Raw genomic sequence first — 52,474 nt, 5'->3', positions numbered from 1 at the left:
AGCCCTCACCCCTGCCCTCTCCCAGGGGGAGAGGGGGTAAGAAAAATCAGATTCGTTTCCAGTCGAACTTGGCTTTTTTGCCTGTGCCGAAGAGTTTCAAAGCACCGTCTTCACCCACCGCATTCGGCCGAATGAATATCCAGTTCTGCCAGGCCGAGAGGCGGCCAAACACGCGCGTCTCCATGGTTTCCTTGCCCGGAAAGCGCAGCGAGGCTTCCATACCCGTCATCGCGTCAGGCGAGAGCGAAGCACGCTCTTCCAGCATGATGCGGATTTCGTCTTCCCAATCGATGTCATCGGGCGTCAGGGTCACCAGGCCCAGCGCCAGCGCCTGGTCGGCGCGCAGCGGGCTGTCGCCGAGTTTTTGCAGCTGGGCAATCGTGGCCTCGTCTTCGCAAAAGCGCGTCTGCAAGCGCGTCAGGCCGTTGACGGCGGGGAACCAGCCGAAATTGGCGGCGCTCAGTTGCAGCGCGGGCGCGCTGTCGGGCGCATCGGGCAAATCCAGCATGTAGATGCGGTCGCAGGCCAGGGCCAGTTCGTAGAAGGTACCGGCAAAACACGAGCCCGCATCGGCCAGCGCGATCAGCGAGCGGCTGGTGACATCCAGCCGCGCCAGCGTGCGGCGCAGCGCACCCGTGGTTTCCTTCACCAGCCAGTGGTCTTTCAATTTGGCCAGCACTTCATCCATGCGTATCACCTGGCCGGCATCGCCCGTGGTCTTGATGACCCAGGTGCCGACTTCGAGTTCATTGGTGCGCAGGTTCAGGATGGCGTCGTCAAGCTCGCGCTGCAGCTTGAGCGGGTACCAGTTGGCGCCGGCCGCTTCAATCGCCTCGGGCGTGGATTCAATGGGGCTTGCGGGCGCCTTCACCGTCAGGGTGGCAATGCGCTTTTCACGGTCCACCTGCGCGTCGACGATGCTGTAGTGGTAGCCGCTGTCGTCGATCAGTGCCTTGAGCGGCGTCAGTTCTATGCCTTTGGCGCCGGCCCGCGTGGACTGCGCACGCAGCGCCTGGATTTCGGCGGCCAGCAAGTCGCCGAACTGCTGCGGCTTGGCATGAGCGTCTATCAACTTCCAGTCCTTGGCGCGGTCGGCGCGCACGCCCTCGGAGGTCGTGCAAAAAATGTCGGCCAGGTCACGGCGGACCTTGCGCTTGTCGGTCACGCGGGTCAGGCCGCCGGTGCCGGGCAGCACGCCCAGCAAGGGCACTTCAGGCAGGCTCACGGTGGAAGAGCGGTCGTCCACCATGATGATGCGGTCGCAGGCCAGGGCCAGCTCGTAGCCACCGCCGGCGCAGGCGCCGGTCACCGCGGCAACCGATTTCAAGCCGTCATGGCGCGACGAATCTTCCAGGCCGTTGCGGGTTTCATTGGTGAACTTGCAGAAGTTGACCTTCCAGCCATGCGTCGAGAGGCCCAGCATGTAGATGTTGGCGCCCGAGCACCAGATCTTTTCCTTGCCCGACTCAAACACCACCACTTTGACGGCCGGGTGCTCGAAGCGCACGCGGTTGATGGCGTCGTGCAACTCGATGTCCACGCCCAGGTCGTAGCTGTTGAGCTTGAGCTTGTAGCCGGGCTTGATGCCGCCGTCTTCATTGATGTCGAGCTTCAGGCGCGCGACGTCGCCCTCCACGCTCAGCGTCCAGTGCTGGTATTTGCCCGGGTGGGTGGAGAAGCTCACGAGCTCGCGCTCCTGGCCGGCGATGACCTGTTTGAATAAAAGCGGCTCTGTCATGGCGTTCATGGGTTTGTCTCCGGTTAGGTCTATTGCTGTTTTACTGCTGGTCGCGCACGGGTGTTTTGGGAACGGCGCGTTCCAGGTCTTTGAGGCTTTGTTTCAGTGTGCGCGCGGCGGTATCAACCACGGCGTCGGCGCGGGCATAGAGGGCTTCGCGACTGGAGAGGATGCGGCGTATGTCTTCCATGGCCTCGTCGGTCGCGCCGCGGGTCGTGTCAAAAGGCCGCATGTCGCCCTGGGCCACCACGCGGGCCATGTGCTCCTCGGGGCTGGCCTTGAGCCAGACGCAATAAAAGCGGCTTTGCAGCAGGTCGAAAGTTTCACGCTCGCTCACGATGCTGCCGCCGGTGGTCATGACCACGCCTTCGGGGTGATCCTCGGCAATGCGAAACAGCGCACGGCGTTCATAGCGCCGGTAGCCGGCCTGGCCGTGCAGCAGCAGGATTTCGTTCATGCTGGTGCCGGCTTCGCGTTCGATCTCGCGGTCCAGTTCAATGAAAGGCACGCCGCGCTCGGCCGCCAATTGGCTGCCCAGCGTGGACTTGCCGGCCCCGCGCAGGCCTATGAGCGCTACGCGCTGCTCGCGGCCCAACGCGTCGCTGAGGCCAAACGTGCCGCCCAGCAGGCTGTAAGCCTGGTCCAGCTGGGCATCGTCCAGCCGCGTCAACAGGCCTTGCACACGCGCCAGCGCCGGACGCGGGGCGTCCTGCAGCAATTCCAGGATGGATATGTTGAGCGCGCGGGCCGCCGCTTCGAGCGAATTGATGGAGACATTGCCCTTGCCGCTTTCCACGTCGGCCAGAAAGCGCTCGCTCAGGCCAGAGTCCGAAGCCAGCTGCTTGCGCGTCATGCCACGGCGGGCACGCCAGGCGCGAACGCGGGCGCCCAGTTCACTGAGCGTGGCTTTCGATTCCTGTTCAGACATGATTTCCAAGAGACACCTGTGTAAAAAGCCCGGTGAAAACCCTAAAAAACCCGCTTCAAGGGGCTTTGACGGTTGCGCTTCGAATGAATTGCAGTATACTTCACCTTAAATCGATGTCAAGCAGTTTATTGCATCTTTATTCCGCCCTTCGACAAGCTCAGGATGACAGGAACCATCATGAAACTCAAAATCCTTGTAGGCACCATGACCAGCACCGCCGACTATGTGGCTCAGGCGATCCAGATGGATTGTGCCGACCTGGTCAGCGAGATTGAGGTCGAACTGATGGACAACCTGGACATCAGCATCTTCGATGCGGCCCAGGCCGAAGATGCACTTTATCTCATCTGCAGCTCCACCTACGGCTCTGGCGACGTGCCCGACAATGCGCGCGCCCTTTACGAGTCGCTGGGCAGCAACCCGCAATTCCTCGGCCATGTGCGCTACGGCGTGATCGCACTGGGCGACCGCACCTATATGCAGACCTTCTGCTTCGGCGGCAAAAAATTTGACGAGCGCCTGCAGGACCTGGGCGCGCAGCGCATTGGTGAAATCTGGTGCCACGATGCCAGCAGCGGCACCATGCCGGAAACCGAAGGCACCGAGTGGTGCCGCCAGTGGCTCACCGGCGCCCTGCAGACATTGGGGGCCAGTTCCGCCACTGCCTGACGCACAAGAAAAACGACCCCGTAGCGCTTGATCAGCGTGCGCAAGCAGCTACCCAAATAACAGCTATCTGGAGACAAGCATGCCAACAAGCAGCGCAGACCATTCGGCAAGCCCTCCCCGGGTGAGCATCCCGCGCGACTACAACGCGGCGCACGACCTGCTGGCGCGCAACGCCACGCGTCCCGGCAAAGTGGCTTTTATGGACGCGCTGAGCGGCGAGCAACTGAGCTACGGCGAACTTGCCGATCAATCCCACCGCTTTGCCAATGCCCTGCGCGCCCAGGGCTTCGAGCCAGAAAGCCGGGTGCTGCTGGCCATGCTGGACACGCCGCAGTGGCCAGTCGCCTTCCTCGGCTGCATACTCGCGGGCGTGGTGCCCATCGCGGCCAACACCTTGTTGACCACGCCGGACTTCGAATTCATGCTGCGCGACTCCCGCGCCCAGGGGCTGATCGTCTCGCACGCCCTGCTGCCGGCCTTTGCGCCGTTGCTGGGAAAGATCGATACGCTGAAGTCTGTGGTCGTCGCCGGCGTCGACGACTGCGCGCCGCACGCAACCATGGCCGCCCTGCTGCGCGCGGCGCCGGCCACGCCCACGGTCGCCGCCACCTGCGCAGACGACGCCTGCTTCTGGCTGTATTCCAGCGGCTCCACCGGCACGCCCAAGGGCACGGTCCACCTGCACAGCCATTTGATCCAGACGGCTGAGCTCTACGGCCGCGGTGTGCTGGGCATACGCGAGTCCGACGTGGTGTATTCCGCCGCCAAGCTGTTTTTTGCCTACGGCCTGGGCAATGCACTGACCTTTCCGATGAGCGTGGGCGCCACCACCGTGCTGCTGCCAGCGCGCCCCGCGCCGGCCGATGTCTTTGCCCTGCTCAAAAAATACCGGCCGACGATTTTCTACGGCGTGCCCACGCTGTATGCCGCCCTGCTGGCCGACCCGGCGCGGCCGGCGCAGTCCGAGTTGAGCCTGCGCGTATGCACCAGCGCGGGCGAGGCCCTGCCCGCCGAGATCGGCAAAAAATGGACGGCGCAGTACGGTTGCGAAATCCTGGACGGCATAGGCTCCACCGAGATGCTGCACATCTTTTTGTCCAACCGGCCCGGCCAGGTGCGCTACGGCACCACCGGACAGGCGGTGCCGGGCTACGCGTTGCGCATCATCGGGGACGACGGCCGAGAATGCGCCGACGGCGAGATCGGCGAGCTGCAGATCAGCGGCCCCAGCGCCGCCATCATGTACTGGAACAACCGCGCCAAGACCAAGGCCACCTTCGCGGGCGAATGGACCAAGAGCGGCGACAAGTACACACGCGACGCCGACGGCTTCTACACCTACGGCGGGCGCAGCGACGACATGCTCAAGGTCGGCGGCATCTACGTCTCGCCCTTCGAAGTCGAGGCCTGCCTGATGACGCATGCCGCCGTGCTGGAAGTGGCGGTGATAGGCATGGCCGATGCCGACGAGCTCATCAAACCCAAGGCTTATGTAGTTTTCAAGTCCGGCCAGAGTGCCACCATGGACGAGCTCAAGGCCCACGTCAAGCAGCAGCTCGCGCCCTACAAATATCCGCGCTGGATAGAGTTCGTCAGCGAACTGCCCAAGACGGCCACCGGCAAGATCCAGCGCTTCAAGCTGCGCCAGCCGCGCTGAAGCGTAACGCGCCACCAGGCCCCGAACCTGAGCCCGGTATGCGGCAAAAGATCACTGCAAAAGTGTGCGCAAAGGCCAAAATCGGGCACAGTCATTGCTTTAGATGTAAACAATTTAATCTTCAATCTCGGGTTTTACACTAGGACTGGCCACGCTACGCACGCTTACTATTGGCCTAACAGTTTTCAGAGTTTCCAGCCTCAACCAGGAGCTATTTCATGACTTCACGCCGACTTGTACTGACCCGCAGCGCCGCCATGATCGGTGCCGCCTCCACCGGCCTTTTGCTCCCTGAAATCGTGCGCGCGCAGTCCGGCAAGGTGCGTGTCGGCTTCATGCTGCCCTATACCGGCACGTTCGCGCAGCTCGGTGTGGCCATTGAAAACGGTTTTCGCATGGCCATCAACGAACAAGGCGGCAAGCTGGGCGGCCGCGAGATCGAATTCTTCAAGGTGGACGACGAGTCCGAGCCGTCCAAGGGCATTGAAAACGCCAACAAGCTGGTGCAGCGCGACAAGGTCGACGTGCTGGTCGGCACGGTGCACTCGGGCGTGCAGATGGGCATCCAGAAAGTCGCGCGCGACAGCGGCGTGCTGAGCCTGATCCCGAATGCCGGCGTGCATGCCGCGACGCGCAGCCTGTGCGCGCCCAATGTGTTCCGCACTTCTTTTACAAACTCCCAGCCCACGCGTGCCCTGGGCAAGGCCATGGTGGACCGCGGCCACAAAAAGGCCGTCTGGATCACCTGGAAATACGCGGCCGGCGACGAGGCATTTGAAGGCTTCAAGGAAAGCTACACCGCCGCGGGCGGCACCATCGTCAAGGAACTGGGCCTGCCCTTCCCGCAGGTTGAGTTCCAGGCCCTGCTGACCGAAATCGCCGCGCTCAAGCCCGATGCCGTGGCCTGCTTCTTCGCCGGCGGCGGCGCCGCCAAATTCATCAAGGACTACGCCGCCGCGGGCCTGAAGGAAAAAATCCCGCTGTACGGTTCCGGCTTCCTGACCGAAGGCGTGCTCGACGCCGCCGGCCCCGCGGCCAACGGCATCATCACGACCATGCACTACAGTGACTCGCTGCCGACCCAGCGCAACGGCCAGTTCCGCCTGAGCTACGCCAAGACATTCAAGATGCAGCCCGACGTCTACGCCGTCCAGGGCTACGACACCGGCCTGCTGCTGATCCAGGGCGCCAATGCCGTCAAGGGCGACCTGAGCGCCAAGCCGGCCCTCTACAAGGCCCTGGAAGGCGCCGTCATCGACAGCCCGCGCGGCAAATGGACCATGAGCCCTTCGCACAACCCGGTGCAGGACATGTACCTGCGTGTGGTCGAGAACAAGGAAAACAAGGTGATCGGCGTGGCGGCCAAGGCTTTGGCAGACTCGGGCGCAGGCTGCAAGATGGCCTGAACCTGACCAGACGGCCAACTCAAGCCCGTCCCTACCAGCATGAGCCGCGGAACCGGCTTTGCCGGGCCGCAGGCGGGCGGCCCCCTCGGGGGGCAGGGAGCTACATGTAGTGAGCGACCGTGGGGGCCATTCTGATGCTATCTTCAAGCCCATGACGCTCACCACCTACCTCCTCTACGTCGCAGCCGTCGCGCTGCTGATCCTCACGCCCGGCCCGACCATGCTGATGTGCATGACCAATGCACTCAACCACGGCCCGCGCAAGGCCATGACGTCCGTGGCCGGAAGCGTCGCCGCGGTGTTGTGTGTCATGCTGCTGTCGGCCATGGGCCTGGGGGCGCTGCTGGCGGCGTCTGAAACCGCCTTCACGGTCGCCAAACTCATCGGCGCGGCCTACCTGATCTGGCTGGGCATCAAGACCTTCCGTAGCGAGGCGGCCGTGTTTGACGGCACGGCCAAAGACGACAGCCCCTCGCAGCGCCGCTCGTTTTTCCTGCGCGGCTTCCTGGTTGGCGCCAGCAACCCCAAGGCCGTGCTGTTCTTCGCGGCCTTCTTCCCGCAGTTCCTGAACTCTGCCGCGCCCTTTGTGCCGCAGTTCGCCATCCTGGCGCTGACCTTTATGGCCTTTGAATTCACGGTGCTGACCTGCTGCGCGCTGGGCGTCTCGCGCATCGCGCCGCTGCTGCGCTCCAGCCACGCCGTGCGCTGGTTCAACCGGGTGTCGGGCGGCCTATTTACCCTGATGGGCAGCCTGCTGCTATTCACACGTCGCCACACATAAACCTGATTTATGGATTTAGCCAACTTCCTTATCCAGCTGCTCAACAGCGTCCAGTACGGCCTGCTGCTGTTCATGCTGGCTGCCGGCCTCACGCTGATCTTCGGCATCATGGGCGTGGTCAACCTGGCCCACGGCAGTTTTTACATGCTGGGCGCCTACCTGGCCTGGTCGCTCAGCACGCTGACGGGCAGCCTGACGCTGGCCATCGTGATGGGCGCGGTGCTCTCGGTCGCCTTCGGCCTGGTGCTGGAGTGGCTGCTGTTTCGCCACTTCTACAAGCGCGACCACCTGGACCAGGTGCTGCTGACCTTCGGCCTGATTTACATCTTTGAAGAAGTGCGCTCCATCCTCTGGGGCGACGACGTGCACGGCGTCACGATTCCCGACCTGCTCAGCGCTTCGGTACCGCTCACCGACAACCTCTCCTACCCGGTCTACCGCCTCTTCATGTCGGGTGTCTGCATCGCGCTGGCCCTGGGCCTGTATTTCATGATCTCCAAGACCCGGCTGGGCATGAAGATCCGTGCCGGCGCCTTTAACCGCGACATGGCCGAATCGCTGGGCATCAACATCAAGCTGATCCATGCCGTGGTGTTTGCGCTGGGCGTGGGCCTGGCCGCGGTGGCGGGCATGATCGCCGCACCTGTCGCCAGCGTCTATCCCAATATGGGCTCGCAAGTGCTGATCATGTGTTTTGTGGTGGTGGTGATTGGCGGCATAGGCTCGGTACGCGGCGCGCTGATTTCCGCGCTGCTGGTGGGCTTGGTCGACACCTTTGGCAAGGTACTGCTGCCTTCCATGGCGGGCATGCTGGTTTATATGTTGATGGCGGCTGTTCTTTTGTGGAAACCCGAAGGTCTGTTCAAGCAATGAAAACCGTTTTATCCGTTCGGGCTGAGCCTGTCGAAGCCTCCTTTCCAACACCCCCTTCGACAAGCTCAGGGCGAACGGCAGGGAATAAATGAGTTCAGCAAAAGCAAACCTTGAAATCCTGCCTCGGGGCGTGCAGGTAGCGCTGGGCCTGGGGCTGATCGCGCTGGTCGCCTTTCCTTTTGTCGGCACCGACTTCTACACCCAGATGGTCACGCGCATGATGATCATGGCCATCTTCGCGATGAGCCTTGATTTGCTGCAGGGCGTGAGCGGCCTGGTGTCGCTGGGCCATGCGGCCTACTTTGGCCTGGCCGGTTACGCGCTGGCCTTCCTGACACCCGCAGGCGAACCTGTGAGTCTGTGGTGGACGCTGCCGGTGGCCGTGCTGGCCTCGGGCCTGGCCGCGCTCATCATTGGCTTCTTCGTGGTGCGCACCCACGGCATCTACTTCATCATGGTCACCATGGCCTTCGCGCAGATGGTGTTCTACCTCTTCTTCGACAACAAGGCCCTGGGCGGCTCCGACGGGCTCTACATCAACTTCAAGCCCAGCGCGGCCGTCTTCGGCTGGGTGCCCTTTGACCTGGACAGCAAGCTCACGCTCTACTACTTCACGCTGGGCGCGATGCTGCTGGTGTACGCCTTCTTGCGCCGCCTGCTCTGGAGCCCCTTCGGCCGCACGCTGGCCGGCATACGCGTCAACGAGCACCGCATGCGCGCCATGGGCTTCGGCACCTTCGGCTACAAGCTCTCGGCCTTCACGCTGGCCGGCGCGCTCGCGGGCCTGGCCGGCTACCTGTGGGGAACGCAGACCGGCTACATCAACCCCGAGCTCATGGGTTTTCACATGAGCGCGCATGCCATCATGATGGTGATCCTGGGTGGCATGGGCAATTTCGCCGGCGCCATTGTCGGTGCCTTCGCGTTTGAATACCTGCTGCACGTGTTCAAGGACCTTCCGACCCTTGGGAGCGTGAACCTCGGCAAACACTGGCAGCTCTGGATGGGCCTGTTCATCGTGCTGCTGGTGGTCTTCGCGCCGCGCGGCATCCTGGGCCTGGTCGAAAAATTCACCCAGCGCAAATCCAAAGCGGAGGCTGGCCATGAGTGAAGTCCTCCTCAGCGCGAAAAACTTGACGAAGCGATTCGGCGGCTTGGCCGCGGTCAACGACGTCTCCATAGACCTCTGGCGCAACCACATCCACGCGGTCATAGGCCCCAACGGCGCGGGCAAATCCACGCTGACGAATCTGCTCTCGGGCGACCTGCCACCCACGTCGGGCACCGTCACCCTGGGCAGCCATGACGTGACCGGCTGGACGCCCGAAAAAATCTCGAACAAAGGCTTGGGCCGCAGCTACCAAAAGACCAATATCTTTCTGCCTTTCAGCGTCTGGGAAAACGTGCGTCTGGCCTCGCAGTCGCGCGCGCCGCATGCGGCTCACTGGCTCAAGCGCGCCACCAGCTTCGCGGCGGTCAACGCCCGCGCCGAACAGGCGCTGGAGCTGGCCGGCCTGCAAAACCGCAAGCACAGCATCGCCGGAACCATCAGCCACGGCGAGCAGCGCCAGCTTGAGATCGCGATGACGCTGGCCACCGAGCCTCAGGTGCTGCTGCTGGACGAGCCGCTGGCCGGCATGGGCGTAGCCGAGGCCGAGCGCATGGTCGCCCTGCTGCTGGCCATCAAGAAAGACCACGGCATCCTGCTGGTCGAGCACGACATGGACGCGGTCTTTACCCTGGCCGACAAGCTCACCGTGATGGTCAACGGCCAGGTGATCGCCAGCGGCACGCCGGCCCAAATCCGCGCCGATGCCGGTGTGCAGGCTGCTTACCTTGGCGAGGAACACTGATGAACGCCCCCGAGAAACAGATCGACATCCTGATCGGCGCCCAGGACATCAACACCTACTACGGCGCCAGCCACGTGCTGCGCGGCATTGACTTTCACGTTGCGCGCGGCGAGACGATCGGCCTCATGGGCCGTAACGGCATGGGCAAAAGCACGCTGCTCAAAAGCATCATGGGCCTGGTCAAGCCGCGCTCAGGCACGGTTGCAATCAACGGGCGGCCCATGACGGGCGCCCCGCCCTACGAAATCGCCCGCCTCGGCATTGCCTATGTGCCCGAAGGCCGCGGCATTTTCGGCAACCTCAGCGTGACCGAGAACCTCAAGATGGCGGCGCGCCCCGGCACCCAAGGCCAGCGCGACTGGACTTACGAGCGCGTGCTCGAGACCTTTCCGCGCCTGAAGGAACGCCTGGGCCATGGCGGCCAGCAGCTCTCGGGCGGCGAACAGCAGATGCTGACCATAGGCCGCGCACTCATGACCAACCCGGACGTGCTGATCCTGGATGAAGCCACCGAAGGCCTGGCGCCGCTGATCGCGCGCGACATCTGGCGCATCTGCGGCCTGATCCGGGAAACCGGCATCAGCAGCGTGATCGTCGACAAGAACTGGAAGCACGTCACCCAGATCACCGACCGCAATGTGATCCTGGTCAAGGGCCAGGTCGTGTTTGAGGGCAGCTCGGCCGAGCTGCATGCCAAGCCTGAGCTGCTGGCGCAATACCTGGGCGTTTAACACCCCGGCTTGAGGAGGGGCTGGTACGCAACTTGCTGAAGTTGCGCCTATCTTTCCCCCTCTGAAAGCCAGCCATGCCTTCCACCCGTTCGATCCGCCCCTTCCTCCTGGTGGCGCTTTGCGCCGCGTCCAGCCTGTTCGCCGCGCCGGCTTCCGCGCAGGACGCCTATCCCAGCCGGCCGGTCAAAGTCATCGTGGCCCTGCCGGCGGGCGGCAGCGTGGACATGGTGGCGCGGCAGATCAGCCAGCAGCTGAGCGCCGACCTGGGCCAGCCCTTTGTGGTGGACAACCGGGCCGGCGGATCCGGGCAGATCGGCCTGCCGGCGGTCGCGAAGGCGCCGCCGGACGGCTACACCATCATGGTGTCGCCGGCGTCCTTCCTGACCACCAACAAGAGCATCTTCAAGACCCTCCCCTACAACCCGGAAACCGACTTTGTGCCCGTGACCAAGCTGGTCAACCAGGCCATGGTGCTGGTGGTGCGCGACAAGGCAAAGTACGCCACCCCGGCCGCCGTGCTGGCGGCGGCCAAGGCCAACCCCGGCAAGCTGACTTATGCATCGTCCGGCGACGGCAGCCCGCAGCACCTGGCCGGCCTCATGTTTGAAAGCCAGACCGGCGTCAAGCTGCTGCACGTCCCCTACAAGGGCGGCGCGCCGGCCATCACCGACCTCATAGGCGGCGTGGTGGACATGGCTTTCGCCCCACTGCCCGAGGCGCTGCCGCACATCAAGTCCGGCAAGCTGCACCCGGTGGGCATGCTCAGCGAGAAGCGCGCCATCTCGGCGCCGGAGATCCCTACGCTCAAGGAAGGCGGCGTGAACAACGTTGTGCTGTCGGCATGGATCGCCCTGCTGGCACCCGCCAAAACGCCCCAGCCCGTGCTGGACAGCCTGGGCAAGTCCGTGAAAGCCATGCTGCGCGGCGATGCCAAAAACAGGTTCGTTGAAATCGGCATGGAGCCGGCCGTCGATGAAACCAAACCCCTGGCCCAGGTGATTTCTGAAGAGATCCGTATCCATGCCGAGCTCGTGAAAGCGGCCGGACTGGTGCCGCAGTAAGGCGCCAGGAGTCTGGGCGGCAGAAGGCATCGAAGCGAAAAGCGAGCCCAGCGAGGACAGTTTTTACCGGGTTTGCAGGCCCATAGCCCAGCTATGGGACAAAAAACCGGTGAAAAATGAACCGCTGCGCTCGCTTTGCAGCCGATGTTCCTTCTGTCGCCCAGACTCCTAGAGCAAAGAGCGCAACTCCCGCGCCGCATCCAGCAACAGCGGCAGCATTTCCTTTTGCAGCACCTCCCCGCGAAGGCGCTGCGACGAAGACACCACATTGAGCGCGGCCACGGTGCGTCCCTGCATGTCGCGCAGCGGCACGGCCAGCGCATGCACGCCCAGTTCATGCTCTTCGCTGGCCAGGCAGTAGTCGTCCAGCCGCACCTGCTCGACCAGGGCCTTGAGCTTGCGCGGGTCGGTCGTCGTATGCAGCGTCAGTCGCGGCAGGTTGCCGGTGTCGGTTTTCGCCTTGAGCCAGGCACTGAACTCACTCTTGCTCTTGGCTGCCAGCAGGATGCGGCCTGTGGAGGTTGCATGCGCGGGCAGGCGCGCCCCCAGGTGCAGGCCGTAAGCCAGCACCCGGGCCGGCGCCGTCTTGGCGTCGCCTGAGGGTCTCCACTCAAACCCGCTGCGCCCGATGATGACGATCTCGTCGCCGTCCAGCACCGCGACCGAAAACGACTCCTGCGCCTGCGCGGCCAGCCGGTTCAGCGTGGGCTGGATGGCGCGCGGCAGGCGCGCCGTCGCCAGGTAGCTGCCCGAAAAGCGCAGCACCTTGGGCGCCAGCCAGAAATAGCTGCCGTCGGTTTCCAGGTAACCGAGGTGCGTGAGCGTGAGCAGGTGGCGGCGCGCCGCGGCGCGCGTGATGCCGGCGCGCTCAGCCGCCAGCGTGGCATTGAGTCGCTGGCGCTGGGTGTCAAAGCTTTCCAGCACGGCCATGCCCTTGGCCATGCCTTCAATCATGTCGGCCTTGGCAATCGCAAAGGCGCCGGGTTTCGCAGCGGTTCGTGAGGTGACCATTGCGCGATCATCGCACAAAGAAGCCAAACATCGTGCAAAGGCGGGTTGTGCCGCTGGCAGTTCGCCGCACGCACGCCTACGCTTGAGGCCAAGGTATTTATCGGAGACAAGTTATGCGTGTACAGGTTGCCATCGTGGGCGGCGGCCCCGCCGGGCATTTGCTCGGCCAATTGCTTTACAAGAGCGGCATCAGCGCCATCGTGATCGAGCAGCGCAGCCAGGACTATGTGCTGGGCCGCATACGCGCGGGCGTGCTCGAGCAAGGCACGACCGACCTGCTTGACGAAGCCGGCGTGGGCCAGCGCATGCGTGCCGAGGGCCTTGTGCATGGCGGTTTTTCCTTGAGCTTTAGCGGCGCGCATCACCGTATCGATATGCAGCAGCTTACCGGCGGCAAGAGCGTCATGGTCTACGGCCAGACCGAGGTCACGCGTGACCTCATGAATGCGCGCGCCGCCGCCGGCCTGGCCACCGCCTATGAAGCCGAAAACGTCAGCCTGCACGACTTCGACGGGACGCGGCCCAAGGTGCGTTATGTGCAGCACGGCGTGGCGCATGAGGTCGAATGCGACTTCATCGCGGGCTGCGACGGCTTTCACGGCGTGAGCCGGGCCAGCGTGCCGGCCGGTGCGCTCAAAACCTTCGAACGCATCTACCCCTTCGGCTGGCTGGGCGTGCTGTCGGAGACCCCGCCCGTGGCCGAGGAACTGGTCTACAGCAACCACGCGCGCGGCTTCGCGCTGTGCAGCATGCGCAGCCACACGCGCAGCCGCTATTACGTGCAGTGCGCCCTCGACGACAAAGCCGAACGCTGGAGCGACGACGCCTTCTGGGACGAGTTGCGCCGCCGCCTGGCGCCCGAACTCGCCGAAAGCCTGGTGACCGGCCCCTCGATTGAAAAAAGCATCGCGCCGCTGCGCAGCTTTGTGGCCGAGCCCATGCGCTTCGGCCGGCTCTTCCTGGCCGGCGACGCCGCCCACATCGTGCCGCCCACGGGCGCCAAGGGCCTGAACCTGGCGGCCAGCGACGTGCGCTACCTGGCGCGCGCGCTGGCCGGCTTTTATGCCGGCGACGAGACGGGTATTAACAACTATTCGGAGACCTGTTTGCACCGCGTCTGGAAGGCCGTGCGCTTTTCCTGGTGGTTCACCTCGCTGATGCACCAGTTCCCCGATGGCGGCGAGTTCGGCCACAAGCTGCAGGAGGCGGAACTGGATTACCTGATCCATTCGCCGGCGGCCGCGACCTCGCTGGCGGAGAACTATGTGGGGCTGCCGCTTTAAGTTCAGGCAGTCCGGCGTGGCGCTTGTCAGGCCGCGCGCGCCGCGCTGATCGCCTGCCTGGCCCAAGCCAGCAACTGCGCCGGGTCATCGAGCAGTTCCGCAGGAGCGGCGTAGTACTTGCGCACCTGCACCACACCATTTTTGGTGGAGTAGCTAAAGGGTTTGGAGCCCTTCTTCTCGTACGCCGGCCTCGAACTGTCATCCACCCGGAAGTACAAGGTGTTGCCCATGACCATGGCGAACTGCTTTCCACCGTGCTTCATCGCATGGCCGCCAAAAAACTTTCCATCGCGGATGTCTCCCAACGGCGCCAGCAGTTCACACACATAGCTGACGAATTCGGCGTTGGCGCTCATGCTGTCCGCTCCGCTGCGGAGATTTTTTGTCTGGATTTCATGACGGCCATTATGGCGATGGACGCCTGCCGCCCGCGATGCATTGCGGGTCGTTGAAGGTGGCCGGGTTGTTGCGGTCGCAGGGAATGCTGCAGTTGCTCGCGCTCCGGCAAGCAGACTTGAGGGACTCCTTCGCCGTTTGCTCCCAATTGATATCGGCGCAGGCGCTGAGCAAAGCGACCAGGGCCGCGGCGATGGCAAGACGGTTCATTGGGATGGCTCCGGAACAGGTCGGCTTCGGTGAATGCGTCTAGCGCATTCCTCGCTCGCACAAACTGAGCACATAGCTGAACTCCTCACTGTCGAAACGAAGAATCTTGCTGTCTTCGGGCTTCTCCCCTGCAACGACCGGCGGCAGAGCCGACGCGGCGATAAACCGAATATCACCACGCTCTCCTTTTGAGGGATCTGCCGGGTCTACCAGCCCACCGTCACGCAACTGAACGCCGCCAACTGTATAGCCCAGCGTGCTACCAAGCCGTTTTATGCTGCAGGTGCCAAGAATGCTAAGTGCCGGGATGAAATACATCGCGTCCTGGCCGCTTTGCCTGTTTGCGTTCAGCGGCCCCAGAACAAGAGTCATCTCGTACACATCCGGCGATTTGAAGCGAAAGGTCGTTCTCGCCTCACTGAAATACTTATCGATATGCATATCGGAGGCGGTGTAAGTGACATCTTTGGGCCGGCTGGCACAGCCCTGCAACGCAGAGACCACCAATACCAACAACAACATCGGAATCGTCAACAGAAATCTCACTCGGTTCTCCTTTTCAGGCTGGTTCATCGGGCCGCGACACCAGCAAATCTCCCGGCTGGCAATCCAGAAATTCACAAATACGCATCAGCGTATCAAAGCGCACGCCCTTGACCTTGCCCTGTTTGAGCAGGGACAGGTTGGCTTCTGTGATGCCGACGTAGGCGGCCAGGTCCTTGGACTTGGCCTTGCGTTCGGACAGCATCACATCGAGTTTGACGACGATGGGCACGCGCGAAGAACGAAAAAAGAACGAAGAAAAAATTAAACGAACTGCGCGTTCTCTTCGGCCAGCGCCACGGCCCTGGCCATCACGGCGGCGATCTGCCACACCATGCCGGCGAACAGCAAGGTCAGCAACTCGTTGCTACCCAGGCTCAGCGACAACGCACGCGGGCCGGCCGCTGCCGCCGAGGTCAGCACCAGGGTGATCAGCGTCGACGCCAGCACACCGGTCACCACCGATGCAAAAATGCCGGCCGCAAAACCACGCAGGTATTTGACGGTGCGCAGGCTGAAATACTCGGCCTGCGAGAAGCCCGAGAAGCAGCGCATGGCGCACACCAGCCCATAAGACGCGCAGCACACCGGCACCACACCCAACAGCACGGACAGGCATTTTTGCCCCAGTGTGACCTCCATGGCCGCAGCCTGCGCGACTTGCGACGACACGCCCGCGCGCATCAACAAGCTTTCCACCGGCACGCTGAGCAGGTGGTAGGCCACCGCCAACGGCAGCGCCACCGCGAGCAATGCGCAGGCCCAGGCCAGCACGCTACTGAGACGTTGCACATCGGGCCCGGATGGGGCCAGGGGAGTTGCGGTGTGTTTCATGCGAGCCATCTCTTGCCTGGTTAATAGGCATTTAGTGTCTCAGATTAATTTCTGTAAAACAATAATTAATATCCATAAAACAGAAATTATTCAAAGAAATTTCAGCGCTTTAGCGACAACCCCGAACGCCTCTGAGAAGGCTTTGGGGTAAATTGCCCCCACACCATGCCCAGCTCCAAACCGCCCGCCGCCCGCAAAACCCCCTCTCCGCCCTCCTCGCCTATCCCGCTGCAGCCGCTCAAAGGCGTGCGCATGCTGAGCCTGGCGCTCAACCTGCCCGGCCCGGCGGCGCTGATGCGCTGCAGGCAAATGGGCGCGCGCTGCGCCAAGCTGGAGCCGCCCCCGCCCTCGGGAGACCCCATGAAGCTCTACAACCCCACGGCCTATGCCGCGCTGCACGCCGGCGTGCGCACCGCCACGGCCGACCTCAAGACCGAGCGCGGCCAGGCCTTGCTGCACCGCGAACTCGCAAAAACCGACGTGCTGCTCACCTCCTTCAGGCCCTCGGCGCTGGCCAAGCTGGGCCTGACCTGGAAGGCCTTGCACAAGCAGCACCCGCAGCTGAGCCAGGTCGCCATCGTCGGCAGCGCTGGCGAGCGCGCCGAGGAGCCCGGCCACGACCTCACCTACCTGGCCGAAAACGATTTGATCACCGGCCTGGACCTGCCCGCCACGCTGTACGCCGACATGGGCGGCTCGCTGATGGCCAGCGAAGCCGTGCTGCAGGCCGTGCTGCACCAGCGCGCCAAAGGCAAGGGCGCGTACCTCGAGGTCGCCCTTTCCGCCGCCGCCGGTTACCTGGCCCTGCCGCGCCGCTGGGGCCTCACGCAACCCGGCGCGGCCGTGGGCGGCGGCCATGCGGGCTACCGCCTCTATGCCTGCAGGGACGGCCGCGTGGCGCTCGCGGCCCTGGAGCCGCACTTCGCAGCCCGCCTGTGCGCCGCCGCGGGCGTGCAGGCCTCCGGCATGAAGGCCATGTTCGCGCCGGCCACGCATGCGGCCATCGAGGCCTGGCTCAAAGGCAAGACCCGCGAAGAGCTGGACACGTTGGCCGTGGAGAAGGACATTCCGCTGCACACGCTGGCACGGTGATGCACGCATGAGGAAGCAGGGAACGATTGCACGCTGGGACGCAGGCCGCGGGTTTGGATTTATTCGCGGCCAGGCGGCAGGTGCCGATGTCTTTTTTCATCTAAGGGATTTGCGTGGTGGCTTGCAACCGCGAGAAGGCATGGTTGTCAGCTTTGAAGAAATTCACGTCGGCGGCAAAGGTCCGCGCGCAATGGCGGTTGAAGCGATGGATGCGGGGCCGGATCCCGCCAAGGACCGCGCCTCATCGCGAAGCCCTGCCCGCTCCCGTCCTGAAAACAGGGACGCCGCTCGGCGTATGCGCCCAAGACGGCAAACCGCCGCCCTGGCGAGCGGACCTGGCTTCGGGTCGCTGCTGATCGTCGGCACGGCCTACGGCGGTTTGCTGCTCTGGGCCGTCTGGCAATCGCTATTGCCATGGTGGGTATTGCCGGCGTCGTTCGTGCTCAGCCTCCTGACGTTCTGGATGTACTGGGTGGACAAGCGCGCGGCGCAAACCAGCCAGTGGCGCACACCCGAGAGCACGCTGCAACTGCTGGCGCTGGCCGGCGGCTGGCCAGGAGCATGGCTGGCGCAACTGGCCCTGCGGCACAAGTCAAGCAAGCTTTCTTTTCTCCTTGTCTACTGGCTGATGGTCTTAGCGCACGGCTTTTTTCTTGGAGCCTGGCTTTTTTGGCCGCCTCTCAGGGCGGCCCTCGTGGCCTGGCGGTAGTGACAGGCGCTCAGGTCGCCTGAACCGCCAGAGTTTACGAAGCCCGCCGCGCCAGCACCACCATCGCCGCCCCAAGCAGCAAGGCCCCCACGCCCTGTAGCGCCGTGAGTGGCTCGGCAAACAGCCAGGCCGCCGCGACGGCGGCCACCAGCGGCTCGACCAGCGTGCCGACGACCGTTGCGGTCGGCGACAGGCGCCGCGCACCCCAGGCAAAGGCCAGGTAGGCGATCGAAGTGGTGAAGATGCCGGTGTAGCCCACCTGCAGCCAGGCCGTCGTGTGCTGCGGCCAGGTGATGCCCTGCGCGACGGCCAGGCCCAGCATCAGCAGCGCGGCCGCGCTCATGCTCCAGGCCGAGGCGGTGACGGCCGGCAGCTGCGCGGGCATGCGCGCATTGCCCAGCACCACCAGCGAATAGAGCCCGGCCGAGGCCAGCGACCAGGCCAGGCCGGCCGCGTAGTGCGCCGGCAGGCTCAAGCCTTCGCCGGGCATGGCGATCAGGCCCACACCGAGCAAGGCCAGGCACAGCGCCAGCAGCAATCGGCCGCTCGCACGTTCATAGCCGCGCAGCACCGACAGCAGTGCAACGATGACAGGCGCACAGCAAATTGAGATCACCGTGGGCAGGGCCGCGCCTATGTGGCTCATGGCGATAAACCAGCTCGTGACGTTGAGCGCCATGGCCAGGCCGGTGCCCATGACCAAGGCCTGGCCGCGCCGGGGAAGATGCCGCCACTGCGCCGTGCGCGGCGCGGCCGGCAGCTGCCGCCAGTGCCACCACCACAAGAGCGGCAAGCCCAGCGCGAACCGCGCCAAAGACAGGCTGTAGGGCGCCATGCCCCCGGCCATCACAGACTGGGCGACCAGGGCGCCCACGCCCCACAAGACGCCCGCAAGCAGCACGCCACCCCAGGCCAGGGCGGCCGATGTTTGGGTTTTCATGAAAATTTTCTCCGTCCGTGCGACTGCTGCAAGCGGGATCGCCGCAATAAAAAGCAGGCAGGCGCGTCAACTCAAGGCCGCGCGCCGTTCCATCGAAACAAGCACGGCCAAAGGGCGCAGCCCGGCATCAAGCCGGGTGCATCACAGAGTGACGGAGGGGGGAGAAAGCTGGAGATGCATGATTTGCATCATAACGAAGACGCAACGGGGGCACCGCCATAAACCAGGCCGACCCGCCCCGACCGCTCAAACACCTGCCGGACGAAGGCATACAAGGCCCACAGCAGCAGCAAAGGAATCACCAGTGTCTGCAGCACAAAGATCACGATGAGCCGGATGATGTGCTCGGTGGCTTGCTCGGCCGCGCGTTTGAGGTTCTCGACATGTTTGCCCACATCGCCGTTTTTCGCCAGCCAGTCTTTCATGCTCTCGATCAGGCCGCGATTGTCGGGTGCGGCAACAGTGGGGTTGAGCTGCCCGGCCTGGCCGGTGGCGCTGTCTATCAATTGCTGGCTGGCCGCGTAATCGGCCGCCAGGAATTTTTGCCACAACAGGTCGCTGCCCAGCGTCACCACCGGCACGGCAAAACGCAGCATCAGCAAAATCACCAGCAGCCTGGACAGCCAGGGCGGCACCTGCTGCCTGCGCAGATGCAGCCACCACCAGGCCAGAGCCGCAGCGCTCAAGGCCAGCGACACCGGCCAGTAGCTGCCGATGCTGATCAGCGCCTTCTGGATGCCGAAGGCCACACTGGCCGCCAGCATCAGGTGCGAAAACTGCTCCACCAAGTCGTTCACCGGGTCCAGGATCTGCCCGGGCGTGAAGGTCACGCCGACGCCAAAAGGTTGCACCGAGGCCTCGGTGCCCTGCGCGACCGAGATCACCGCATTGAGCAGCCGCGCCGTGGCAAAGCTGACCAGCGCGCGCTTGAGGCCGGCATCAACCTGCCGCATGGCCGGCGCGTCCAGCGGTGCCAGCCAGGCGCAGGCCGTGACGGCCGCCATGGTGAAAGCCACAAGGGCTCTGCGTGCGATGAGCATGGGTCTCTCCGGGTTCTGGATCGAAGGGAATGCCAGGCCATCTTGCCAGAAAGAGCTGCCGGAAGAATTGTTTCCCGGGAAAGCGCCGGACTGAGGGCCTCTTCCGCCGCAACCAGGTAGGGTCCCGAGGCACGGCGCAGGCCGGATCTCAAGGCTTTGCCGGCTTGGGCACCGCCCTGGCGCCCGGCGCGCCTGTCAGCACCAAACGGGCCTGCTCAAGCATCGCCTTGTGTTTTGCCGCTTCAATGAAAGCGGTTTCGTCGCCGGTGGTCCAGCCCCTGAACGTGGCCTCCAGGAAAGCGCGGCGACTCTGCGGATACTGCTTCATCGAGGCCAGTATCGCGGCGTCCGGCATCGCCGGGTTGATCGTGAACGCGCTCCAGCGCTGTTCAATCGCCCGCCAGGCGGGAATCAGCTCCGCCGCCATCTCGGGCACCAGTTCCTTGGGCGGGATATCCCCGTCAAGGGCTTTGTTCATGAATGTTTCGAAGCGCGCGTTGAGCGGGTTGATCTGCGACTCGTATTCACGCGCGGCCTGCTGCAAAGCCACCATCTCCGACCAGTAGTACGGCGGCCTGGGCGCATAAAGCGTCCCGGCAGTAATGGCGGCGGCCGCAACCACGGATGCCGCAACAGCGGCAAGCCGGCTGCCGCGCCCCGCACTCGCCTTGGCGGCCGTCGGCCGGAGCAGCACGCCCATGACGGCGCCGCAGCACAGCCCGCACAGCAGCGAACCGAAATCCGCCGAGCCCTTGGCGACGGCAAAACCCAGGAGACCCAGCAGCGGCAACAAAGCCAGGGCCTTGAGGATGGAAAAGTCGCGCCTGCGCGGCGCACCCTCCAGGCCCCGCCCCATGGCAATGAGCAGGCACAACCCCAGGCCCAGGGCCGGCCCGCCGGCGCCCACACTCACCGTCGCGAAGTCGCGGACATAAAGCGTCGTCACGCTGCACAGCGCCGACACCAGCACGAACGACACCAACAGGCTCAGGGCGCCATAAGTGCGCTCGAAGGCCCTCGAGACCACCCAGAAAAAGGGAATAAAGGCCGCAACGCCGATCACGGACCCCAGTTGCAGTTTGGACGCGACAAGCCGCCATGCGTTACCGCTGTCCAGGGTGGTCGTGGCGGAGTTGCCGCCCCATTTCAGCAGGGCATCATTGCCGAGAGCAAACCAGGTGTTGGAGCTGTAGAGCGCCGTGGCGGTCAGGCCCAGCATCGCCAGCAGAACCAGCAAGGTGGCCCAGGCATGCCTGGGGGCAGCCGCCGCATCGAGGGCTGCGGGCTGCGTATCCGGCCGGGTGTCGTCAAAGGGTGTCGCCATGTCAGCCCCCTTTCTTCATTGCGTCCAATGCCCGCTGGACGGCCTCGGCAAGCTTGGGCCTGTCGCCCTGCCGGGCCAGCAGCACCGCGCGCTGCAATGCCGCTTCCGCGCCCTGCGCATCGCCCATTCTTGCCAGTATGTTCGCGTGCTCCTGCTCTGCCTTGGCCTGGTCCGCAAGCATGCCGGCCTTGCCGAAGCCGTCAATGGCGCGCCGCACGGCGGCCAGCGCTTCGGGCAGCTTGCCGGCGTAACGCTGGCCGCCCGCAATCATCAGGTCGGCCATGGCCGTCTTGTCCTGGCGATTGATCTGCGCAAACAAATCACGGCTGTGCTGGACCATCTCCAGGCCTTTGCCGACATCGTTGGCCGCGCCGTAAATGCGCCCCAGCTCGAACACGCCCTGGGCGATACCCGACTTCGTGCCGGCCGCCCGGTAGAGTTCGATGGCTCGCTCGGCCTCCGTCTTCGCCGCCTGGAAAGCATTGGGACGCAGCAGCGAAGCCAGGCGCAGGCGCGCGCTGGCCTCGTTCACCGGCTGTTTGGTCGTTTCGCCGGCCCTGATGGCTTCGCGGTAGAAGGCTTCGGCCTGCGGCCTGCGGCCATCCATCCACTCGGCATCGCCCAGCGCTTCGCTGGCCAGGCCCTGGCCCACGAGCTGCCCATCGGCCTTGAAAGCGGCCTGCGCCTGCGTCGCCTGCTCGCGCATCAGCGCCGCGTCGCCCATCAACCCCTGCAGCAGCGCGGATTTGAGCAAGGCATTGCCCACGGCGCCGGAGTCCTTGCTTTTACGCGCCGCGGCCAGGGCGCGCTGGTAAAAGGCCTGTGCTTCAGGCAGCTTGTACTGCGCGGCGGAAATTTCACCGAGCGCCAGCAACGAATAGGATTCCGCTTCCGGGTTCAAGGCGGTCAGGGAGCGGGCAAGGGCGCGATCGAAAATCTGCCGCGCCTCCTGCAGCCGGCCCTCCTCCATCGCCCGGCGGCCCTGCTGGCGCAATGCGGTGGCCTCGGCCAGGGGCGCCCCCTGGGCCTGCGATTGCGACAGCAGGCTTTCGACCTGGGCCTCCTTGGTCGCGGAGTCGCCGCCATGGGTCCGCACGGCAAAGCTGGTGGCGTTGAGCACACCCAGGCGGTCGCCGGCGGCGGCCGACAATTTGCCGGCAATATCGGCCTGAGCCCTTGAAGCCTCGACCTGGCCCGACTGGTTGAGCATCTCGGCCATCTCCAGGCGGATTGTTCCCTGCCCGCCCAGATTACCTTCAATCTCGTACAGCAACAGCGTACGGCGCAAAAGGCGCAGCCCGAGTTCGTGCTGGCCACCCTTGAACTCCAGCCGCGCGAGGTTGTGCAAGGCCAGCGCCTCGACGTCGCGCATACGGGTTGTTTTGGCCAGTTCCAGCGCCCGCCGGGCGGTGGCGGCCGCAGGTTCGGTGCGGCCCTGGTCGAGCAAGGCTGCGGATTCATTGACCAGCAGCAGAACCTGCTGCTCATCAGCGGACAGCACACGCCCCGCCTGCACCTGCGCCTGGTAAGTTTGCTGGGTCTGGGCGAGTACGCCCATGCCGGCCACGCACAGCAACCCTGCCGCGATGAACCGCTTTCTGGAACCTGCCTGCATGGATCCCCTCCCGGATAGCCCTTTTATTCTCATTGGGCATTCTAGGAGGATGGGATGTGCCGCGTTTGTTTTCTAACGCCCGGTCTTGCGGGGTTTGGCCGAACCGGTCACCCGGGGCGGAAGCCCGGTGTGCTGGGTCAGCATGCGGCCCTTGACCGGGGTGGTGCTCTTCAAGGCGACTCCGGGGCCGGCGCTCTTGCCTGCCAGCGGCGTCGAATTCTTGCGCCGCGCGCTGGTATAGCTGCCATCGGTCATCGGCTGGAAGGTCGGGATCAGGTGGTGCTTGCCGTTGCCGATCAAATCGGCCCGTCCCATGGCCTTGAGCGCCTCGCGCAGCACCGGCCAGTTGTTCGGGTCGTGGTAGCGCAAAAAGGCCTTGTGCAGCCGGCGGCGGCGTTCGCCGCGCACGATGTCCACCGTCTCGCTGTCGCGCGTGATCTTGCGCAGCGGGTTTTTGTTGGTGTGGTACATGGCCGTGGCCGTGGCCATGGGGCTGGGGTAGAAGGTCTGCACCTGGTCGGCCCGAAAGCCGTTCTTCTTGAGCCAGATCGCCAGGTTCATCATGTCCTCGTCGCTGGTGCCCGGGTGGGCCGCGATGAAGTACGGGATCAGGAACTGCTTCTTGCCGGCTTCGAGGCTGTACTTCTCGAACATCTGCTTGAACTTGTCATAGCTGCCGATGCCGGGCTTCATCATCTTGGTGAGCGGGCCCTGCTCGGTGTGCTCGGGCGCGATCTTCAGGTAGCCGCCCACGTGGTGGGTGACCAGCTCCTTGACGTACTCAGGGCTTTGCACGGCCAGGTCGTAACGCAGGCCGGAGCTGATGAGGATTTTTTTCACACCCTTCAAGGCCCGCGCGCGGCGGTACATCTTGATCAGCGGGTTGTGGTTGGTGTTGAGGTTGGGGCAGATGCCCGGGTACACGCAAGACGGCTTGCGGCAGGCGGCCTCGATCTCGGGCGACTTGCAGCCTATGCGGTACATATTCGCGGTGGGCCCGCCCAGGTCGGAAATGGCGCCGGTAAAACCCTTGACGGTGTCGCGTATCGCTTCGATTTCGCGGATCACCGAGTCCTCGGAGCGGCTCTGGATGATGCGGCCTTCGTGCTCGGTGATGGAGCAGAAGGTGCAGCCGCCAAAGCAGCCGCGCATGATGTTGACCGAAAAGCGGATCATTTCCCACGCGGGAATCTTGGTCGCGCCGTCGTGGCTGCCGTTTTCGTCGGCGTAACGCGGATGCGGCGAGCGGGCGTAAGGCAGGTCGAACACATAGTCCATCTCGGCCGTGGTCAGCGGGATGGGCGGCGGCGTGATCCAGACGTCGCGCGCGGTGGCGCCCTCGCCATGGGCTTGCACCAGGGCGCGGGCGTTGCCGGGATTGGTTTCCAGGTGCAGCACGCGGTTGGCGTGGGCATACAGCACCGGATCGCTTTTGACCTGCTCGTAGGACGGCAGGCGTATCACCGAGCGGTCGCGCGGCGGAACCTTGATCTTGCCCTGCGCGGTGTGCACGGTGGACGGGAGATTGGGGTTGGCCACAAAGGTCAGCGGCTTGATGGCCGGGTTGGCCGCGGAGCTGGCTGTTTCGGCCTTGGCTGCCACCTCGGCTGCTTCGTCCTCGCGCGCGCAGCTCGCGCCCTGCTCACGCGCCTGGTCGGAAATCATCAAATACGGGTTGACGTGGGCCTCGACCCGGCCCGGCGCGTCCACGCTGGTGGAGTCGATCTCGAACCAGCCCTGGGCGCTTTCGTCGCCGCTGCGGCGTATGAAGGCCGTGCCGCGCACATCGGTGATGCTGGCGACCGGCTCGCGGGCGGCCAGGCGGTGGGCGATTTCGACGATGGCGCGCTCGGCATTGCCGTAAAGCAGCAAGTCGCATTTGGCGTCGACCACCACGCTGCGGCGCACCTTGTCGGACCAGTAATCGTAATGCGCGATGCGGCGCAGCGAACCTTCGATGCCGCCCAGGATGATGGGCACGTCCTTGTAGGCCTCGCGGCAGCGCTGCGAATACACCAGGGCCGCGCGGTCGGGTCGCTTGCCGCCCACGTCGCCGGGTGTGTAGGCGTCGTCGCTGCGTATCTTGTGGTCCGCGGTGTAGCGGTTGATCATCGAGTCCATGTTGCCGGCGGTCACGCCGAAGAACAGGTTGGGCTTGCCCAGCGCGCGGAAAGGGTCGGCGCTGTGCCACTCGGGCTGGGCGATGATGCCCACGCGAAAGCCTTGCGCTTCGAGCATGCGGCCTATGACGGCCATGCCGAAACTCGGGTGGTCCACATAGGCGTCGCCGGTGACCACAATGATGTCGCAGCTGTCCCAGCCGAGCGCGTCCATCTCGGCCCGGCTGGTGGGCAGAAACTTGGCCGTGCCGAAGCGGGCCGCCCAGTACTTGCGGTAGCTGGTCAGCGGCTTGGCGGCGCGCGTGAAGAAGGAGACGTCGACGGGGGCGTTCATGGGGGCTTTGGGTAACCCTTGATTGTAAGGTTTACCCCAGGTTTTGCCCCTTTATCCGGCATTTAAGCCCTACAAAGGGCCCGCCGCGGCTGCCCGGTGTGGTTTATCGGGGCGATTGGCCCTTCCACGGCCCTGAATCAACCGCGAATCAGCCGTGCACCTGCCGGCTGTCGGCCGGCGCTTCGTCGCGCTCATTCAGGCCGTAGTCACGCAGCACATGGGCCACGCGCAGCCGGTAGTTCTCAAACACGCCGCCACGGCCCCGGCTTTGCGCATTGCGATGGCTTTCCAGCTTGCGCCATTCCAGCACGGCCGCCTCATCGCGAAAGAAGGAGAGCGACAGCAGCTTGCCTGGCGTGCTCAGGCTTTCAAAGCGTTCAATCGAGATAAAGCCGTCGATTTTTTCGAGTTGAGGCTTAAGCGCCGCGGCGATGTCGAGGTAGGTCTGCTTCTGGCCCTGGGCAGGTTGCACTTCAAAAATAATCGCGATCATGGGAGCCTTCTTGTTGCTGTATGAGTTGCCGTGATGGTGGCATCAAGCGGTGAAAACCGGAATGCGGGCATTCATGGAGGGGCGGTAATCCCAACTGAATGACGCGGCGTCCTTGAGCCGCCCCGAGACCAGCAAAGTCCGGACAGCCGCCGCCGCGACAGTGCAAGCCAGCACCTGGCCCGGGCACTGGTGGGCACCATGGCCAAAACCGGGCACCTCGCGGTCCGGGCGCTCCAGCAAAAATTCGTCGGGCCTGGCGTTGCATGCGGGGTCGCGGCCTGCGGCGGCCAGCAGCACCAGCACCACATCGCCGGCCTGCAACGAAACGCCCGCGACCTCGGTGGCCTCGGCCACAAAACGCCGTGTGTTGTGGATGGATGGGTCATAGCGGCTGACCTCGTGGACCATCTGCAGCAGCGTTGCGGGCTCGCGGGCCATGGCCTCCAGCAAGCCGGGCTGCGTGGCCAGGGCCGCGATGCTGTTGCCGATCAGGCCGGCCGTGGCTTCATAGGTCTGAGACAGCAGGCCCACCGCATTGCACAGCAGTGCCCGCGCATCGTGCCAGCCGGCCTGTGCCGCTTCTTGCTGAAGACGTGCCAGCGCGCTGCCGGGCTGGGCGGCCGATCCTTGTACCAGTTCTGAAAAGCGCGCGAGCAAAGCCGAGGCGGCCTCGCCGGCCGCCGCTAGCTGGGCCGGCGTGCTGAGCGGCGACAGGCAGGCTACAAAATCGGCCATCCAGCGCGCGACCTGCGGCAGTTCGTCCTCGCCAAAGCCCAGCAGGTCAGCGACCGCCATCACGGGCACCTCAAAAGCCCAGCGCGACAAGGCCTCGCCGCGCAATACGCCCTCCCCGTCGGCTAGCAAGGCCAGTGTTTCGGTTCTGGCCTGCACGCGGTCCAGGTCCACCGCCCCCAGAAAGCGTTGCAATGCCAGCTTGGGTGCGGCATGCCGCAGGCCCTCGTTCATGCGCACCAGGTGGCCAAAGACCTCACCGGCCGCCGAACCGACAATGGCCGCGGGCACGGGCTCAGAAACAGGACGTACGCGGCAGGCCGGACTGGCCAGGACCGCCTTGACACAGGCCGCACTGCTCGCGATCCAGAGTTTGCGCGGCGCGTCAAACACCAGTGCCGGACCAGCAACCAGCGATGCGTAAAAAGGATAGGGATTGCGGTGGGCGGACGCCGCGAGGATGTTGTCGGGATTCGGTTCGGAATTCATGGCAAGCATTTTTGCCTCAAACACCCGCCCCATGCTTCGCTCACGAACGAAGCATCAGCGCCTTGAACTTAAGCGCGCGCCGGCAGCACCTGCCCCCGGCATTCGCCAAAGCCTATGCGTTGAAAGCCCTCGCGCTCGCACCAGGCTCGCAGGATGATGGCGTCGCCGTCTTCGAGGAAAGTGCGCGTCTCGCCGTTGGCCAGCGTCAAAGCCTTCTTGCCACCGGCGCTAAGTTCCAGCAGTGACCCGCCCTGCTCGGGCTGCGGGCCCGACAGCGTACCCGTGCCCAGCATATCGCCGGGCTGCAGGTTGCAGCCGTTGACGGTGTGGTGCGTGAGCATTTGCGCCACCGTCCAGTAGGCGTCGCGGTAGTTGGACTGCGACAGGCGCTCGGGACCCAGGCCGGCGTCGCGCATGGCCTGCGTGTGCAGCCAGACCTCGAGTTGCACATCGAGGCCGCCCTGCCGGCGATTGCCCGGCGAGTCGAGGTAAGGCAGCGGCTGCGGGTCACCTTCGGGGCGGGTGAAGGCCGCGCGAAACGGCGCAAGCGCTTCCAGGGYGACTATCCACGGTGAGATCGTGCTCGCGAAATTCTTGGACAGGAAAGGGCCCAGCGGCTGGTATTCCCAGGCCTGCACGTCGCGCGCAGACCAGTCATTGAGCAGCACCAAACCAAAGGCATGGGCTTCGGCCTGTTCCATGGCCACCGGCTCGCCCTGGGCATTACCCTGCCCCACAAACACGCCAAGCTCCAGCTCATAGTCGAGCCGGTGGCTGGGCCGCAGGAGCGGCACCTCCTCGTTGGGCCCCTTGGTCTGGCCCAGCGGCCGCGGGAACTGCTGGCCGCTCACGCCTATCGACGATGCGCGGCCGTGGTAACCGATGGGCACCCATTTGTAATTGGGCAGCAGCGGCGCATCAGGGCGAAACAGTTTGCCGACCGTGGTCGCGTGGTGGATGCCGGTGTAGAAGTCGGTGTAGTCGCCTATGCGGCAAGGCAGATGCAGCGTGACCGCATCTTGCCGATGCAAAAAGCCTTGCCACTCGCCCTGCTTCACACTGCCCACAGCCAGGCCTTGCGAAATCGCGGCGCGCAACGCGCTCATGGCTAGCGGGTTTTGCGCCATCAGCGCATTCAAGTCACTGGTGTCCGTCAGCCCGGTCGCGCGCAGGTCCAGCACCTGGTCGCCTATGGCCACGCCTATGCGGCGCTCGCCCTGCGGCGTGAGGCTGTAAGTGCCAAAGGGCAGGTTCTGGATGGGAAAGTCGCTCGCCTCGTTGGCGGAGGCTACCCAACTGCGCAGTTGGGGGTCATGTGTGGCGTTCAGGAGTGAGGTCATGGTGGGCATGTGAAAATAGAGGAGCGGCATCAGCCCTTGAACTGGTCCTTGAGCCCGGCCCAGCAGCCGGCATAAGCGGTGTCGAGCGCGCCGCCCTGCATGGCATAGGCCGTGGGGATAAAGCGGTAGCGGCTTTCGAACATAAAGGCCAGGGTGTTGTCCAGCTTGTGCGGCTTGAGATCGGCCGCGCTGGCTTTTTCAAAGGCCTCGGTGTCGGGGCCGTGCGGCACCATGCAGTTGTGCAGCGAGGCGCCGCCGGGCTTGAAGCCCTCGGGCTTGGCGTCGTACTGGCCGTAGACCAGGCCCATGAACTCGCTCATGAGGTTGCGGTGGTACCAGGGCGGGCGGAAGGTGTCCTCGGCCACCAGCCAGCGCGGCGGGAAGATCACAAAGTCGCAGTTGGCCGTACCCGGCGTGTCCGAGGGCGAGGTCAGCACGGTGAAGATGGACGGGTCCGGATGGTCGTAGCTGATGGAGCCTATGGTCATGAAATGCGCCGTGTCGTACTTGCAGGGCACCAGGTTGCCGTGCCAGGCCACCACGTTGAAGGGGCTGCGCGGCTGCGTGGCCGACCACAAACGGCCGCCGAACTTCTTGATGATTTCGTAGCCCTTGCCAGGCTCGTCGTCGGCATCAAATGCCGCCACGGGCGCAAGAAAATCACGCGCATTGGCCAGGCCGTTGGAGCCTATGGGGCCCAGCTCGGGCAGGCGGAAATGTGCGCCGTAGTTCTCGCAGATGTAGCCGCGCGAGGCGCCGTCGGGCAGAGCTACGCTGAAGGCCATGCCGCGCGGCAGCACGGCGATTTCACCGGGCTTCACGTCCAGGATGCCGAGCTCGGTGGTCAGCACCAGCCGGCCCTGCTGCGGCACCAGCAGCATCTCGCCGTCGGCATTGACCAGCGCGCGCCGCGCCATGGAGCGGTTGGCGACGTACATGTGCGCGGCCATGCCGGTCTGGGCCTCGGCATCACCGTTGGCCGCCACGGTGCGCAAGCCGTCGACAAAATCCAGCGGCTCCGCGAGAATCGGGAAAGGGTTCCAGCGCAAGGGATCGGGCGGTACGGCCACGCCGCCCGCGGCGCCTGTCGTCCACTGCGGCTGGGCGTAAGGCTGGTAACCGCCCACCACCACCGACGGCTGCCGGCGGTACAGCCAGGTGCGGCGGTTCTCGGCGCGCGGCGCGGTAAAGGCCGTGCCCGAAATCAACTCGGTGTACAGGTCGTGCGGCGCGCGCTGCGGGCTGTTGCGGCCCTCGGGCAAGGCGCCAGCGACGGCTTCGCTGGCGAACTCATTGCCAAAGCCGGACTGGTAGCGCAAAGAGGTGTTCGTGTTCATTGTGGTCTCTCCAAAATTCCCATGTCATTCTTCGCCGGTGTCTTCAACTGCGCCGCCGTCGGCCCTGGCCTTGGCGATCAGCCGGTCGAAAAAATCGCTGAGCTGCTCGCGCTCAGCCGCGCTCAGCACGCCAAAAATATCCTGGTTGCGCCGGCCCACCACCTGCATGGCGCGCTGCCAGGCGGCCTTGCCTTTGGGTGTCATGGTCAGCACCACACCGCGGCCGTCGGTCGGGCTGGCGGTCTTGACGACCAGGCCCTGCTCCACCAGCGACTGCGCGGCCCGGCTGGCCTGGCCTTTGTTGAGGTTGGCCTTTTGTGCGAGGTCGTTGACCGACAGCGGCGCGAAGGTGCCGACCGCCGTGAGGCAGCGCCCGTCGCTCATCGACAGCCCGGCCCCGGCCACATAGGCACGCTGGCTTTCCAGGTCGGTCAGCTTGTGCAGCAGATGCAGGCGGTAGGTCAGGGTTCTGTCGAGCTTGATCATGCGGGCACCGGCCTCAATTAATGGTTGCGCTCGCAACTATAAACCGATCCGGTTGCGCCCGCAACCATTTATTCGACGACCTCCGGAAGGCCCGGAGGCGGCCTCCTCTGTGACTAGTTCCGCACCACGGTCATCTGGCCGCGCACTTCGCCAGCGGGATAGGCCGCCGTATGGATATTGGCATACCACCGGCCTGCCATCAGGTCGGCCGCCTGGGCGGCTGTCAGCGTTGCGCTGCCATCCATGGGACTCTTCAGGGGGCTGGCCCATCCCAAGGCCACGCCGGCGTTGGCGCCAATGGCGGCGGGGCCGTGAAAGTGCCCGGCCGTTGCGGGCCCGGTGAGACGGGTGTAGTTGACCTTCCAGCGAAGCAGATTGGTGCTGGGGTCGAACACCGCATCGACCGAGCCGCTGCCGGAGCTGGCATTGGCGGGCACTTCATTGGCGCCGCGAAGCTGCGTGGTGAAAGCGACCAGGCTGGATTGCTTGTTCATCACACCGCAGCCGGTGATAGCGGCAGCGACCACCGCCAGGGCGGCCAGGGACAGTCGGGTGGCGGTACGGCGTGAAAGCATGGGTCGGCTCCTTGAAAAGTTGCAGCCGATTGTGCGTGTCTCACCCCGCCCGCACCCGTAGGACAAACCCCATGCAAACAGTCGGTTCCGGACGACGCCCACCACCCAGCGCACGCCGACACGCCTGCCTGCGTGTGAACCAGAAACTGCCGTGATAGCGCACTCGCAAGAAAGACAAACACACCATGGCATCTCGCATTCTCTGGAAAGGCGCCATCACCTTCGGCCTGGTCCACATCCCCGTTGCGCTGCATTCGGCCACGTCGGAAAGCGGTGTGGACTTCGATTGGCTGGACAAGCGCAGCATGGACCCGGTAGGCTACAAGCGCATCAACAAGCGCACCGGCAAAGAGATCACCCGGGAAAACATCGTCAAGGGCGTCGAGTACGAGGACGGCCAGTACGTGGTGCTGTCCGAGGAAGAGATCAAGTCGGCCTACCCCAAAACCACCCAGACCATAGAGATCGAAAGCTTTGTCCCCAACACCGACATCCCGTTCGTGTACCTGGAGCGGCCCTACTACATCTCGCCCATCAACAAGGGCCAGAAGGTCTACGCGCTGCTGCGCGACACGCTGCTCAAGACCCAGCGCGTGGGCATCGCCCGCGTCATCATCCAGACCAAACAACACCTGGCCGTTCTGGTGCCTTCCGGCCCGGCGCTGGTGCTGAACCTGCTGCGCTGGGGCGCCGACATCCGTTCACTCGAAGAACTCGACCTGCCGCCCGTTGGCGCCAAGGCGGGCCTTTCCGCCAAGGAGCTGTCCATGGCCAAACAGCTGGTGGACGACATGACCGGCAAATGGGACCCGAAGCAGTTCACCGACTCCTTCAAGGACGACATCATGACGCTGGTCAAGCGCAAGGCCAAGGAAGGCAAGCTGGAGAGCGTGGTGCAGCCGGAAGAATCCGGGGAGCCCGAAGCCCGTTCCGGCGCCAAGATCATTGACCTGACTGAGCTGCTGCAGCGCAGCCTGCGCAAAGGGGGCGGCGATGCGCCCAAAGCCAAGGCCGCCGCCAAGGCGCCCGCACGCAAAAAACCCGCGGCCAAAACCAAGGCGCGCGCCGCCTAGGCGGCCCCACGCGCAACCCTGGCCATGGACGACCGCGACTCCCTCAAAAGCTACCGCGCCAAGCGCGACTTTTCACGCACGCCCGAGCCCGCCGAGGGCGGCACGCGCTCGGACAAGTCTCTGCGCTTTGTGATCCAGAAACACGACGCGCGCGCGCTGCACTACGACTTTCGCCTGGAGCTGCAAGGCGCGCTCAAAAGCTGGGCCGTGCCCAAGGGCCCCAGCCTGGATCCGGCCGTCAAGCGCATGGGTGTGCGTGTCGAGGACCACCCGATTTCCTACGCGGGATTTGAGGGCAGCATTCCGGCCAGACAATACGGCGCGGGCGACRTGATCGTCTGGGACCGCGGCCTCTGGACGCCGCATGGCGACCCCGCAAAAAGCCTCAAGGCCGGCAAACTCAAGTTCGAACTGCACGGTGAAAAGCTCAAGGGCGGCTGGACGCTGGTGCGCATGCACGGCCGCGGCGACGAAAGCCACGAGCCCTGGCTGCTGATCAAGGAGCGCGACGAGTACGCCCGCACGGAAAAAGAGTACGACGTGGCGCAGGCGCTGCCCAACAGCGTGCTCTCGGGCCGGCCTCTGCCTCGCGATGCCACCGAAAAATCCGGCAAGGTCTCAACGAAAGCAACAAAGCCAGTTGCCACCGCAAAAAAGAAAACCACCCTCAACAAGGCCACGACCGGCCTCCCCGAAGGCGTGGTCGAGGCGAAATTGCCCGAGATACTGGCCCCGCAACTGGCCACGCTGGTGGCGGCCCCGCCGGCCGACCCGCAAGGCTGGGCCTATGAAATCAAGTACGACGGCTACCGCCTGCTGGCCCGCATCGAGGGGGACTCGGTCCGCCTCATGACGCGCAACGGCAACGACTGGACTAGCAAGCTGTCCAGGCTGGCCGAAGCGGTGGCCGCGTTGGAGATTCCCTCGGGCTGGGTCGACGGCGAAATCGTGGTGATGAACGAGCATGGCGTACCGGATTTCGGTGCGCTGCAAAACGCGTTTGACCACGCGAGCACGGCCCGCATCGTCTACTACGTGTTCGACCTGCCCTACTTCGACGGGCTGGACCTGCGCCAGCTGCCGCTTTCCCAGCGCCGCGAACTGCTGTGCGCGCTGGTCACCCGCCATCCGCAGGAGAGCATCCGCTTTAGCGAGACTTTTGAAGAGACGCCGCAAGCGCTGCTGGAATCGGCGCGGCAAGCCGGGCTCGAAGGGGTGATCGGCAAACGCATGGACTCCGCCTACGTCTCGCGCCGCTCGCCGGACTGGATCAAGCTCAAGACCCAGCTGCGCCAGGAGTTTGTGATCGCCGGCTACACGGCACCCAAGGGCTCGCGCACCGGCCTGGGCGCGCTCATGCTGGGCGTGCATGACGAGAGCGGCGTGCTGAAGTACGCAGGCAATGTCGGCACTGGTTTCAACGAGAAGGTGCTCAAGGACCTCAAGGCACGGCTGCAAAAAATCCATACCGACCGCAGCCCTTTCGCGGCAAAACTGCCTGCCGGAGTCAAGGGCCAATTCGTCAAGCCCCAGTTGCTGGCCGAAATCGCTTTTGGCGAGTGGACGCACGGCGGCCACATCCGCCACTCCGTGTTCCAGGGCCTGCGCAGCGACAAGCCCGCCAGCCATATCGTCCGTGAAAAACCCGCCGCCTTGCAACGCGGCAAGAAAGGCGCCGCCGTGAATCCCGCCAAAAAATCCGCCGCAGAAAAACCCAGTGCGAAAAGCAACGAGCAAGGCAGCCCGAAAGCCCCGGCGAAGACACCGGCCAAACGCACCCCGGCCGCGCTCAAGTCCCTGCGCATCACCCATGCTGACAGGGTGATAGACCGCAGCACCGGCTTCACCAAACAAAACGTGCTCGAGCATTACGCGCAGGTCGCGACACTGATGCTCCCCCACCTCAAGGCGCGCCCGACCTCCCTGGTGCGCGCGCCCTCGGGCATAGGCGGCGAGCTGTTTTTCCAGAAGCATGCGGAGGCCGCTTCGATTCCCGGTATCAAGCTGCTGGACCCTGCGCTCGACCCCGACCACGACCCGCTGCTGGAAGTGCCCAACGCTGCCGCGCTGCTGTCCGCCACGCAGCTCAACGTGATCGAGTTCCACACCTGGAACGCCACGGCGCGCGCCATTCACAAGCCCGACCGCATGACCCTGGACCTGGACCCGGGCGAAGGCGTGGCCTGGCCCCAGATGCAGGAGGCGGCGCAATTGGTGCATGCCTTTCTCGATGAACTGAAGCTGTCCAGCTTCCTCAAGACCAGCGGCGGCAAGGGCCTGCACGTGGTGGTGCCGCTCAAGCGGCAATACGACTTCGACACTGTGAAGGATTTTTCGCTGGCGCTGGTAAAGCATCTGGCCGCCGTGATTCCCCAGCGCTTTGTCGCCAAGAGCGGCCCCAAGAACCGGGTCGGCAAGATTTTCCCGGACTACCTGCGCAACGGCTTCGGCGCGACCACGGTGTGCGCGTGGTCGCTGCGCGCGCGCCCCGGCCTGGGCGTGTCGGTGCCGGTGGCCTGGGACGAACTCGAATCGCTGACCGGCGGCGCGCACTGGACGGCGCAAACCCTGGGCGGCCGGCTGGCTGTGGGCAACACACCTTGGGACACGTACGAGGCCTCGCGCAACAGCCTGACCGCCGCCATGAAGCAGGTCGGGTTCAAGCCGACTCGGTCAACCTGAATTAACGAGGTGTCGTCCGCCTCCTACAGCGCCATGGCCAGCGGCCCGACATCGCCGACCCGGAGCCTGCCCTCAAATGCATGTGTGGCGAGCCGTCCTTCGTCGTTGCACCTCTTTCACAGGCCGCCCACTTTGCATTCACCCTTATCCACACTTCAAGGAGAACCGGTATGCCTTCCCATCAGGACAAATCCAAAAGCAACAACCCCCAAGCCCAGGACAAACAGCAGCAGCAAAGCGGCCAGCGCAACCAGCCCGGCCAGCAGGACCGGCAGAACGCCAACCAGGCCGGCGATGCGCAGCTGAACCAGGGCCAAGGCCAGCGTGCCAGCGCGCAGCAGGACCAGCAGTCCTCCCGGCAAAAGCAGTCCGGCAACAAAACAGAGCGTGATGAAAACATGCAGCCCGATGACAGCGGCAGCGGGCAGTCGGGACGCAGCAACAACTGATCAGCGACCGCATCACGGACCAGCCATGAGATAAAGACAAGTGGAGGCCATGTGCCTCCACTTTTTTGCGCCCCCAGCGGGCCCTTGCGAGGCATCCCATGAACCAGCCGGACGAAATGGATTTGACGCTTTACCTGCAGACTGAAGGCCGGCGCCTGGCGGCCGAACTTGCGAAGCGGCAGCCGGCCCCATTCGAGTCGCCCTCCTCGACCCAGCAACAATGCGCCGCGACGCAGCCCGGCATCCAGCGCCCGGCGCGCAGCCTCAGCGAAGCGCTGCAACGCATGGGCGTGGCGGGCGCGCATCCCCGCCGCCGCCTGTAGGTGGCCGCCGCGACTTGACCTTGGGCGCTGGCCTTGCGCCCATGCGCGTCCTATCATTTCAGGCAGCGCAACAGCATGCGCCAGGAGACACCATGAAGCCCCTCTTACCCTTCACACTGGCCGGTTTGCTGCTTTTGTCGGCATGCCCCGACACCAAGTCGCCCAAAGCTCCTCCCAAAGTGCCCGAACCGAAAGCCGCGAGCGCCTCGCCGCAAGCCCTCTTCACGCAGCCAACAGCGACCTCGCGCGCATGAAGGCTTTCCGCTCGGCCTCGTCCATCGCGGGGTGGGCCCTGTTGGGCTGTGCAATGCTGGCCGGCTGTGCCAGCCTCAGAGGCACGGACCCGGCCGCACAGCGTGTCACCGTCGAAGGACGGGCTTACCTGATCAGCGCGCTGACCGCCGGCACCTGGACAGCCACCTCACCCACCGCCAGTCCCATCGCTACCAGCTCCTCGGGGCGTGCCGCCTTGCTGCAGGCGATTGAGCAGCACTCGGGCTGCAAGGTCACTGACGTCGACTACTCGCGCGGCGGCATGCAGCTGGATGCGCAGGTTGACTGCGCGAGCCGGCTGAAAAACTAGGGCCTGTTGGCACTGTGCTTGCAAATGCGAATGCAAGCACAGCGTCAACAGACCCTGGACAGGTAAAAAAAGGGGCAGCCTGCGCCGCCCCCGGTTTGCCGAACCTCGAGTGTCGGCAAGAAATCATTCAAGAATCGTTTTTTGACAGCGCCTTATTTCGAGGCCTTCAGCGCATCGCGCAAGGCCTTGATCTGGTCATGGTTGCGCTGCGCGCCCTGAGCCTGGCGCTCCACCACAGTCCGGATGGCCTGCGGCAGGTTTTGCTTCAAGGCCTTGCGGTAACGCGCCAAGGCGGCATCTTCGCCGCGCTCGCATTCATTGAGCATGGCCTGGTCGCTGTAGGCGCTCAGCGTGGCGCGCACCGAAACCCAGCCGCGGTGCAGCGCGCCGCTGACGGAACCGCCCTCGTCTGGCTTGCCGTCCAGCTGGCGTATCAGGGTCTGCAGCTCCAGGCCAGCGGCGCGGCATTCACCTGAATGGCGGTGCAGCAAGACCTTGATGTCTTCGGAGCGCGAGTGCTCGGCGCATTCTCGGAAACCGTATTCACCATCGCGGCAGGATTCGAGCAGGTCGTTGAGCGTGTCGATGATCTCCTCGTCGTCCGCCACGCCTGTCGTGGCGCCCGCGTTGCCGGTGTTGCTGAAGGTGCCGATCCGTTCGTCGGCGCGGCTCCATGCGGCGCGGCTGGCCGTCCGGGCTTGCGGCCAGCTCAAGGTGGAACGCTCCCTGTGGGTTTCCCAGCGCGTGGCAAGACCGGTCTCGGCCTCTTCGAAGGAGCCGGTGTATTCGCGCCGGCCCTGCACCCCCAGCCGGTAGGCCGGCGCATAGTCGTCAAAGGGCCTGCCGCTTTCGTAATAGGGCTCGCGGGTGTGGTTGTCGCGCCAGTAAGCTTCCTCAGCTGTCGGGTCAAGTGCCTCGGCGGCTTCCTTGCCGCCCAGGCCACCGGCAACCGCGCCCACAATGCCGCCGACAATGGCGCCGGCGGGGCCGGCCACAGCGCCGGCAGCCGCACCCGCGGCAACACCGCCCATGGCGGCGCCTACACCGGTGCCGACGGGATGTGCCCCGGGTTCTTTGCTGATGGGATCAAGGTTGGCGTCATGCTCTTTGGCCATGGTGTATCTCCTTTGTGTCGAGTACGTCGTGTACAGGTTTGAAAGACATCCGGACCACTCACTGCATGCGTGGCCTGGACACTGGAGACCATGGTCACCCGCTCCGCGGGGCCCCGCGGTCAGGCAAGCACAAACAGGTATGTAGGAGAGCGCCGCGCACCCAACGCCGGTAATTTATGCATCGAGCTCCGGGTAGCGGCGGAAGATGCCGTCCTCGTTGAAGGGAATGCGCCGCTCGCTCGCCAGGTAGGCGGCCACGCGCCGGTGCCGCGCGACGCGGTCGTGCAGGTCCATCACGTGTGGCGCTTTTTTCAGGGCACGGCGGGCCGCCTTGGGAAAGGCATAGCGCAATCCCTCCACCAGCTGGAACAGCGAGAGGTCGGCGTAACTGAGGCGCCCGCCCACCAAGTGCGCACTACCGCGCGGGTTGCGCGCCAGCACGGCTTCAAACCAGGCCAGGAATTTGCGGATGCGCGCGGTCCTGAATTCCTTGGCGCGCCTGAGCGCTTCCTTCTTCTGGTCTTCGTAATAGAGGCCTGTGCCCACCGGGTGGTGGGTGTCGTGCGCTTCGGCCACGACGTCGGCAATCGTGAGCTGGATCTGGTGTGTCCACACACGTGCCGTTTCGCTTTTCCCAACCAGGCCCAGGCGCGGGCCCAGGTAGAGCAGGATGGCCGACGACTGGCCGACGATGGTCTTGCCGTCCACCAGGAAAGGCGGCGCGAAGGGCGGCTGCCGCACACCGGCGCTCTCGATGAAATGCATCATCGCGGGAATGCCCTGGCCATCACCTTCGCAGCCGCGCGCCACATCCACATAGTCGGCGCCGGCAGCCTCCAGCGCGAGCCGGACAAATTCGCCGCGGCCCTGGATCGTAGGCCAGTAATGAAGTTCGTAAGGCATGGATGAAAACTCCTGTGAGGGTCTCATTCATTCTGCGTGAAGCGCGGGCTTGAATCCGCGGAAAACGCCGATGCGTCCCCTTGTCCTACAGGCAGGTTGCCCACCTCCCCACAAGTTGCCGTCCGCGCGGGGCCTACCTTGAAATGGCCCGCAAGCGCGCCCTGTCCCGGGTCGCGCCTGGCGGACTTTTACTTTTGGAGTTCCACATGACCGCCTTCGCCTCCGCCGAATCCCTGCACGGCAAAACCCTGCGCTGGAGCTTCAGGGACGGCCCAACCAAGGGCCTGACCTTTGAGCATATTTTTTCGGGCGACGGTGGCGTCACCTGGCGCAGCACCGGCCCGGGCGCCAAGGACCACCACGAAAACGCCAGCGCCGCCGTGAAAGTCTCGGACGACGTGCATGTGGTGTCCTACCTCTCGGCGGAAAGCGGCTACACCATCACGGCGGTGCTCAACCGCAAGACCGGCACGGCCACAGGTTTTGCCTCCAACGGCAAGGACTGGGTCCAGCAGTCGGGCAGCTTCGAGGTGCTGGGCGAAAACCGCGCCTAGCCGGCCGCGGCGATCTGCCGCAACGCCTGCTCAAACACTTCCACGGGCTGGCCGCCCGAAATCAGGTGGCGGTCGTTGATGATGACGGCCGGCACCGAATGGATGCCCTGCGTCAGGTAGAACTGTTCGCGCTCGCGCACCTCGCGCGCGTACTCGCCTGAAGCCAGCACTTCCCGCGCGCGAGCTTCGTCCAGCCCGGCTTCGGCCGCGGCCTTGGCCAGCACTTCGTGCGATGCGGGGCTCTGGCCGTCGGTGAAATAGCGTTGGAACAACAGCTCTTTGAGCGCCTTCTGCTTGTCCGCGCCTTCCAGCTCGGCCCAGTGCAGCAGGCGGTGCGCGTCAAAGGTGTTGTAGATGCGGCTGCGCCCGCCGCCGGGCTCGTCGGCCATGCTGAACTTGAAGCCGACCTGGGCGCCACGGGCGCGGATGTTCTCGCGGTTGGCCTGGGCCTGGGCCGGCGTGATGCCGTATTTCTCGGTGATGTGCTCGGTGATCTCCTGGCCCTCAGGCGCCATTTTGGGATTGAGCTCAAAGGGCTGGAAATGCAGCTCGGCCTGGATATCGCCGCGCACGCGCTCCAGCGCCTGGTCCAGCGACTTCAGGCCGATGACGCACCAGGGGCAGGAAACGTCGGACACAAAATCGATCTTGAGTTGGGTGGTCATGGGAAGGTCTTGAGAAGTTGTTGCAGGTGTTCCACCGGCCTGATTTTGGCCCGCAGCAGGGCAGCTTGCGGTTCGCCCCGGGATATTCAAGTACCCGGTGCGTGGTTAATCCCCGGCCGTCCCCGCTGCTCGCCATCTTCTGTGGCAGCCCGTTTCAAGAAACTGTCACACAAGCTTCCTAAGATTCCGGCAGCGTAGCGGCCCTGCCCTGCCCTGCGCTTCGGCGCGGGCACACCGCCGCTTCGCATCATTCCCCACCTGAAACTGGAACACACAACAATGTCCGACCTGGCCACCCCTTCCCTTCCCTCACGCCGCACCGCCCTGAAGTTCCTGGCGACCGCGCCCATGCTGCCGCTGGGGGCACTGGCCTCCAGCACCCTGTTGTCAGGCTGCGCCACCGGCAGCGGACCTGCCGCCGCGGGCAATTACCTGTCGTCCAGCTTCACCTCCATGGCCGCGCCCTCGCTGGCCGACACGGCCGCCATGGCCACCACCACCGTGGGCTCCAGCCTGCAGGTCCGGCTCAAGGACAACAGCACGCAAAGCTACCGCCTGGCCTACCAGCCCTTCTTCGTGACCGGCGACATGGTGCCGGACGGCAAGGGCGGCACCATCCTGAGCGGCGGCTATGTGGACATCAACAACAAGCCGATCATCGACCGCTCGGTCCCGGGCAAAGAGCGCCAGATGTTCTCCGACTCGCCCGACGGCACCTCGCTGCTGGGCCTGCCCGACGCCAATGTGCCCGGCGTCAAAGGCAAGGCGGTGTTTGCCGTGGTGCAGTTTGAATACACCACGCGCGACCAGGCCGGTGCCGACGCCTACGGCAACCTGCCCTCGCCCATCGCCGTGCTCACGCTGGACCAGGACCAAGCCACCGGCAAGCTCAGCCTCGTGAAATACCACAACGTSGACATGTCCAARGCGCAYGGCCTGTGGATCACCTGCGGCGCCAGCCTCTCGCCCTGGAACACCCACTTGTCCAGCGAAGAGTACGAACCCGACGCGCCTTTCGCCGCCGAAAGCGCGCAATTCAAGAAATTCAGCAAGAACGTCTACGGCGACGAAACCAAGGCCAACCCCTACCACTACGGCCACCTGCCCGAAGTCACCGTGCACCCCGACGGCACCGGCACGGTGAAGAAGCACTACAACCTGGGCCGCATCTCGCACGAGCTGGTTCAGGTCATGCCCGACAACCGCACCGTGCTGATGGGCGACGACGCCACCAACAGCGGCCTCTTCGTCTTTGTGGCCGACCGCGAAAAAGACCTGTCGTCAGGCACGCTCTACGTCGGCAAGCTGGGCAGCGGTTTCTCGGTCGACCCGGCGGCTGAAGGTGCAAAAATTTCCTGGATCAAGCTGGGCCACGCCACGAGCGCCGAAATCGAAAAAATGGCCGACACGCTCAAGCCGTCCGACATCATGACGGTGCACAAAACCGACCCATCGGACGCCAGCTTCACCAAGGTGTTTTACGGCGGCAACGCCAACTGGATCAAGATCAAGCCCGGCATGGAAAAAGCCGCCGCCTTCCTGGAAACCCACCGCTATGCCTACCTCATGGGCGGCAGCATGGGCTTTTCCAAGATGGAAGGCACCACCGTCAACATCAAGGACAAGATCGCCTACTCGGCGCTGCAGAACATGCAGGACTCCATGGTCAAGACCGGCAAGGGCTGGAATGCGACCAGCGGCATCGCGCTCGACAAGGCGCTGATCGCCGGCGGCGTGATGATGCACAAGCTGGACGGCGGCCAGAAGGACTCGGCCGGCAACGCCATCAACAGCGAATGGATGCCGGTGCACACCAAGGCCCTGCTGGTCGGTGAAGACATCGCCGGCGATGCGCTGGGCAACAAAGCCAACCCCAACATGGTGTCCAACCCCGACAACCTGAAGTTCTCGGAAAAAATGCGCACCCTCTTCATCGGTGAAGACAGCAGCACCCACGTCAACAACTTCATCTGGGCCTACAACGTCGACACCAAACAGCTGTCGCGCCTGATGTCCATGCCCTCGGGGGCCGAAGCCACAGGCCTGCATGTGGTGGACGACCTCAACGGCTGGACCTACATCATGAGCAACTTCCAGCACGCCGGCGACTGGATTCCCGCTCTGCACGGCAAAGTGCAGGCCACGCTGGACCCGCTGGTGCGCGCGAACTACAAGGACCGCTTTGGCGCGGCCGTGGGCTATCTGACCGCCGACCCGAGCAGCATCAAGTTGGGTTAAGTGCGGGCCGCTCTCTCAAGAGCCGCGGCCAACCTCACCACCGTTCGTCCTGAGCCTGTCGAAGGGCCCATCCTGAGCTTGTCGAAGGGCTTCGACAAGCTCAGCCCGAACGGTGTTCGGTGACAAGTACGACAAACGGGGCGGCGGTCGGCCGCCTGCTGCTGTGCATCGTTACACCCTTCTTCCCTAGAATGCCGTGAAGCCCGCGGCGTCGTTGCCCGGGCACATCCACAGCCCACCGGGAACACCATGCACTACCGCCACGAAGACCTGATTGACTACGCGCAATCCCTGCTCACCGCTGCCGGGCTTGAGCCGGCCAAGGCGAGCGCGGTGGCTGAAATCCTCGTCGAGGGCGACCTCATGGGCCACAACACCCACGGCCTGGCGCTGCTGCCGGGTTATCTCGGCGAGCTCGAGTCGGGTTCCATGGAAAAACTGGGCGCGCCCACCGTGCTGGCCGACCACCCCGCCGCCCTCACCTGGGACGGCCGCCGCCTGCCCGGCCCCTGGCTGGTGCTGCAAGCCATGGCGCTGGCCGCCGAACGCGCCGCCACCCAGGGCAGTTGCACCGTGGTGATACGCCGCAGCCACCACATCGCCTGCCTGGCCGCTTACCTCAAACGCGCCACCGACAAAGGCCTGCTGATGCTGCTGACCTGCTCGGATCCGAACACCGCCAGCGTCGCGCCCTTCGGCGGGCTGGACGCCGTGTTCACGCCCAACCCGATCTCGGCCGGCATTCCCACCGGAGGCGTGCCGGTGCTGATGGATGTCTCGACCTCGGCCACCACCAACGGCATGACCAACCGCCTGCACAAGGAAGGCAAGCGCCTGCCCGCCGCGTGGGTCATGGACGGCCACGGCGCGGCCAACGACAACCCCTCGGTGCTGTTTGAAGAACCCAAGGGCACCATACTGCCGCTGGGTGGCATGGACTCCGGCCACAAGGGCTACGGCCTCACGCTGCTGGTCGAAGCCCTGACCGGCGGCCTGGCCGGCCACGGCCGCGCCGACGCCAAGGAAGGCTGGGGTGCCACGGTGTTCCTGCAGATCCTGGACCCGCGCGCCTTCGCCGGCCTGCAGGCCTTCGAGCGGCAGACCGGCCACGTCGCCGATGCCTGCCGCGCCTCGCGCCCCGCGCATGCAGGCACGGCCGTGCGTACACCCGGCGAAAAAGGCATCGCGCTGGCGGCAAAGCAAAAGCAGGCCGGCGTGGCGCTCTACCCGTCCATACTGCCGGCGCTTTCCAGCTGGGCCATCAAGCTCGGGGTGGCGGAGCCGGTCGCCGCCCACTGACGACTGGTCCCGCATTCGGGAAGAAACCGCACCAGCCGGCCGGCACCGCACTTTTCTGCCCGCAGTAGCTATAAACGCCCACCGGCGCCCCGCCGGTAAATCCTTCGCGTTACACAAGCTCTCCAAAAGCCCGGCGCACCCCCCGCAAGCCGGGGGTTTGTCCCTAGACGGGGATTTTTCGGCTTTCACATAATTAGTGCGTCGTTCAAACTAATTCAAAGGTGCTGCGTTTGCAGCGGAACGATCACGGGATTTAGCTGACTTCAAAACCACATGCCCGACCGGGCAGAAAACATCGGAGACATTCCATGAAATTGAAAGCTTCCCTTACCGCAATGGCACTCAGCCTGGCCGCCGCCGGCGCATTTGCGCAGGTGACGGTAGGCGTCAGTTGGTCCAACTTCCAGGAGGAACGCTGGAAAACCGACGAAGCCGCCATCAAGACCCAGCTTGAAAAACTGGGCGCCAAGTACATCAGCGCCGATGCCGCGGGCTCTCCCGAAAAACAGCTGGCCGACATTGACGGGCTGATGGCCAAGGGCGCCAAGGTGTTGATCGTGCTGGCCATGGACAAGGACGCCATCCTGCCCGCCGTGAACAAGGCGACCAAACAGAAAGTGCCGGTCGTCGCCTACGACCGCCTGATCGAGGCGCCCGGCGTGTTCTACATCACCTTCGACAACAAGGAAGTGGGCCGCATGCAGGCACGCGCCGTGTACCAGGCCAAGCCCAAGGGCAACTACGTGATGATCAAGGGCTCCCCTACCGACCCGAATGCCAATTTCCTGCGCGAAGGCCAGCAGGAAATCATTGACGCGGCCGTCAAGAAAGGCGACATCAAGATCGTGGGCGAGGAATACACCGAGGGCTGGAAGCCCGAAGTCGCGCAGAAAAACATGGAGCAGATCCTGACCAAAAACGGCGGCAAGGTCGACGCCGTGGTCGCCTCCAATGACGGCACCGCCGGCGGTGTCGTGGCGGCGCTGAGCTCCAAGGGACTCAAGGGTGTGCCGGTGTCGGGCCAGGACGGCGACTTTGCCGCCCTGAACCGCGTGGCCATGGGCACCCAGACCGTCTCGGTGTGGAAAGATGCGCGCGACCTCGGCAAACAGGCCGCCACCGCGGCGGTCAATCTCGGCGCCGGCAAAAAGGTCGAGGGCGCGACCTCCTGGAACGGCGGCGAGAAAAAGGTCGCCCTGCAAGCCCAGTTCCTGAAACCGGTGCCCATCACCCGCGACAACCTCGACGTGGTGGTCAAAGCCGGCTGGATCAAGAAAGACGAGCTCTGCAAGGGCGTCACCGGCAACGTCGCCGCCTGCAAGTAAGACCGGCAATACAGGCTTTCAACCCCCCGCTCCCCGTTCTGCGCAAGCAGGCAAGGCGGCCGGCCTGTGGGCCGCCCGGGAGCGCTGCATCCTCAAAGCCATGCAATTTCCCGTTCGATTCCCGCGCAACGCCGCTGTCGACTGGCGGCTGGTCTTCATGGGCGGCGTGCTTGCCGTCATGGCGGGCGTCTTCCAGGTCCTCTCGGGCGGCGTTTTCCTGTCGCCCGAAAACCTCTACAACATCGCCCAGCAAACCGCCGTGGTGGGCATCGTGTCCACCGTCATGGTGCTGATCATCGTGTCGCGGCATATCGACTTGTCGGTCGGCTCGGTGATCGGTTTTGTCGGCGTGCTCATCGCCTACCTGCAATACACCCTGGGATGGTCCTGGCCCGTGGCCTCGCTCGCAGGGCTGGCCGCCGCGCTCGTGGTGTCGGTGTACCAGGGATGGCTGACCGCCATGCTCGGTGTGCCGTCTTTCGTGGTCACGCTGGGCGGCTTGATGTCCTTGCGCGGCGCGGCCTTCCTGGTGGCCGACGGCAAGACCCAGCCCGTCAGCGACGAGACTTTCCTGCAGCTCGGTGGCGGCTATGACGGCGGCATCGGAGTGACCGCCACCTGGGTGCTGACCGCCCTGGTCAGCCTGGTGCTGGTGCTGCGCGTGCTGTTGCGCCGCCGCGCCTCGGCGCGCCACGAGATGCCCAACCAGCCTGTATGGGTGGACGTATTGCTGGTGGCCGCACCCGTGATCCTGCTGGCCGCATTTGCCGCGGCCATGAACAGCTACACGGTCACCAACAAGGAAGCCCCCCAGGGCATCCCGATACCGGTGCTGATCTGGGCCGCCGTGGCGGTGGTGATGTCTTTCATCTCCCAGCGCACCCGTTTCGGCCGCTATGTCTACGCCATGGGCGGCAACCCCGATGCCGCGGTGCTGGTCGGCATACCGGTCAAGCGCGTCACGCTCATGCTGTTTGCCCTGCTTGCCGTGCTGATCACCATCGCGGCCATCGTGTCGGTGGCTCGCCTGAACGCCGGCACCAACTCGCTGGGCACCGGCATGGAGCTGTTCGTGATCGCCGCCGCCGTCATCGGCGGCACGGCGCTCGCCGGCGGCAGCGGCACCATCATCGGCTCGGTGCTGGGCGCGCTCATCATGCAGTCGCTGGACAGCGGCATGCTGCTGCTGGATGTCTCCATCGGAAAACGCATGGTCATCATCGGGCAGGTGCTGATTGTCGCGGTGGTGTTTGACGTGCTCTATCGCAAGTGGGCGCAGGAAAGCTGAGATGCAAGCCATACCAACCATGCAAGCCACGCCAGCCCTGCAAACCGGCAACGAACCGCTGGTCCAGTTCAAGGACATCCGCAAGGCCTTTGGCGGCGTTCATGCCGTGGACGGCGTGAACCTGAACCTTTACCCCGGCGAGGTGGTCGCCGTGCTGGGCCATAACGGCGCGGGCAAATCAACGCTGATGAAAATGCTGGCGGGCGCCTTCCCCATCGATTCAGGCGAGATCCAGGTGATGGGGCAGAAAGTGAATCTCCGGACCCCGGCCGATGCACAGCAGCAAGGCATAGAGACCATCTACCAGACGCTGGCGCTGGCCGACAATCTCGACGCCGTGGCCAATCTCTTTCTGGGCCGCGAAAAAATGACGGCGTGGAACACCCTGGACGACTACTTCATGGAGGCGCAGGCACGCAAGGTGTTCGGCCGCCTGAATAAAAACTTCACCAACATCCACACCCCCGTGCGGCGCCTGTCCGGCGGGCAGCGCCAGGTGGTGGCCATCTCGCGCGCCATCTATTTCAACGCCCGCATTCTGATCATGGACGAACCCTGCGCCGCCCTGGGCCCGGAGGAGTCCGCCATGGTGGCCAACCTGGTGCTCCAGCTCAAGGCCGAAGGCGTGGGCATTTTCCTGATCACGCACGACATGCAGGATGTGTTCGCGCTCAGCGACCGCCTCGCGGTGATGAAAACCGGCCGCCTGATCGGCACCTACCGCACGGCCGACCTCAACGAAGACCAGATCCTCGGCATGATCATCGCCGGCAAGCAGCCTGAAGGCCGCGCGCAGGCTCCGCACCGTATCGCCTGAACCAGACCCAACCCCAGCCCATGAAACCCACAGGCGACCAGCAACTCGTCAAGCGCATCAACCGCAGCATACTGATGCGCCTGCTGCGCAACCAGCCCGGGCGCTCGCGTGCGCAGCTGGCCAATTACAGCGGGTTGACCAAGTCGACGGTCAGCCTGCTGGTGCGCGAGCTCATTGATGAAGGCTGGCTCAGCGAAATCAGCATGGCCGCCGCAAGCGGCGTGGGGCGGCCCTCCACGCCCCTGCAGATCGACTGCCGCTCCCGGGGCCTGATCGGCGTGGAAGTGGCCGTCGACACCCTGCGCGTGGTGAGCGTGTCGCTGTTGGGAAAGGTGCTGTGGTCAACGGAGCAAGCCTTGCGCACCACCAAGCCGCAAGACGTCTGCGGCCAGATCGCCGAACTCACGGTGACGGCCCAGGCCGAGCTGGTGTCGCGCGGCACGCAGCTCTCCGGCGTGGGCATAGGCCTGCCCGGGGCGTTTGACGAAACCACAGGCGTGCTGCGCTTCGCCCCCAACCTCGGCTGGCGCAACGTGGATTTTCTGCCGATGATCACCAAGGCGCTGGCCCATGCGGGCCTGCCTCCGGTGCCGGTGCACGTGCAAAACGAAGCCGACGCCGCCGCGCTGAGCGAATACGAATTTTCAGAAAACGACGGCAAGGACTCGCTGATCTTTGTAAGCTGCGATGTGGGCGTGGGCGCGGGCATTGTGCTCAACGACCGGCTGTTCACCGGCATGCGGGGCATGGCCGGCGAAATCGGCCACAGCGTGCTGGAGCTCGACGGCCCCGCCTGCTCGTGCGGGCGGCGCGGCTGCGCCGAGGCCTTCATCGGCTCACGCGCGCTGGGCAAGCTGGCGGATGCCAAGCGCTCGGGGCACTACCTGGGCGTATTGCTGCAAAACCTCTGGACCACCTTTGACCCCAGCGTGCTGGTGGTGGGCGGCTCCTCATGCCAGCGTTTTCCCGACATGGTGCGGGTTGCCCAGGAAACGCTGCAAAGCTATGCCACCGACGCCGGCGTCGCCGCGCCCATGGTGCGCGTCGCTCGCTACGGCCTGCTGGCCGCGGCCGTGGGCGCCGCCGCGCTGGTGCTGCACCAGTACCTGCGCCCCATGCACCCGCGCGGCCGCCTCGTGGGCCAGGGCCTTCCTGCGCGGGACCCGTCGCCGCTCCAGGCGCAGCACGCCTGAACGAGCCGGCTTGCCAGCAGTAGGCCTGCGCTGACACGTATCAGCGCCTCTTCCCGATAAGCCGCGGCCGGCCCGGCATGCACAGTGGGGCCACAACATTTTTGGAGAAGAAAAAATGTCTTTTGCTTTGTACATGGTCGGTTTTGTCATCTTCCTGGCGGGCATTATCTGGGGTGCCGTGGTCGCCGGTGTGCCGCATCTCTACATCGGCATCGGCGCGCTGATCTTCCTGGGCATAGGCATCTTCAGCGCCGTCAGCCGCACGCGCAGCAAAGACCCGTCCTAAATGCGGCACGCCGGCATTTCCGGCCAGTTTTCCGCTATCGCCTCGCCGGTCTCCGGCTAGTCCGCCGACGGCTCCTGCGCCAGCAAGGCTTGCCGGAGCTGCGCCAGTACGGCGCTCGCGGCGCGTAGTTGGCCCTCGTCCATCGAGGCCGCCAGCGCATTGGCCCACACCTTCTGACCTTCCTGTATGGTGCGCAGCGCCTTGCGCCCTTTGGGCGTGAGCCGCAGCAGCTTGGCTCGCGCATGCGCCGGGTTGTCTTCATAGGCGGTCAGCCCGTCCGCTTCCAGCAAATCCGCCACGCGCTGCACGCTTTGCCGGGTCAGGTTCATGGCCCTGGCGATTTGCGCCACGGACAAGGGCGCATCCTCCACCGCAGCCAGCACCTGCCAGCGCGCCGAGGTTTGTCCCGCCGGCGCCGCCAGCGCATCACCCGCCGCCGTCAGCAAACCATTGAGCTGCATCACCTGCACCACCAGCCAGCTCAGGGTGTTGGCCGCCGGCGTGCGCTCAACTTCCCGGGTGGCGGCCACCAATTTGACAGCATGCTGTCGTTTATCTATAATTCCAGACATGACAACATTCTGTCATATCTCCCTTGTCAACATCCACCCACCTGAAAGGAATGCCCCATGCTGAAAACCTATACCGGAAGCTGCCACTGCGGCGCCGTCCGTTTTGAAGCCGACATCGACCTCAGCAAGGGCACCGGCCGTTGCAATTGCTCCATCTGCACCAAAACCCGCAACTGGGGCGCCATCATCAAACCCGACGCCTTCCGGCTGCTCGCCGGYGAGGGTGAACTGAGCGACTACCAGTTCGCCACCAAAAGCGGCCATCACCTGTTTTGCAAGCATTGCGGCGTACGGCCTTTCGGCCGGGGCTATGTCGAGCAGATAGGCGGCGACTATGTGTCCATCAACGTGGCCGCGCTGGACAACGCCGAGCCGGCCGAACTCATCGCCGCGCCGGTCAACTACTCGGACGGGCGCAACAACGCCTGGTGGAACAAGCCCGCCGAAACACGGCATCTGTAGGGCTCAGGCGCGGGCGCTTGCCCGCGCAGACTCATGGAATTGGGACAGCTTCATGCGCCATACGACGTAGGCGCGTTCGCATGCCATGTAGTGGCCATGTCTCACATGCGCGGAAATTCCCAAGCGTAGTGTTGCAGCACGCCCGGACAAACAAACGCCGGGCGTAAAAACCAACACCTAAACCGCCCTTTTCCGGAGAAACCATGAAGCTCAACCATCTCGCGCCCCTTGCCGCAGCGACCCTGCTGGCCTGCCTCAGTCCCGGCGCCCTGATGGCGCAAACCACGACCTCGATGTACGACATACCCAACCCATCCTGGTACATCATGCCGCAGGTCACCGTGGTAGACCCGGACTCCCGGTTCAACGGCAACAAGAACCTCAGCGGCCTCGGCCTGCGTTTCGGCAAGGCGGTGTCTCCCTCCTGGGACATGCAGATAGGCGGCAGCATAGCCCGCGCCAACAACAACGGCCGGCGCTTTGAGCAGGACACGCTGGGCGTCGACGGGCTGTACATGTTCAACCGCAGCAGCAATTTCAGGCCCTTCCTGCTGGCCGGTATAGGCGCCGAACGGGACAAGCTGCCCAATGCCAGCAAGACATCGCCCTACCTCAACCTCGGCCTGGGCTTCCAGCTGGGGCTGTCCGACCAGTGGTTCATGCAGGCAGACCTGAGGCGGACCCGTACCTATCTTCGCGGCAACACCTTCGGCTTTGACCACGCCAACACCAACACCGTGAACGTCGGCCTGAGTTATTACTTCGACAAGCCGGCGCGCCCGGTGGTCGCGCAGTACACCCCGCCGCCAGCACCCGAGCCAATGGTCACCGCACCGCCACCTCCTCCCCCGCCGCCTGCACGCTTCGAAAAGGTGACGCTGTCGGCCACCGAACTGTTCGCCTTTGACAGCGCCGAACTGGCGAGCCCGCAACCCAAGCTTGACCAGATCGCGCAAACCCTGACGGGCGGAAATTTCAACGGCAACATCACGGTGACCGGCTATACCGACCGCATCGGCTCGGATGCCTACAACCAGAAACTGTCGCAACGCCGCGCGGACGCAGTGAAGAGCTACCTGGGCAGCAAAGGGGTCAACACCGGCCGGCTGACCGCCATCGGCAAGGGCGAAAGCAACCCGGTCGTGACCTGCAATGACCGCAAGCTCAAGGACCTGATCGCCTGCCTGGCGCCCAACCGCCGCGTAGAAGTCGAGGAAATCGTCATCGAGCGCCGCGTCAACTAAAAGGTCGAGCCGTATCCTTGGCGAAAGCCGGCACCTGCCGGCTTTTGCTTTTCCTGGGGCTGCACGGCAAGGTGTTTCGTGAAGCGGGGCTTGTGCGCGAACGCCTATTTCGCGCCCAGGCCCATGGCGCGTGAGATCACTTCCTTCATGATTTCATTGGTACCGCCGTATATGCGCTGCACCCGCGCGTCGGCATAGGCGCGCGTGATCGGGTATTCCCACATATAGCCGTAGCCGCCGAAGAGCTGCACACATTCGTCCATCACCTTGCATTGCAAATCGGTGCACCAGTACTTGGCCATGCTGGCGGTCGCGGTGTCCAGCTTGTCCTGCGCCACCAGCTCCGCGCATTTGTCGACAAACACGCGCGCCACCTGCACCTCGGTCTGCAGCTCAGCCAGGGTGTAGCGCGTGTTCTGGTAGCTGGCCACCGGCTGGCCGAAGACCTTGCGTTCCTTCACATAGGCCAGCGTCCAGTCGATTGCCGCCTGCGCGGAAGCCACGGCCGTGATGGCGATTTGCATACGCTCCCAAGGCAGTTGCTCCATCAGGCAGATAAAGCCGCGGTTCTCATGCGCCTGGCCGCCCAGCAGGTTTTCCGCCGGCACTTTCACGTCGGTAAAGAACAGCTCCGAGGTGTCCTGCGCCTTCATGCCCAGCTTCTTGAGGCGCTTGCCGGTTTCAAAGCCCGGCATGCCGCGCTCCACCAACATCAGGCTGGTGCCCCTGGCGCCGGCGGCCGGATCGGTCTTGGCCACCACAATCACCAGGTCGGCATGCCAGCCGTTGGTGATAAAGGTCTTGCTGCCGTTGAGCAGATAGCTGCCGTCGGGCTGCTTGAGCGCCGTGGTTTTCACGCCCTGCAGGTCCGAGCCGGCCGCCGGCTCGCTCATGGCGATGGCGCCCACCATCTCGCCGCTGGCCAGTTTGGGCAGGTATTTCTTTTTCTGGGCTTCCGTGCCGTAGTGAAGGATGTAAGGCGCGACGATTTCGCTGTGCAGGCTGTAGCCGATGCCTGTAAAGCCGCCGCGGCCCAGTTCCTCCATCTGGACCACCGAATACAGCTTGTCGGCGCCCGCGCCGCCGTATTCCTCGGGCATGGTCATGCACAAAAAACCGTTCTCGCCGGCCTTGTTCCAGACCTTGCGGTCCACATAGCCCTGCTCTTCCCACTGCTCGTGGAAGGGCGCGATTTCCTTGTCCATGAAGCGGCGGAAGGCGTCGCGAAAGGCTTCGTGGTCGGAGCTAAAGAGGCTGCGTTCGATCATGGTGTCACCTGTGGGGAAAACCTGGAGTATTTATACAAAGCGTCTGCTTTGTGAAATGAATATACTTCATGAGCCTCCCCGCCCGCCTCCGAATCATCCCTGCCCTCCCCGAGGAAACACCCATGAGCACCGAAGCCTTTATCTACGATGCCATCCGCACGCCGCGCGGCAAAGGCAAAAAAGACGGCAGCCTGCATGAGGTCAAGCCCGTCAACCTGCTGGCGGGTGTGCTGACCGAGCTGCAGCAGCGCAACGGCTTTGACACCGCCGCCGTCGACGACGTGGTCATGGGCGTGGTCTCGCCGGTCGGTGACCAGGGTGCCGTCATCGCCAAGGTGGCCGCGCTCAAGGCCGGCTGGGACTTCCGTGCCTCGGGCGTGCAGGTCAACCGCTTTTGCGCCTCTGGTCTGGAAGCCGTCAACCTGGCCGCGCAGAAAGTGCGCTCCGGCTGGGAAGATCTGGTGGTGGCCGGCGGTGTCGAAAGCATGAGCCGCGTGCCGATTGGCGCCGACGGCGGCGCCTGGGCGCAAGACCCCGAAACCAACAGCGCGACCCTGTTTGTGCCCCAGGGCATAGGTGCCGACCTGATCGCCACACTGGAAGGTTTCAGCCGCGCCGACGTGGACGCCTTCGCGCTTGAAAGCCAGCAACGCGCCGCCAAAGCCCGCGCGGCCGGCTACTTCACCAACGCCATCGTGCCGGTGAAAGACGCCCTGGGCCAGACCATCCTGGGCGAGGACGAATTCATCAAACCGCAGACCACGCTGGAAGGCCTGGCTTCGCTCAAGCCCGCCTTCGACCAGCTGGGCGCCATGGGCTTTGACGCCGTGGCGCTGCAGCGCTACCCGCAGGTCGAGCGCATCCAGCATATGCACCACGCCGGCAACTCGTCGGGCATCGTCGACGGCGCGACCGCCGTGCTCGTCGGCTCGGAAGCCGCCGGAAAAACCCACGGCCTCAAGCCGCGCGCCCGCATCGTCGCCGCCGCGCTCAGCGGCGCGGACCCCACCATCATGCTCACCGGCCCCATGCCCGCCACCCGCAAGGCACTGGCCAAGGCCGGCCTCACAGTGGACCAGATCGACCTGTTCGAAGTCAACGAGGCCTTTGCCGCCGTGGTGATGCGCTTCATGAAAGAGATGAAGGTGCCGCATGAGAAAGTCAACGTGAACGGCGGCGCGATCGCCATGGGTCATCCGCTGGGCGCCACCGGCGCGATGATCCTGGGCACGCTGGTCGACGAGCTGCACAGGCGCAAGCTGCGCTACGGCCTGGCCACGCTGTGCGTGGGCGGCGGCATGGGCATCGCGACCATTGTGGAGCGCGTCTAGCCTCCTTGCCGTTCGGTCGCCTTCCCACAGTCATCTCGAGCCCTTCGACAAGCTCAGGGCGAACGGAGAGAACATGAAAACCATCCAGTACCAAATCGACGACGGCATTGCCACCATCACCTTCGACGAGCCCGACTCTCCCGTCAACACCATGTGCCTGCAGTGGCAGGAGGACCTCAGCGAAGTCACCGCCCAGGTGGTGAA

The 52,474-nt window shown here is 64.5% G+C and carries 53 protein-coding genes; 29 read left to right on the top strand and 24 right to left on the bottom strand.

The annotated features are described in order from the left end of the window. Positions 1-46: 46 nt before the first annotated feature. Together boxC and AC1DXS_RS20640 are read right to left on the bottom strand one after the other, a co-directional pair. Positions 47-1,738, bottom strand: coding sequence for a 2,3-epoxybenzoyl-CoA dihydrolase (gene boxC / locus AC1DXS_RS20645; RefSeq protein ID WP_477739332.1), 1,692 nt, complete (start codon positions 1,736-1,738; stop codon positions 47-49). A 40-nt stretch (positions 1,739-1,778) separates the two neighbouring features. Further along, positions 1,779-2,666, bottom strand: a complete 888-nt coding sequence (locus AC1DXS_RS20640; RefSeq protein ID WP_477739330.1) for a helix-turn-helix transcriptional regulator — start codon at positions 2,664-2,666, stop codon at positions 1,779-1,781. A gap of 177 nt (positions 2,667-2,843) precedes the next feature. Between AC1DXS_RS20640 and AC1DXS_RS20635 the strand changes: the two genes are divergently transcribed. From AC1DXS_RS20635 to AC1DXS_RS20595, 9 genes are all read left to right on the top strand, one after another. After that, positions 2,844-3,335, top strand: a complete 492-nt coding sequence (locus tag AC1DXS_RS20635) for a flavodoxin domain-containing protein (protein ID WP_477739329.1) — start codon at positions 2,844-2,846, stop codon at positions 3,333-3,335. A gap of 79 nt (positions 3,336-3,414) precedes the next feature. Beyond that, positions 3,415-4,992 (top strand): benzoate-CoA ligase family protein, encoded by a 1,578-nt coding sequence (locus AC1DXS_RS20630; RefSeq protein ID WP_477739328.1) that lies wholly within the window; start codon positions 3,415-3,417, stop codon positions 4,990-4,992. A 218-nt stretch (positions 4,993-5,210) separates the two neighbouring features. Then, a complete protein-coding gene (locus tag AC1DXS_RS20625) occupies positions 5,211-6,398 on the top strand; it encodes an ABC transporter substrate-binding protein (protein WP_477739327.1) in 1,188 nt (395 codons plus the stop codon). A gap of 151 nt (positions 6,399-6,549) precedes the next feature. Then, a complete protein-coding gene (locus tag AC1DXS_RS20620) occupies positions 6,550-7,179 on the top strand; it encodes a LysE family translocator (protein WP_477739326.1) in 630 nt (209 codons plus the stop codon). A gap of 9 nt (positions 7,180-7,188) precedes the next feature. Continuing rightward, positions 7,189-8,052 carry a branched-chain amino acid ABC transporter permease gene (locus AC1DXS_RS20615; RefSeq protein WP_477739325.1) on the top strand — a complete coding sequence of 288 codons (864 nt, stop codon included), beginning with the start codon at positions 7,189-7,191 and terminating at the stop codon, positions 8,050-8,052. Positions 8,053-8,140: 88 nt separating this feature from the next. After that, entirely contained in the window at positions 8,141-9,163 is a 1,023-nt protein-coding gene (locus AC1DXS_RS20610) for a branched-chain amino acid ABC transporter permease (protein ID WP_477739324.1), read from the top strand. Further along, positions 9,156-9,905, top strand: coding sequence for an ABC transporter ATP-binding protein (locus AC1DXS_RS20605; protein WP_477739323.1), 750 nt, complete (start codon positions 9,156-9,158; stop codon positions 9,903-9,905). The genes AC1DXS_RS20610 and AC1DXS_RS20605 overlap by 8 nt, the downstream gene beginning before the upstream one ends. Next, entirely contained in the window at positions 9,905-10,636 is a 732-nt protein-coding gene (locus AC1DXS_RS20600) for an ABC transporter ATP-binding protein (protein ID WP_477739322.1), read from the top strand. Before AC1DXS_RS20605 ends, AC1DXS_RS20600 begins: the two co-directional genes overlap by 1 nt. Positions 10,637-10,710: 74 nt before the next feature. Next, positions 10,711-11,697: a Bug family tripartite tricarboxylate transporter substrate binding protein gene (locus AC1DXS_RS20595; RefSeq protein WP_477739321.1), complete on the top strand. Its 987-nt coding sequence runs from the start codon at positions 10,711-10,713 to the stop codon at positions 11,695-11,697. A gap of 168 nt (positions 11,698-11,865) precedes the next feature. Here AC1DXS_RS20595 and AC1DXS_RS20590 read toward each other — a convergent pair whose 3' ends face one another. Continuing rightward, positions 11,866-12,708, bottom strand: a complete 843-nt coding sequence (locus AC1DXS_RS20590; protein ID WP_477739320.1) for an IclR family transcriptional regulator domain-containing protein — start codon at positions 12,706-12,708, stop codon at positions 11,866-11,868. A gap of 113 nt (positions 12,709-12,821) precedes the next feature. On the opposite strand from AC1DXS_RS20590, the gene pobA reads away from it, so the two are divergent. Then, positions 12,822-13,991 (top strand): 4-hydroxybenzoate 3-monooxygenase, encoded by a 1,170-nt coding sequence (pobA, locus tag AC1DXS_RS20585; protein WP_477739319.1) that lies wholly within the window; start codon positions 12,822-12,824, stop codon positions 13,989-13,991. Positions 13,992-14,017: 26 nt separating this feature from the next. On the opposite strand, the gene AC1DXS_RS20580 is transcribed toward pobA, so the two are convergent. The 5 genes from AC1DXS_RS20580 to AC1DXS_RS20560 are packed head-to-tail and all read right to left on the bottom strand — an operon-like array spanning position 14,018 to position 15,974. After that, positions 14,018-14,347 carry a TfoX/Sxy family protein gene (locus tag AC1DXS_RS20580; RefSeq protein WP_477739318.1) on the bottom strand — a complete coding sequence of 110 codons (330 nt, stop codon included), beginning with the start codon at positions 14,345-14,347 and terminating at the stop codon, positions 14,018-14,020. Positions 14,348-14,396: 49 nt separating this feature from the next. Beyond that, complete coding sequence (locus tag AC1DXS_RS20575) at positions 14,397-14,597, bottom strand: hypothetical protein (RefSeq protein ID WP_477739317.1); 201 nt, start codon at positions 14,595-14,597, stop codon at positions 14,397-14,399. Between the two features lie 39 nt (positions 14,598-14,636). Continuing rightward, on the bottom strand, positions 14,637-15,170 hold the full coding sequence (locus AC1DXS_RS20570) for a hypothetical protein (protein ID WP_477739316.1): 534 nt from the start codon (positions 15,168-15,170) through the stop codon (positions 14,637-14,639). Continuing rightward, positions 15,157-15,372, bottom strand: coding sequence for a helix-turn-helix domain-containing protein (locus tag AC1DXS_RS20565; protein ID WP_477739315.1), 216 nt, complete (start codon positions 15,370-15,372; stop codon positions 15,157-15,159). Before AC1DXS_RS20565 ends, AC1DXS_RS20570 begins: the two co-directional genes overlap by 14 nt. A 32-nt stretch (positions 15,373-15,404) precedes the next feature. Further along, entirely contained in the window at positions 15,405-15,974 is a 570-nt protein-coding gene (locus tag AC1DXS_RS20560) for a DUF2975 domain-containing protein (protein ID WP_477739314.1), read from the bottom strand. 165 nt (positions 15,975-16,139) lie between these two features. On the opposite strand from AC1DXS_RS20560, the gene AC1DXS_RS20555 reads away from it, so the two are divergent. Both AC1DXS_RS20555 and AC1DXS_RS20550 read left to right on the top strand, forming a co-directional pair. After that, positions 16,140-17,066, top strand: a complete 927-nt coding sequence (locus tag AC1DXS_RS20555; RefSeq protein ID WP_477739313.1) for a CoA transferase — start codon at positions 16,140-16,142, stop codon at positions 17,064-17,066. A 7-nt stretch (positions 17,067-17,073) separates the two neighbouring features. After that, entirely contained in the window at positions 17,074-17,775 is a 702-nt protein-coding gene (locus AC1DXS_RS20550; RefSeq protein WP_477739312.1) for a DUF1294 domain-containing protein, read from the top strand. A gap of 34 nt (positions 17,776-17,809) precedes the next feature. Here the strand turns inward: AC1DXS_RS20550 and AC1DXS_RS20545 are convergent, their stop codons facing one another. The 11 genes from AC1DXS_RS20545 to AC1DXS_RS20495 form a co-directional block, all read right to left on the bottom strand. Next, positions 17,810-18,715 (bottom strand): DMT family transporter, encoded by a 906-nt coding sequence (locus AC1DXS_RS20545; protein ID WP_477739311.1) that lies wholly within the window; start codon positions 18,713-18,715, stop codon positions 17,810-17,812. Between the two features lie 188 nt (positions 18,716-18,903). Next, the gene (locus AC1DXS_RS20540) at positions 18,904-19,755 is read right to left on the bottom strand and encodes a hypothetical protein (protein WP_477739310.1); all 852 of its coding nucleotides are present in this window, start codon (positions 19,753-19,755) and stop codon (positions 18,904-18,906) included. A gap of 148 nt (positions 19,756-19,903) precedes the next feature. Continuing rightward, the gene (locus AC1DXS_RS20535; RefSeq protein ID WP_477739309.1) at positions 19,904-21,079 is read right to left on the bottom strand and encodes a rhomboid family intramembrane serine protease; all 1,176 of its coding nucleotides are present in this window, start codon (positions 21,077-21,079) and stop codon (positions 19,904-19,906) included. A 1-nt stretch (position 21,080) separates the two neighbouring features. Continuing rightward, on the bottom strand, positions 21,081-22,694 hold the full coding sequence (locus AC1DXS_RS20530) for a hypothetical protein (RefSeq protein ID WP_477739308.1): 1,614 nt from the start codon (positions 22,692-22,694) through the stop codon (positions 21,081-21,083). 72 nt (positions 22,695-22,766) lie between these two features. Continuing rightward, positions 22,767-25,148, bottom strand: a complete 2,382-nt coding sequence (locus AC1DXS_RS20525; RefSeq protein WP_477739307.1) for a YgiQ family radical SAM protein — start codon at positions 25,146-25,148, stop codon at positions 22,767-22,769. Positions 25,149-25,296: 148 nt separating this feature from the next. After that, positions 25,297-25,641: an antibiotic biosynthesis monooxygenase family protein gene (locus AC1DXS_RS20520; protein ID WP_477739306.1), complete on the bottom strand. Its 345-nt coding sequence runs from the start codon at positions 25,639-25,641 to the stop codon at positions 25,297-25,299. Between the two features lie 42 nt (positions 25,642-25,683). Next, positions 25,684-26,862: a cytochrome P450 gene (locus AC1DXS_RS20515; protein ID WP_477739305.1), complete on the bottom strand. Its 1,179-nt coding sequence runs from the start codon at positions 26,860-26,862 to the stop codon at positions 25,684-25,686. A 68-nt stretch (positions 26,863-26,930) separates the two neighbouring features. Beyond that, positions 26,931-28,202, bottom strand: coding sequence for a fumarylacetoacetase (gene fahA, locus AC1DXS_RS20510; protein WP_477739304.1), 1,272 nt, complete (start codon positions 28,200-28,202; stop codon positions 26,931-26,933). Between the two features lie 29 nt (positions 28,203-28,231). Continuing rightward, positions 28,232-29,539 carry a homogentisate 1,2-dioxygenase gene (gene hmgA, locus AC1DXS_RS20505; RefSeq protein ID WP_477739303.1) on the bottom strand — a complete coding sequence of 436 codons (1,308 nt, stop codon included), beginning with the start codon at positions 29,537-29,539 and terminating at the stop codon, positions 28,232-28,234. 24 nt (positions 29,540-29,563) lie between these two features. Next, a complete protein-coding gene (locus AC1DXS_RS20500) occupies positions 29,564-30,025 on the bottom strand; it encodes a MarR family winged helix-turn-helix transcriptional regulator (RefSeq protein WP_477739302.1) in 462 nt (153 codons plus the stop codon). 113 nt (positions 30,026-30,138) lie between these two features. Then, positions 30,139-30,600 carry a CHRD domain-containing protein gene (locus AC1DXS_RS20495; RefSeq protein ID WP_477739301.1) on the bottom strand — a complete coding sequence of 154 codons (462 nt, stop codon included), beginning with the start codon at positions 30,598-30,600 and terminating at the stop codon, positions 30,139-30,141. Between the two features lie 185 nt (positions 30,601-30,785). Here AC1DXS_RS20495 and ku point away from each other — a divergent pair, with 185 nt between their 5' ends. The 6 genes from ku (at position 30,786) to AC1DXS_RS20465 (ending at position 35,710) form a co-directional block, all read left to right on the top strand. Next, positions 30,786-31,673, top strand: a complete 888-nt coding sequence (ku, locus tag AC1DXS_RS20490) for a non-homologous end joining protein Ku (RefSeq protein WP_477739300.1) — start codon at positions 30,786-30,788, stop codon at positions 31,671-31,673. Positions 31,674-31,697: 24 nt separating this feature from the next. Continuing rightward, the gene (ligD, locus tag AC1DXS_RS20485) at positions 31,698-34,355 is read left to right on the top strand and encodes a DNA ligase D (RefSeq protein WP_477739299.1); all 2,658 of its coding nucleotides are present in this window, start codon (positions 31,698-31,700) and stop codon (positions 34,353-34,355) included. 170 nt (positions 34,356-34,525) lie between these two features. Then, positions 34,526-34,804, top strand: a complete 279-nt coding sequence (locus AC1DXS_RS20480; protein WP_477739298.1) for a hypothetical protein — start codon at positions 34,526-34,528, stop codon at positions 34,802-34,804. 98 nt (positions 34,805-34,902) lie between these two features. Further along, a complete protein-coding gene (locus tag AC1DXS_RS20475) occupies positions 34,903-35,127 on the top strand; it encodes a hypothetical protein (RefSeq protein ID WP_477739297.1) in 225 nt (74 codons plus the stop codon). Between the two features lie 92 nt (positions 35,128-35,219). Continuing rightward, a complete protein-coding gene (locus AC1DXS_RS20470; protein WP_477739296.1) occupies positions 35,220-35,381 on the top strand; it encodes a hypothetical protein in 162 nt (53 codons plus the stop codon). After that, positions 35,378-35,710: a hypothetical protein gene (locus tag AC1DXS_RS20465; RefSeq protein WP_477739295.1), complete on the top strand. Its 333-nt coding sequence runs from the start codon at positions 35,378-35,380 to the stop codon at positions 35,708-35,710. The genes AC1DXS_RS20470 and AC1DXS_RS20465 overlap by 4 nt, the downstream gene beginning before the upstream one ends. A 152-nt stretch (positions 35,711-35,862) precedes the next feature. Here the strand turns inward: AC1DXS_RS20465 and AC1DXS_RS20460 are convergent, their stop codons facing one another. Next, positions 35,863-36,825, bottom strand: a complete 963-nt coding sequence (locus AC1DXS_RS20460) for a ferritin-like domain-containing protein (protein WP_477739294.1) — start codon at positions 36,823-36,825, stop codon at positions 35,863-35,865. 174 nt (positions 36,826-36,999) lie between these two features. Next, positions 37,000-37,728 (bottom strand): glutathione S-transferase, encoded by a 729-nt coding sequence (locus tag AC1DXS_RS20455; protein ID WP_477739293.1) that lies wholly within the window; start codon positions 37,726-37,728, stop codon positions 37,000-37,002. A 206-nt stretch (positions 37,729-37,934) separates the two neighbouring features. Here AC1DXS_RS20455 and AC1DXS_RS20450 point away from each other — a divergent pair, with 206 nt between their 5' ends. Next, the gene (locus AC1DXS_RS20450; protein ID WP_477739292.1) at positions 37,935-38,282 is read left to right on the top strand and encodes a MoaF N-terminal domain-containing protein; all 348 of its coding nucleotides are present in this window, start codon (positions 37,935-37,937) and stop codon (positions 38,280-38,282) included. On the opposite strand, the gene AC1DXS_RS20445 is transcribed toward AC1DXS_RS20450, so the two are convergent. After that, positions 38,279-38,947, bottom strand: a complete 669-nt coding sequence (locus AC1DXS_RS20445; protein ID WP_477739291.1) for a DsbA family oxidoreductase — start codon at positions 38,945-38,947, stop codon at positions 38,279-38,281. The genes AC1DXS_RS20450 and AC1DXS_RS20445 overlap by 4 nt on opposite strands. A gap of 279 nt (positions 38,948-39,226) precedes the next feature. Here AC1DXS_RS20445 and AC1DXS_RS20440 point away from each other — a divergent pair, with 279 nt between their 5' ends. The 7 genes from AC1DXS_RS20440 (at position 39,227) to AC1DXS_RS20410 (ending at position 47,393) form a co-directional block, all read left to right on the top strand. Further along, entirely contained in the window at positions 39,227-41,185 is a 1,959-nt protein-coding gene (locus AC1DXS_RS20440) for a PhoX family protein (protein WP_477739290.1), read from the top strand. Positions 41,186-41,434: 249 nt separating this feature from the next. Beyond that, positions 41,435-42,484: an Ldh family oxidoreductase gene (locus AC1DXS_RS20435; protein WP_477739289.1), complete on the top strand. Its 1,050-nt coding sequence runs from the start codon at positions 41,435-41,437 to the stop codon at positions 42,482-42,484. A gap of 308 nt (positions 42,485-42,792) precedes the next feature. After that, the gene (gene xylF, locus AC1DXS_RS20430) at positions 42,793-43,809 is read left to right on the top strand and encodes a D-xylose ABC transporter substrate-binding protein (RefSeq protein ID WP_477739288.1); all 1,017 of its coding nucleotides are present in this window, start codon (positions 42,793-42,795) and stop codon (positions 43,807-43,809) included. A 157-nt stretch (positions 43,810-43,966) separates the two neighbouring features. After that, positions 43,967-45,097, top strand: a complete 1,131-nt coding sequence (locus AC1DXS_RS20425; protein WP_477739331.1) for a sugar ABC transporter permease — start codon at positions 43,967-43,969, stop codon at positions 45,095-45,097. Between the two features lies 1 nt (position 45,098). Further along, positions 45,099-45,914: an ATP-binding cassette domain-containing protein gene (locus AC1DXS_RS20420; protein WP_477739287.1), complete on the top strand. Its 816-nt coding sequence runs from the start codon at positions 45,099-45,101 to the stop codon at positions 45,912-45,914. A 20-nt stretch (positions 45,915-45,934) separates the two neighbouring features. Continuing rightward, on the top strand, positions 45,935-47,107 hold the full coding sequence (locus tag AC1DXS_RS20415) for an ROK family protein (protein ID WP_477739286.1): 1,173 nt from the start codon (positions 45,935-45,937) through the stop codon (positions 47,105-47,107). A 115-nt stretch (positions 47,108-47,222) separates the two neighbouring features. Next, a complete protein-coding gene (locus AC1DXS_RS20410; RefSeq protein ID WP_477739285.1) occupies positions 47,223-47,393 on the top strand; it encodes a hypothetical protein in 171 nt (56 codons plus the stop codon). A gap of 56 nt (positions 47,394-47,449) precedes the next feature. Here the strand turns inward: AC1DXS_RS20410 and AC1DXS_RS20405 are convergent, their stop codons facing one another. Continuing rightward, positions 47,450-47,965 (bottom strand): MarR family winged helix-turn-helix transcriptional regulator, encoded by a 516-nt coding sequence (locus tag AC1DXS_RS20405; protein WP_477739284.1) that lies wholly within the window; start codon positions 47,963-47,965, stop codon positions 47,450-47,452. A 57-nt stretch (positions 47,966-48,022) separates the two neighbouring features. Here AC1DXS_RS20405 and AC1DXS_RS20400 point away from each other — a divergent pair, with 57 nt between their 5' ends. Both AC1DXS_RS20400 and AC1DXS_RS20395 read left to right on the top strand, forming a co-directional pair. Further along, positions 48,023-48,427, top strand: coding sequence for a GFA family protein (locus AC1DXS_RS20400; RefSeq protein WP_477739283.1), 405 nt, complete (start codon positions 48,023-48,025; stop codon positions 48,425-48,427). Between the two features lie 203 nt (positions 48,428-48,630). Then, positions 48,631-49,671 (top strand): OmpA family protein, encoded by a 1,041-nt coding sequence (locus AC1DXS_RS20395; RefSeq protein WP_477739282.1) that lies wholly within the window; start codon positions 48,631-48,633, stop codon positions 49,669-49,671. 104 nt (positions 49,672-49,775) lie between these two features. On the opposite strand, the gene AC1DXS_RS20390 is transcribed toward AC1DXS_RS20395, so the two are convergent. Next, entirely contained in the window at positions 49,776-50,939 is a 1,164-nt protein-coding gene (locus tag AC1DXS_RS20390; RefSeq protein WP_477739281.1) for an acyl-CoA dehydrogenase family protein, read from the bottom strand. A gap of 122 nt (positions 50,940-51,061) precedes the next feature. Between AC1DXS_RS20390 and AC1DXS_RS20385 the strand changes: the two genes are divergently transcribed. Next, positions 51,062-52,270 carry an acetyl-CoA C-acetyltransferase gene (locus AC1DXS_RS20385; RefSeq protein ID WP_477739280.1) on the top strand — a complete coding sequence of 403 codons (1,209 nt, stop codon included), beginning with the start codon at positions 51,062-51,064 and terminating at the stop codon, positions 52,268-52,270. Positions 52,271-52,474 lie beyond the last annotated feature (204 nt).

Source organism: Polaromonas sp. P3_B1, from assembly GCF_056402935.1.
This window is presented reverse-complemented; position numbering and strand designations above follow the sequence as displayed.

Excerpts from the sequence above, each read along its gene's own strand:
- boxC (WP_477739332.1), bottom strand. The coding sequence starts at position 1,738 with ATGACAGAGCCGCTTTTATTCAAACAGGTCATCGCCGGCCAGGAGCGC.
- AC1DXS_RS20640 (WP_477739330.1), bottom strand. The coding sequence starts at position 2,666 with ATGTCTGAACAGGAATCGAAAGCCACGCTCAGTGAACTGGGCGCCCGC.
- AC1DXS_RS20635 (WP_477739329.1), top strand. The coding sequence starts at position 2,844 with ATGAAACTCAAAATCCTTGTAGGCACCATGACCAGCACCGCCGACTAT.
- AC1DXS_RS20630 (WP_477739328.1), top strand. The coding sequence starts at position 3,415 with ATGCCAACAAGCAGCGCAGACCATTCGGCAAGCCCTCCCCGGGTGAGC.
- AC1DXS_RS20625 (WP_477739327.1), top strand. The coding sequence starts at position 5,211 with ATGACTTCACGCCGACTTGTACTGACCCGCAGCGCCGCCATGATCGGT.
- AC1DXS_RS20620 (WP_477739326.1), top strand. The coding sequence starts at position 6,550 with ATGACGCTCACCACCTACCTCCTCTACGTCGCAGCCGTCGCGCTGCTG.
- AC1DXS_RS20615 (WP_477739325.1), top strand. The coding sequence starts at position 7,189 with ATGGATTTAGCCAACTTCCTTATCCAGCTGCTCAACAGCGTCCAGTAC.
- AC1DXS_RS20610 (WP_477739324.1), top strand. The coding sequence starts at position 8,141 with ATGAGTTCAGCAAAAGCAAACCTTGAAATCCTGCCTCGGGGCGTGCAG.
- AC1DXS_RS20605 (WP_477739323.1), top strand. The coding sequence starts at position 9,156 with ATGAGTGAAGTCCTCCTCAGCGCGAAAAACTTGACGAAGCGATTCGGC.
- AC1DXS_RS20600 (WP_477739322.1), top strand. The coding sequence starts at position 9,905 with ATGAACGCCCCCGAGAAACAGATCGACATCCTGATCGGCGCCCAGGAC.
- AC1DXS_RS20595 (WP_477739321.1), top strand. The coding sequence starts at position 10,711 with ATGCCTTCCACCCGTTCGATCCGCCCCTTCCTCCTGGTGGCGCTTTGC.
- AC1DXS_RS20590 (WP_477739320.1), bottom strand. The coding sequence starts at position 12,708 with ATGGTCACCTCACGAACCGCTGCGAAACCCGGCGCCTTTGCGATTGCC.
- pobA (WP_477739319.1), top strand. The coding sequence starts at position 12,822 with ATGCGTGTACAGGTTGCCATCGTGGGCGGCGGCCCCGCCGGGCATTTG.
- AC1DXS_RS20580 (WP_477739318.1), bottom strand. The coding sequence starts at position 14,347 with ATGAGCGCCAACGCCGAATTCGTCAGCTATGTGTGTGAACTGCTGGCG.
- AC1DXS_RS20575 (WP_477739317.1), bottom strand. The coding sequence starts at position 14,597 with ATGAACCGTCTTGCCATCGCCGCGGCCCTGGTCGCTTTGCTCAGCGCC.
- AC1DXS_RS20570 (WP_477739316.1), bottom strand. The coding sequence starts at position 15,170 with ATGAACCAGCCTGAAAAGGAGAACCGAGTGAGATTTCTGTTGACGATT.
- AC1DXS_RS20560 (WP_477739314.1), bottom strand. The coding sequence starts at position 15,974 with ATGAAACACACCGCAACTCCCCTGGCCCCATCCGGGCCCGATGTGCAA.
- AC1DXS_RS20555 (WP_477739313.1), top strand. The coding sequence starts at position 16,140 with ATGCCCAGCTCCAAACCGCCCGCCGCCCGCAAAACCCCCTCTCCGCCC.
- AC1DXS_RS20550 (WP_477739312.1), top strand. The coding sequence starts at position 17,074 with ATGAGGAAGCAGGGAACGATTGCACGCTGGGACGCAGGCCGCGGGTTT.
- AC1DXS_RS20545 (WP_477739311.1), bottom strand. The coding sequence starts at position 18,715 with ATGAAAACCCAAACATCGGCCGCCCTGGCCTGGGGTGGCGTGCTGCTT.
- AC1DXS_RS20540 (WP_477739310.1), bottom strand. The coding sequence starts at position 19,755 with ATGCTCATCGCACGCAGAGCCCTTGTGGCTTTCACCATGGCGGCCGTC.
- AC1DXS_RS20535 (WP_477739309.1), bottom strand. The coding sequence starts at position 21,079 with ATGGCGACACCCTTTGACGACACCCGGCCGGATACGCAGCCCGCAGCC.
- AC1DXS_RS20530 (WP_477739308.1), bottom strand. The coding sequence starts at position 22,694 with ATGCAGGCAGGTTCCAGAAAGCGGTTCATCGCGGCAGGGTTGCTGTGC.
- AC1DXS_RS20525 (WP_477739307.1), bottom strand. The coding sequence starts at position 25,148 with ATGAACGCCCCCGTCGACGTCTCCTTCTTCACGCGCGCCGCCAAGCCG.
- AC1DXS_RS20520 (WP_477739306.1), bottom strand. The coding sequence starts at position 25,641 with ATGATCGCGATTATTTTTGAAGTGCAACCTGCCCAGGGCCAGAAGCAG.
- AC1DXS_RS20515 (WP_477739305.1), bottom strand. The coding sequence starts at position 26,862 with ATGAATTCCGAACCGAATCCCGACAACATCCTCGCGGCGTCCGCCCAC.
- hmgA (WP_477739303.1), bottom strand. The coding sequence starts at position 29,539 with ATGAACACGAACACCTCTTTGCGCTACCAGTCCGGCTTTGGCAATGAG.
- AC1DXS_RS20500 (WP_477739302.1), bottom strand. The coding sequence starts at position 30,025 with ATGATCAAGCTCGACAGAACCCTGACCTACCGCCTGCATCTGCTGCAC.
- AC1DXS_RS20495 (WP_477739301.1), bottom strand. The coding sequence starts at position 30,600 with ATGCTTTCACGCCGTACCGCCACCCGACTGTCCCTGGCCGCCCTGGCG.
- ku (WP_477739300.1), top strand. The coding sequence starts at position 30,786 with ATGGCATCTCGCATTCTCTGGAAAGGCGCCATCACCTTCGGCCTGGTC.
- AC1DXS_RS20480 (WP_477739298.1), top strand. The coding sequence starts at position 34,526 with ATGCCTTCCCATCAGGACAAATCCAAAAGCAACAACCCCCAAGCCCAG.
- AC1DXS_RS20475 (WP_477739297.1), top strand. The coding sequence starts at position 34,903 with ATGAACCAGCCGGACGAAATGGATTTGACGCTTTACCTGCAGACTGAA.
- AC1DXS_RS20470 (WP_477739296.1), top strand. The coding sequence starts at position 35,220 with ATGAAGCCCCTCTTACCCTTCACACTGGCCGGTTTGCTGCTTTTGTCG.
- AC1DXS_RS20465 (WP_477739295.1), top strand. The coding sequence starts at position 35,378 with ATGAAGGCTTTCCGCTCGGCCTCGTCCATCGCGGGGTGGGCCCTGTTG.
- AC1DXS_RS20460 (WP_477739294.1), bottom strand. The coding sequence starts at position 36,825 with ATGGCCAAAGAGCATGACGCCAACCTTGATCCCATCAGCAAAGAACCC.
- AC1DXS_RS20455 (WP_477739293.1), bottom strand. The coding sequence starts at position 37,728 with ATGCCTTACGAACTTCATTACTGGCCTACGATCCAGGGCCGCGGCGAA.
- AC1DXS_RS20450 (WP_477739292.1), top strand. The coding sequence starts at position 37,935 with ATGACCGCCTTCGCCTCCGCCGAATCCCTGCACGGCAAAACCCTGCGC.
- AC1DXS_RS20445 (WP_477739291.1), bottom strand. The coding sequence starts at position 38,947 with ATGACCACCCAACTCAAGATCGATTTTGTGTCCGACGTTTCCTGCCCC.
- AC1DXS_RS20435 (WP_477739289.1), top strand. The coding sequence starts at position 41,435 with ATGCACTACCGCCACGAAGACCTGATTGACTACGCGCAATCCCTGCTC.
- xylF (WP_477739288.1), top strand. The coding sequence starts at position 42,793 with ATGAAATTGAAAGCTTCCCTTACCGCAATGGCACTCAGCCTGGCCGCC.
- AC1DXS_RS20425 (WP_477739331.1), top strand. The coding sequence starts at position 43,967 with ATGGGCGGCGTGCTTGCCGTCATGGCGGGCGTCTTCCAGGTCCTCTCG.
- AC1DXS_RS20420 (WP_477739287.1), top strand. The coding sequence starts at position 45,099 with ATGCAAGCCATACCAACCATGCAAGCCACGCCAGCCCTGCAAACCGGC.
- AC1DXS_RS20415 (WP_477739286.1), top strand. The coding sequence starts at position 45,935 with ATGAAACCCACAGGCGACCAGCAACTCGTCAAGCGCATCAACCGCAGC.
- AC1DXS_RS20410 (WP_477739285.1), top strand. The coding sequence starts at position 47,223 with ATGTCTTTTGCTTTGTACATGGTCGGTTTTGTCATCTTCCTGGCGGGC.
- AC1DXS_RS20405 (WP_477739284.1), bottom strand. The coding sequence starts at position 47,965 with ATGTCTGGAATTATAGATAAACGACAGCATGCTGTCAAATTGGTGGCC.
- AC1DXS_RS20395 (WP_477739282.1), top strand. The coding sequence starts at position 48,631 with ATGAAGCTCAACCATCTCGCGCCCCTTGCCGCAGCGACCCTGCTGGCC.
- AC1DXS_RS20390 (WP_477739281.1), bottom strand. The coding sequence starts at position 50,939 with ATGATCGAACGCAGCCTCTTTAGCTCCGACCACGAAGCCTTTCGCGAC.
- AC1DXS_RS20385 (WP_477739280.1), top strand. The coding sequence starts at position 51,062 with ATGAGCACCGAAGCCTTTATCTACGATGCCATCCGCACGCCGCGCGGC.